The organism is Rhizobium sp. 10PS4 (assembly GCF_032464805.1).
GTDB classification, from domain to species: domain Bacteria; phylum Pseudomonadota; class Alphaproteobacteria; order Rhizobiales; family Rhizobiaceae; genus Rhizobium; species Rhizobium laguerreae.
Genome location: NZ_JAWDIW010000013.1, coordinates 1 through 54,798 on the forward strand (window position 1 = coordinate 1; position 54,798 = coordinate 54,798).

The window sequence follows — 54,798 nt, forward strand, 5'->3', positions numbered from 1 at the left end:
GCACACCGGCCATGTTAGTCGTGAGCGCCGATCTTCGATAAACGCCTATTAGAGGATTGTTGTCGTCGCGGTCATCGGCGATCGGACGGTGCTTCCTCGCCGGAACGAGAAAGCGCCGTCGCGTCTCGGCTTAGCGTTGCTCCGGCACTCCAGGCACTTTGGACCTCGCCTCTTCTGCGCACCGTGGCCGGAGCTCGAAGACTCAGCCCCGGGGCTGCAGCAACGCCAGAACGATAGTCGATAACGCCAACATGGCTGTAAGTGTCAATGGCGCTGCCGGACCGTAGTGATCGACCACGTAGCCGCCGAACACCGCACCGATGCTGATGGCGACCTGGAAGGAAACGACCATCAGGCTGCCAGCTGCCTCCAAGGCATCCGTTGCGCCGCGGGACAAGTTGGTTGGCAGTACTACCGGAGCCATCCCGAAGGCGAGACCCCAAAGTGTAACCAGGGCAAACGCGATGCCGCTATATGAACCCCACAGTACGAGAGCAAGCGCCGCAAACGCCATCAGTGCGCCGGTCACAGCGAGTGCCGTACGGATATTGGCGTCTGCCATTCGTCCGCCGGCGATATTACCGATCACAGCGGCGATGCCAAAACCGAGCAGCGCCAAGGCAATCGGCCCGGTGCCAAGGAGGGTTACCTGCTCGAGGAAGGGTCGCACGTAGACTGAGCCGGCAAAATGTCCCGTCATCAGCAAGACGATGGCAAGCATTCCCAGTTGAACAGTGCGCCGTTTTGTCAGCCCGAAGACGTCAGAAAGACTGTTGCTCGTGGTTGCGGGTAACGTCGGCAAACTGAGAATCTGAAGCAGCATCGCAACTACCGCGAGGCCTGCGGTCATCGCCATGGCGGCACGCCACCCAAGCCAATCGCTAACCAAAGCACCCATGGATGGTGCAGCTATGGTGGCAAGAGAGACGCCCAAGGTGACTATAGCCATACCCCGCCCTGTCGCATTGGCGCCAACCAATCTCGCCACAACGGCAACTGAAAGTGCCCAGAAGCCACTTAGCGCGATTCCCAGCCCGGCTCGCCCCAACAACAATAGCCAAAAATCCGTCGCGAGGGCGGCCAGGAGATTGGAGCCGATAGCCAAGGCACTTAAGCCAACCAGGACAGTCTTCCGGTTCAGCTTGCCGATGAAAACATTGCTCAACAAGGCCGTTACCGCGCCGACAGACGCGGTTGCAGTGACAACCTGACCAGCTGTTCCCTCGCTGACGCCAAGGTCACGCGCCATCGGCGTCAACAGGCCCGCCGGCAAGAATTCAGCGGACACAAGCGCGAAGCTTGTGGCCGCCATCGAAATAACGGCAAACCAGGTGGTGCGGCTCCATGAACTCGGAACGGTAGTATCGAGGGCGATCGCGCTGCTGTCGAGCTGTGATGTTGTGTCCGTCATTGAAAATACCTCCAAGGTTTGGAGGTCTTCATAGCGGAGTCTTTCAGGATGATATGTATCCTAAAGTCCGAATTCCATGTCCGTTCGTCCGGAAATGGTGCGGCGCATAACTCCAGGCGATACGCTCGTGATGCGCTTGAAGGCGCGAGCGAAAGAGGCTTCAGACTCATAGCCCAGTTGAGAAGCGACCTCGGCAACCGACATATTTTGACCAAGCAACTCTCGTGCAAGCTGCATGCGCAGACGGGCGAGATACCGCGCCGCGCCTTCTCCTAAGATGGCACTGAAGCGTTCCGCGAAGATCGAGCGCGATTGACCTGCCACGCCAGCAAGGGTCTCCAGCGTCCAGTCATGGCCGGGATCTCGGTGCATGGCCGCCAGCGCACGGCCGATATGAGGATCGCGGATCGCAGCGAGCCAGCCGCTGGTCGAGGCCCCGCTGCAATTGACCCAGCAGCGAATGAGCCGTGCGACGAGTACGTCCGCCATGCGTGACAAAACCGTGGCGCTGCCTATCTGGGGCTGAGACGCCTCCACCGTCATCGCGGCGAGAAGCGGGCCGACGACTGGATCATTGCCAGCAACATCACAACCTTTGATGATCGGCGGCATCAGAGCGATCAACGGGTTGAGCGCATTCGCACCCAAGGCCATGGAACCGCAGAACAGGGTGCTTGTCGCGCCTGTTCCTTCCTGCACCACTTCGCAGACGTTCCCCCCCAACTTGATGACCTGGCAGCTCTTTAGCGAGTCCTCCACAACATCCGGCCTACTGGCCAGTCGGTGTTCGACCCCTTGTGGCAACAATACAAGATCGCCAGCTTGCAGTTCCTGCCATCCCTGGGTTTCCGTATGGATCCAGCATGGCCCCTCACTGACGAAATGAAATCGCAGCAGCTGTTGCTGCGGAAAGGCGATGCTCCACGGATCGCGCAGCTCACAACGGCCGTAGTTGACGCCGCTCAGGCGAAAGTCCTGTAGAACTTCGCTTAGTGCGTCCGTGGGAATATGCGTCGAAGACTGGGATGAACGATCAAGCATTGAGCCAATTTATATGCCAGGCGTCCGGACTGCAAGTATTGCCGATCCGGGCTTCCTCCGCCCCATTTGCCCAACACCAAATCGAGGTGAGCCCCATGTCGAGTTCGTGCGCCATTGATATAACCGACCGGAGCACGGTCGCCTTCTTGTCGCTGCTGTCGCGCACCAGAGCCTTGTCGAGCTTGATCGTGTCGAAGGGGAAGCGGGTGAGATAGGCGAGCGTGATATGACGCCCACGCTGGCACCGCTTCTCAGGTGATCCAATCAAAGCGGCTGCAGTACGAAAATTAGCTAGGAATTTTCGTAGCGGGGTGTCGGGAAAGCCGTTGGTCGTTCGTCATATTGTGAAGCCTACGGAGATAAACATGCTGACTTTGCCCGAAATTATCGAGTTCCAAGCACGAAAATATGTTGCCACTCGTCTGAGTGTGGTCATTCCTTTCGATAACGAGGTTGACCCTGCATTCGACGAACTTTGGGGTGCCTTTGCACGGGCGGGAGTTGAGCCTGATGGCATCGAATTCATGAAATTCAACCTGATCGACATGCCGCGCCTCGAAATCGAAGTGGGCATGACGACCGACAGCACGCTCCCTCTCTCCGGGCGCCTGGTCCATGGCGAGCTGCCCAGCGGAAGATATGTCAGTTCGACCTACACCGGCTCATACGACGGACTTTACGATGCAACCGCGATGCTGATCGGCTGGGCGAAGGAAAAAGGAGTAAAATGGGACGTCACGCCGACAGAGGGGGGTGATTTATTCGCCTGCCGCCTCGAAATCCACGAGAATAATCCCTCGATTGAACCCGATCCGTCAAGATTGGTGACAACGCTAATGATCAAAATGGCTGATGGCGAAGGTCTCGAGTGAGCTGATCATCCGAACATCTCGTGTCGACTCCGGTTGATGGCCAAGGCTACTGCGGTGCATTGAGAACCTATCCATCTGTCAGAACTTCGGCAGCTGAACGCCAACAAAGGAGTCGACCATGATTGCGTCCGTATCAAACGATCCAACCGGAGCGAAGGTTGAAGTCGCCACCTCGGCCGACGAGCGCGAAGTGAGAGCCTTCCTGGACCGGTGGGTCCGAGCCATCCGGTCGCACGATCTCGACGCCGTTTGCGCCGAAAGGACCGACGATATCGTGATGTTCGATGTTCCTGAGCCGATTCGGCTGGCAGGCATGGGTGAATACCGAAGCTCATGGGTGCAATATTTCGCGTTCGAAGGATCAAGAGAGTTTCAGCTGCAGGACCTTCACGTGGTCTGCGGCGCCGATCTCGCGTGGGCACACGCTTTGCTTCGATGCGAAGGTGTCCCGGAGGCAACCGCGCGATTGACGGTTGGTTTTGTCAAACAAGACGGCGCGTGGCGGGTCGCACATGAGCACCATTCCGGACCTGCGAAGTAGGCGCGTTGAGTGGTAGCCGCAATGTCTGCTTCCAGGTAGGGGAAAAGTCGCCGTTATGGCCGACAAGAGGCGCAAACCGGTCACTGGCGTCGCAAAAAATCCGCCGCGAAACTCCAGCTCTTGCGACAGAGTCTTGCGGCGAGAATCCTCGACGCTTTCAAAGACCGGGGTGTCGCAAAAGTCAGGATTTTCGCGACAGTTGACAGCTTCTCGCACGCTTTCGCTGAAATGAAATTGCGCGTAGGCGGCGCCGCTGACACTCTATCGCAATCGGTTTCAGGTAGCTCGGAAGACCCGGAAAACTATCCTCGACGATCACGGCGCAGAGTGGTCTTGCCAAGGCTCAGTGGTGTTTTTCAACAGTATCCGCCAGAGCGGACATAGCGACATTTTCAGCGACGATTTTCGGTGTTGTCATAGCGTAGCGTGGCCGCCTCGACCTTGTTGCCGTTGGCCGCTGCCCATGAACACAGTGCTTCAAACGGCTCCCGCAGTGAATGGCCTAGTGGAGTAATTGCATATTCCACGCCAATCGGCTGCGTTGGGAGCACGGTTCTCGTCACAAGGCCGTTCCGCTCAAGCCTCTTCAAAGCGTCGGCCAGAGCCTTGTGCGTGATCCCATCGAGACGCCGCTTGATTTCGTTGAAGCGCGAGGGTTTGGGACAGATCACTGTCAGTATCAGGATCGTCCATTTGTCAGCGATCTTGTCGAGCACCGGGCGAACCTGCGCCATGTCGCCAAACGCGCGATGAGAAAGTGCCTCCAGATCAGTATACTCGTCCATATCTAGGCTACTTCAGGTGCGTAATTGATACCAGATATACGATGTATATCATAGCGAGACCATCAATTGAAAGGATTTACGATGGCTCGAATGAGTAACAAGATTGCCCTGGTCGTCGGCGGCGCCAAGGGCATCGGCTTGGCAATTGCAGAGCGGCTTTCTGCCGAAGGGGCGAAGGTCTTCATCACCAGTCGTAGAAGTGAAGATGCCGAGAAGGCGGCCAAGGGTATCGGCAATGACGCGGTCGGCATTGCCGCCGATGCCAGTGTCCCCGAAGATATGGTGGAGGCTGTCGAAAAAGTGCGAAAAGCATGCGGGCGTATTGACGCGCTCGTATTGAATGCAGGCCTCTCCGAGCCAGCGCAGATCGCCGAAATAACGCCAGACCACTTCGACCGCCACTTCGGCGTCAACGTCCGCGGGATGGTTTTCGGCCTGCAGGCGGCTCTCCCGGCGATGACAGCAGGTGGGGCGGTCGTCCTCGTCGGATCCATCGCCGATAGCGCGGGCTACTCTTCGTACGGAACCTATGCCGCCACCAAAGCGGCCGTCCGTTCCTATGCCCGAACCTGGACGGCAGAACTCGCGCCCAAAGGTGTACGCGTCAACGTTGTTGCGCCCGGTCCAACCGATACGGAAATGATGGCTGCGGTTCCCGAAGACACTCGCGCGGCACTTGTCGCTCCGATCCCGATGGGACGAATGGCGAGGCCTTCAGAAGTGGCTGCGGCCGCCTTGTTCTTGTTGAGCGATGACGCGAGCTACATCGCCGGTGCCGAACTGTGCGTCGACGGCGGCTTGCGGCAGGTCTAAGCTTCCGTCGAAACGGTGTACCCGATCTGAGCAGGTCGGGTACAGCAAAACGCACTTGATGACAGACCAAGGCCGCAAATCAGCCGCATCATTCAACAACGAGCAGGTGTCCGCCTCGGGCCGAAGGCGGCCTTTGGTTGCTTCCGGAAAATCCCTGAGGTCAGCCGCTTCGATCACGCCCGTTTCGTCAGCGGAAACCGGTCGCGAAGCAGCCGCAGCACCGATTCCGAAGGGATCGGTGGGCCGAAAAGGTAGCTCTGGCCGTAGTTGCAGCCCATCTTGGCAAGCTCGATCGCATCCTCGTTGGATTCGATCCCCTCCGCCACAACCTTCATGTCGAGTTCGCGCGCCATCGCGATCACCGACCGGAGCACGGTCGCCTTCTTGTCGCTGCTGTCGCGCACCAGGGCCTTGTCGAGCTTGATCGTGTCGAAGGGGAAGCGGGTGAGATAGGCGAGCGACGAATATCCGGTGCCGAAATCGTCGAGCGCCAGGCCGATCCCGGCTTCCTTCAGCTTCTGCAGCACGAGGCGAGCCTGTTCCGGATTTTCCATCACCATGGATTCCGTCAGTTCGAGCTTGAGGCGCGAGGGATGGCAATGCGTCTTGGCGAGAACCGAACGCACGTCGTCGTAGAGCTCGTTGTTGAGCAGCTGCACGCTCGACAGATTGATCGAGACGAAGATCGGCAATTCGCCGGTCTGGTGCTGCCAGCTCATCAGATCGTTGGTCGCCTGTTCCAGTGCGAACATGCCGAGCGGGCCGATAAGATCGGAGGCCTCGGCGATCGGGATGAATTCGGACGGCGGGATATTGCCGCGTTTGGGATGTTCCCAGCGCATCAGCGCCTCGAAACCGGCGACCTCGACATCCTCCAGCCTTGCGATCGGCTGGTAGACCATCGCCAATTCCTTGCGCTCGATGGCGCGGCGCAGATCCGTTTCCAGCTGCAGCCGGTCGGTGCCGAAGTCGCGGAAGGCCGGCTGGAACGGCTCGACACGGTTGCCGCCGGCCCGTTTTGCCCGGTACATCGCAAGTTCCGCATCGCTGAGCAGGCCGGTGGCGCTCTCCTGCCGGTCGACCCAGGAGGCAAGCCCGACCGAGGCGGTCAGGATGATCTCGCGATTGGCGAAGTTGATCGGCACCATGATCGCCTTGCTGATCGCATCGGCGAAATCGGCGACCTTGGCCGGATTGTGCTCGGAAACCAGGATGAGGCCGAACTGGTCGCCGGCAAGCCGCGCCAGTGTGTCCTGCGGTTTCAACAGCCGGCGCAGCCGCCGCGTCAGTGCGATCAGGATGTTGTCGCCGGCGGCAACGCCGAGCGAATCATTGACCAGCTTGTAGCGGTCGATATCGATCACCATCACCGTCGGGCGCAGCGTATCGCCGCCCGGCGCCAGCGCCAGCACCGACTGCAGCCGGTCGAGGAAGACCTGCCGGTTCGGCAGGCCGGTCAGATTGTCGTGCAGCGCATCGTGCAGCAGCCGCTCGACGGAATTTTTCTGTTCGGTCACGTCGACGATCGTGCCGACGCAGCGGATGATCTCGCCGTTCGAGCCGAGCACCGGCCGGGCCCGGATCAGCAGCCAGTGGAAATGGCCATCCTCGGCGCGGATGCGGAACTCGTGGTTCAGCCGCCCGCGCCGGTGTTCGAGCAGCACGTCGAGCGTGGCGCGGAAGCGGTCGCGGTCGTCTGGATGCAGCCGCGGCAGCCAGTTGCGCGCCGCGCCATGCATGGTGCCGGGCGACAGGCCGAGCTTGATCGAGACGTCGGGAATGGTGACGACGCGATCGCGCGCCACATCCCAATCCCAGACCATGTCGCCGGAGCCGGTCAGCGCCAGCGATTGCCGCTCGAGATCGGAAAACAGCCCTTGCTGATAGGCGCCGCCGGCAAAAGCATGCTGCATGACGGTGAAGCCGATCAACAGCACGATGAGCACCAGGCCGCCGCCGAGTGCCGGCTGGATGATGTCGTTGTCGAGCCGGCCAGTAACGGTCAGCCACGCCCCGAACAGCCAGACGAGCGTCAGCGCCCAGGCCGGCACCAGCAGAATGGCGCGGTCGTAGCGGTTGAAGCCGAGATAGATGATCAAGAGCAGTCCCGTCGCGGCCGTCAACGCGAAGGAAAGCCGGGCAATGCCGGCGGCGATCGACGGGTCGTAGATCGCCACGCCGAAGAGCAGGGCAAGGCCGAGCACCCAGGCAAGCGTGGCGTAGCCGAGATGCGCATGCCAGCGGTTGAGGTTGAGATAGGTGAAGAGGAAGATGACGAAACTCGAGGCCAGCGCCACCTCGGCGCAGGCGCGCCATATTCGCTGGTCGGCCGAGGCGACGCTGATCAGCTTGCCGAGAAAACCGAAATCGACGCAGATATAGCCGAGCACCGCCCAGGCGAGTGCTGCCGTCGCCGGCAGCATCGAAGTGCCCTTGACGACGAAGAGGATGGTCAGGAACACGGCGAGCAGGCCGGCAATGCCGAGCACGATGCCGCGATAGAGTGTGAAGGCGTTGATCGTGTCCTTGTAGGCGTTCGGTTCCCAGAGATAGATCTGCGGCAGTTCCGGCGTCGACAATTCGGCAACGAAGGTGATGACTGCGCCGGGGTTCAGCGTGATGCGGAAGACGTCGGCTTCGTCGCTCGGCTGCCGGTCGAGCGCGAAGCCCTCGCTCGGCGTGATCGCGCTGATGCGCTGCGAGCCGAGATCCGGCCAGAACAGCTTGGAATTGACCAGACGGAAATGCGGCGCGACGATAACGCGCTCGAGCTGCTCTTCCGAGACGTTGGCAAGCGCAAACACCGCCCAGTCGCCCTGATGGTTCTCCGAGCTTGCCCTGACCTCGATGCGGCGGCGGATGCCGTCGGCGCCGGCCGCCGTCGAAACCTGGAAGGCCTCGCCCTGGCTGGCGTAGATCTCGGTCGTTGCCGTCAGATCGAGCGCTGTATCGTCACGGGAAATTTTTACCGGTTCGGCCGCCTGGGCAACGCCCGCCACGAAGGCGAAGGCCGCCAGGAAAAGGGCTGCGATCACCGCGATCACTCGTCCGGACGGTGACTTGGGCAGCATGCGGTCTCTTGTCATCAGCTGTCGGTTTTCCTGCCTTTATCCGTATCGGTGGCGAGACGTGAAAACATCACATGGTCATGCCACTGACCGTTGATCTTCAAATATCCGCGCAGATAGCCTTCCTGTTGAAACCCGGCTTTTTCAAGCAGACGGATGCTGCGCGCGTTATCTGGAATACAGGCTGCTTCGATACGGTGCAACTCAAGCCCGGTGAAGATGTAAGGAATAACCATTTGAAGGGCGGCGAACATATGCCCCTGACCGGCATGACGTTCGCCCATCCAGTAGCCGATCATGCAGCTTTGTGCCGCACCCCGTCTGATGTAGCCGATGGTGACGCCGCCGATGAGCGTCATGTCGTCTTTCAGGAAAATGAACAGCGGCACCGCCTGGCCCGAGGCATATTCCTGCTTGCCGCGGACGACGCGGGCGCGGTAGGCGCCCTCCGTCAGCTCGTCGCGCCGCCAGGTCGGCTCCCAGGGTTCCAGGAACTTGCGGCTGTCGGCGCGCAGCCGGTGCCACTGGTTGAAATCCTGGTAGCGCGGCAGGCGTAGCAGATATCTGTCGTTCTCCAGCTGCACCGCTTCCGGCTGCCGCTGCAGGAACCGAAAAACCGATTTTGGCATCGATCACTCCCGGCAGGACGATGTCGGCTCAGCGGCTTGCCTGCAGCGTCTTCGACGCCGGGACCGAAAGCGAGGCAGTGATGTCTTCCATCGGCGCGAGCTGTTCCAACGGACCGATCGCCGACAGCGTCGGCACCGTGTCATAGAACAGGCGGCCGGCAAGGTCGGTCAGCCGCTCGATGGTGATGCCTTCCAGCCGCTCCATCATCTCCGGATTGGAAATCGGCCGGCCGTAAAGCATCATCTGCCTGGCAATCTGGCCGGCGCGGGCGGCCGGGCTTTCCGCGCCCATCAACAGCTGGGCGCGGATCTGGGCGCGGGCGCGCTCGATCTCGTTCTGGTGGATCGCATCGGCTGACTTGTGCAGCTCGTCGATGATGACGGGCACGAGCTCCGGCAGGTTTTCGCCGCCGGTCGCGGCATGAATGCCGAAGATGCCGGTGTCGGAAAAGCCCCAGTGAAAGGCATAGACCGAATAACAGAGGCCGCGGAACTCACGCACCTCCTGGAACAGCCTGGACGACATGCCGCCGCCAAGGATATTGGCGAGGATCTGCGAGCAATAGAAATCGCGGGCGTGGTAGGGCTTGCCTTCGAAGCCGAGCAGGATCTGCGCGTCCATCAGGTCGCGCGGTTCACGCACGCTGCCGCCGATATAACGCGCCGCGTCCATGACGGGCGGGGCGGAAGGTGCCGTCGGCAGACTGGCGAACCGATCCTCGACCATGCGCAGGAATTCTTCATGCTGGACGGCGCCGGTGGCGACCACGAACATGCGGTCGGTCGTGTAGTTGCGGCTGAGATAGCCGCGGATCTGCTGCGGCGTGAAGGAGACGACGGTCTCCGGCGTGCCGAGAATCGCCCGGCCGAGGGTCTGGTCGCGATAGGCCACCTCGGAGAACCGGTCGAACACCACGTCGTCGGGCGTGTCGTTGGCGGCGTTGATCTCCTGCAGGATCACCTGCTTCTCGCGCTCCAGCTCCTCTTCCTCGAAGGCCGATTCCGTAAGGATGTCGGCGAGGATATCGACGGCGAGCGGCACGTAGTCCTTGAGCACGCGGGCGTAATAGGAGGTCGTCTCGGTCGAGGTGGCGGCATTGACTTCGCCGCCGACATCCTCGATCTCCTCGGCGATCTGGCGGGCCGTGCGGCGCGCCGTGCCCTTGAAGGCCATGTGTTCGAGCAGGTGAGCGATGCCGTGCTCGTTGTCCGTCTCGTTACGCGATCCCGATTTGATCCAGACTCCGAGCGCAACGCTTTCAAGATGCGGCATGGTCTCTGTGACTACTGTCAGCCCGGATTTCAGCCGGGTGCACTCAACTGTCATTGGCTATCTTTCTGCGCCTGCTGTCGTCTCGCCGCGGGCGTGCTTGCCGATAAAAGTTTCAACGGCTTTCAGCTCCGGTTTGATGATCTGGAAACGCTCCTCCCTTTGCATCAGATCAGCAAGCCACGTCGGAAGCGCCGGGTCAATACCGCAGGCGGATTTTACGGCGGCGGGGAATTTCGCCGGATGCGCGGTCGAAAGCGTCACCATCGGCGTATTCGGCTTTTCTTTCTTGGCAGCGACGAAGACGCCGATCGCCGAATGCGGATCCAGCAGATAACCGGTTTCGGCATGGGTCTTGCGGATCGTCTCAGTCACCTGCTTCTCGCTGGCGCGCCCGGAGCGGAAGTCGCGGCGGATCGCCTTCAGCGCTTGCGCGCCGATCTCGAAGCCGTTGGATTGCTTGAGGCTTTCCATCGCCGCGCGCACCTTCGTGGCGTCGCGGTCATAAGCTTCGAACAACAGCCGTTCGAAGTTCGAGGAGATCTGGATGTCCATCGACGGCGAGCTCGTCGCCTTGACCGCCTTCATGTCGTAGCGGCCGGTTTTCAGCGCCCGCGCCAGAATGTCGTTTTCGTTGGTGGCGATCACCAGCCGGTCGATCGGCAGACCCATGCGCTTGGCGCAGTAGCCGGCGAATATATCGCCGAAATTGCCTGTGGGCACCGTAAACGAGATCTTCCGGTCCGGTCCGCCAAGCGCCACCGCCGCCGTGAAATAATAGACGATCTGGGCCATGATGCGCGCCCAATTGATCGAGTTGACGCCGGATAGGCCGACCCTGTCGCGGAAGGCCGCGTCGTTGAACATCGCCTTTACCAGGTTCTGGCAATCGTCGAAATTGCCCTCGACGGCAAGCGCATGCACGTTCGGCGACGACGAGGTCGTCATCTGCCGCTGCTGCACCGGCGAAACCTTGCCGTGCGGGAAGAGGATGAAGATGTCGGTGCGCTCACGGCCCGCGAAGGCGTCGATCGCTGCCCCGCCGGTGTCGCCCGAGGTGGCGCCGACGATCGTCGCCCGCTCGCCGCGCTTTTCCAGCGCATAGTCCATCAGCCGGGCGAGCAGTTGCATCGCCACGTCCTTGAAGGCGAGCGTCGTGCCGTGGAAGAGCTCCATGACGAAGCTGTTCGGTCCGGTCTGGACGAGCGGCGCGATTGCCGGGTGGCGGAAGGTGCCATAGGCCTCGTCGATCATCGCCCGGAACGTGTCGTCGGGGATCTCGCCATTGGTGAAGGGCGACAGGATGGTGAAGGCGATTTCCTGATAGGTCTTGCCGCGGAGTGCGCGGATCTGCTTCTTGGAAAAGCTCGGCCATTTGCGCGGAACATAGAGCCCGCCGTCGCGCGCCAGCCCCGTCAAAAGGGCGTCGCAAAAGCCGAGGGAAGGGGCCTCGCCGCGGGTCGAGATATAGTCCACGTTCATCATCCTTGATCTATCGCTGGAGGGAATCCGGCCGGGCGCGGCCCTGGTGCGGTCTGCCGGAATTCGGCAAGGTGGTGCCTTCGGGCCTTACCATTGCCGTTATCTTGTTGAACTTGCCCACATCCGGCGTCGAAAAGTGCATCAAAACGGCGCTGACCCAATCGATTTTTGTTTGCGCCGCTGATATAGACCATCGCAAACCGTCGTGAAAGGCCCCACGGAAAAGACATGGGGCCTCCAAGAAGCGCTTATACAAGGGATGGAATATGGTGCTCGGCAAGGTCTCGCGTCTCATCGTCTCCGCATCTTTTCTTGCCCTGCTCGCTGGTTGCAACTCGCTCGGTATCGGCGGCGACAGCAAGCCGGCTGCGCCGGCGACCCAGCCGAACGGCACCGCCCAGATCATGCCGCTGGCGCCGGCCAACCCGTCCTCGAACAATCCTTCGATCGGCACCGCCACGACGGCGCAGGGCACGGTTGCTCCCGTCGTCCAGGGCGCCTGCCCGCAGATCTTCATGCGTGACCAGGATGCGATCTTCCGCACCTATGCCAAGGGCAAGAAGGACGATCCGCAGCAGATCGTCTTCCAGGCCTCCGTCGGCGATTACACCCGCCAGTGCACGCTGAACGACACGAACCTGACGATGACCATCGTCGCCCAGCTGCGCCTGATCACCGGCCCGGCCGGCACGCCCGGTCCGGTGACGCTGCCGATCCGCATCTCCGTCGTCGACGGCGAGACCGTGCTCTATTCCGAAGTCACCAAATTCCCGACCGAGATCCCGCCGGGTGCGCCGGGCACCCAGGTCATCTTCCGCAAGGACGGCATCACGATGCCGGTTGGCTCCGGCTCCCTGGTGCGCGTCAATATCGGCTTTGATACCCAGCCCGCGAAGACCAAGAAGAGCAGCTGAGTTATTCCAGCGACTGCTTCCGAGATACGGATGCACGACCTCCCTCATTCCTGTGCTCGTCACAGGAATCCAGCCACGGCGCGTCTGCTCCGTGGATAACTCATCATCGATGAAGTCGTTCTCCCGCGCCCAAGGACTTGGGCGCACTGGATCCCTGTGACATCCCTGGGGCAAAGCCCTGAGGACACAGGGATGAGGGAGGAGAGGGCGTGCCCACCCGGCAGAGCAATCAGTGTTGAATCAGGATGATTCCGCGGGCTCCATAGACTCGGAGCATAGTGAGAGTTGCATAACCCCTGGTATCGGAATCAGCGCTCCGACGCCTCAGAAAACGTTGTCCCATACAGCCAGCGCGGCGACGACGCCTGGCAGGTCGTTCATGCGCGAGATTGCCGTTTCGGCGCCGGCATCCGTCAATTTGTCGGCATGGGCGGGATAGCTGTGCGAGGCGCCGGTAAAGCCGATGACGCGCATGCCGGCGGCGCGGGCCGCATGCACGCCGTGAACGGAATCCTCGACCACAACAACCTTGTCAGGCGAAACGCCCATCTGGCTTGCGCCGTGCAGGAAGATGTCGGGCTTCGGCTTGACGCGGTCGGGGCCAAGATCCTTGGCAGAAAAGATGTTCGGCGCAAATAGCGGCTTGAGGCCCACCTTGGTCAGCATCATGTCGAGCCGCTTGGTGCTCGAATTCGAGCAGATGCACCGCTTGATCGGCAGCCTGGAGACAGCGAATTCGACGCCGGGAATGGCTTGGACGTCCTGCGCCAATCTGAGGTCGAGCAGATGCTCCGACTTGTCGAGCAGGGAGGCCGAAAACGGAATGCTCGCCTCGCGCTCGATCTGCAGCAGGATGTTGCGCCATGTCATGCCGGCGAAGCGCTCGCCCATTTCCTCGGCGCTGATCGGATATCCGGCTTCGGTCAGAAGTCCGGATTCGACCTCAGCCGCGATGATTTCCGAATCGACGAGAACGCCGTCGCAGTCGAAGATGATGAGCTCGAAGCCGTCCATATGTTCACGCCTTGCTGAAAGTCTGGGCTGGAAGTCTGGGTCTTGTCCGGGAATGCTGCGGCTTTACACGATGCCCGGCCAAAGCTCAACCTGATCTCAAGCATGGCTGCGATGCGGCAAGCGACCGGCTCCGGCGTCGCCGCCGGATGGGTCGTGTCGGCTTGACCTGGGAATGAAGACTGGCGAGCAGATAGCAGCCGTCAGGCCGCCAGCTGTCTACTCCGCCGTCCAGCTGCAGATGGGCGGCCACCGCGAAGCCCTTGCCGGCGTCGCCGGCGCGGGCCGCTTCGACGCCGGCGTTCAGTGCCAGCAGATTGGTCTGGAAGGCGATCTCGTCGATCACGCCGATAATGCTGGGCGAGCCCCATCAAATTATTGCTCCGGCAGGATGATCTTCTGATTTGTGGTGTTCTTGACCGGCTTCTCGCCCGGGACATGCGACATCGTGCGGGTCGTGCTATCCAGCGTGCTGCCGTCGGTGCTGGTTTTTGTGCGAGACTTGCTGAACGTCCCCTGGTCGACTGCCTGGGCTTTCGTCTGCGCCTTCAGCTTGTCGCCACTGTCGTTGACGTGGGTCTTGCTTTGCGCCTTTCCATCGGTGGTGGCTGCACTTCCCCCCGATCCGATCGAAGAGGTCGTGCCGTCGTCGGTCCGGCAGGTGCCCGCCGTTCCGACCGAGCTTGCCGATGTGCCTCCGGCCGAAGCGCTTCCGCCTGTTCCGACCGTTCCGGCGGCATTACACTCCTCTGCAAGTACGGCCGAGCTCGATGCGAGCAGCGCGATCGAGGCGGCCGCGATAAGGTTGATAGGTTTCATTGCCATCTCCTACTTCTTGGGTTTCATGACCGAGCAGGTTCCGTCGGACCGTTTGGTGATCACGGTGCCGTCAGGCCGGGTGATGCTTGCCGTCGAAAAGCTGTCGACGCTTCCTGATCCGGCCGAGGAGCCGGCGGAGGAGGATGACGAAGAGGAGCCGGCCGATCCGCCGCCGGTCGTGGTCGATGACGAAACCTGTCCGTTGCCGGCCGTCACGGTGGTGGACATGTCCCCCTGCGACGATTGAGACTGGACGACGGTGCATGTCGTTCCGTCGTCGAGCTTGATCTCCTCGGACATTGCCTGCCCGGCGATCAGGGCGAGTGACGTGCTGAATGCGATTGTAGAAAACTGTGCCATTGCTTTATCTCCGAGGGCTTGGCCGACGCCATCGAGGCGCCGGCCGACATTGTCAGCAGCCTTCTGTGCCGGCGGCGTCCTTCTTGACCTGTCCGGGTGCACAGCCCTTCTTGCCCTTGTTGTCAGAGCTTCCTGCGGCGCTGCCGCCGGTGCCGACAGTGCTGCCGGTCTTGTCTCCGTCCGCAGACGAAGCACCAGTCCCGACGCTCGAGGCCGAGTTCGCGTCGCCCGAGCCCGCAGCAGAGCCGCCGGTCCCGACCGTGCTGCTCGAAGTGCCGCCGCCGGCCGATGAGCCGCCGGTGCCGAGCGTCGAGGATGAGCCGGAATTACAGTTGGTTGCGCCGGCAGGGCAGGTGCCCCCGGCAGAGCTGCCACCAGTACCGACCGTGCTGCTCGCAGTTCCGCCGCCGGCCGACGAACCGCCGGTACCGACGGTACTAGACGATTGAGCGAAGCCGGAAACAGCCGTGCCAGCCAAAAGGGCGGCCGCCAAGGCCAGATGTGTTGCCTTCATCATGGTGTATTCCTCCGTTTGTTTCTAACTTGCCGTCGCATCCTGAATGGATGGATAGCTGCCTGACAAACTTCGCTCTCACACCACTGTTCCTGCCTTAGGCACTCAGTCGGATGGGCCTCGGACCTTGGTCCGACCTCGCCGTCATGGTTGACGTTCGAGCGTTCTGGGAGGGTTTCATGAGCCGGCCGGCGGGTTGGAAAACCTCCATCCCGGCGTCCGTTACCATCGGGATGGACCGCGCTCATTGCGGCTTCAAGGGCCTCGGCGTACCATCCATTTGCAATGGGAGAGGGACCATGAGGCTTCCAGCTTTCGTCCGACCGGCGGCAGCCGTAGTGCTGCTGTTTGCCTTCACATCCACCGACGTCATCGCCAAGGGCAAGCACCGAAGCTGTGCGCAGCTGCAGGCGATGAAGGATAATGCCCTGACCGGCGGAAAGCATGCTGGGGATGGCACCGACAAGAGAGCCAAAATCGAAAGGAAGATGAGGAAGAAAGGTTGCCAGAGGTAAGCCGTCGATAGCTTGCGGGCACCGAGAACGTGGTCTGGCAGCGACAAGATCCCGCGCATTTTCATCGGAACAAATCAAAGGAATCCCGGTTCGCTCACTATCCCCGGTGAAGCAAAAAGGAGATTCCAATGCTTCTGAGACTGCTCGCAGTAACAGCGCTTTCACTTGGCCTGACAACGGCCGCCATCGCACAATCCGGCGGCAGCGGCGGTTCCGGATCCGGTTCCGGCAGCAGCAGCGGCTCCTCGAGCTCCGGCAGCGGTTCGGATTCTGGTTCCGGCAATTCGGGCTCGGGCGGTTCGGGCGCGAATTCGACAGATGGCGGCGGCGCAGGAGGGATAAACGGCGCCAACAATTCCGGCGGCGACCCCGATGATTGCCAACGCCAGCAGGCAGGCCAACCCGGCAATTCGGCACCCTCCGGCACGACGACAAACAAGCCGGATTCTGCGACCGCGTGCTAGAGCGGTTCAGCTTTTAACGGGAGCACAGAACCGCTCTATCCCATTGTTTTTACGCAATTCCGGACGGAAAACCGCTTCGCACTTTTCCTGGAATTGCTCTAGGAGAAGATGTACCTCGTTGCGGCCCAGCCCCTCAGGCGCCCAGTGCCTTTGGGGCGGCCGAGCAATGCACCTTGAACTAACGTGGGTTCGATGACTTTTGTGCGATCGAATGTGAACTTGCAATCTTGCAACTCCTTTTAAGCCGGCGAGAAATTTTCAACCTTACAAGCTATTTAGCTGTACCTCCAGGTTGTCTACATTCTGTAGCTCGCCTAAGTTGCCGTTCCAATTCACGATTCCGGGGACGACCATGGACGCCGATACGTTGCCGGCCATCAACAAGATCGGCGCGCCATCCCTCAATCTGCGCGGGCTGGCGGGCGTCTCAGCGGTGGCGTCAATGATGATGTCTGCGGCGGCGGCTCAAGGCGCTGACTGGATCGGCACGACAAGCACGGACTGGACGAACGGGAGCAACTGGTCGACGGGGAGCGCTCCGGGCGCCGGCCAGGCCGTCAATATAGGCGCGCTGGCGACAACGCAGCCAAACGTGATCCTCGGCCTCGGCGGGCCGGTGGTTGTCTCGGTCGGCACCACAAGCGTAGGCCAGAGCGTCGGTAAGTCTGGCGTGCTGACTATTCAGAACGGCAGCCGTTTGACTAGCACGGGCGGTATCTCGCGGGTTGGGGTAGCAGTCGGAAGCACTGGAACCGTCACCGTCACCGGTCCTGGATCACAATGGAACATACCGGCCGGAACTTTTTATCTCGGCTTTTCCGGCACAGGTACACTCAATATCGAGAATGGCGGCCAGGTTACTGCGGGGTCCAATACAGTTTTGGGCGGCAGTGCCGGGTCGTCCGGCACGCTCAACATCGGCAGCGGCGGTACGCTGCAAACGTTATCCCTTCGGGGGGCGGGCGGCGGCAGCCAGGCAACTTTCGACGACGGCATTTTGCGCGCGACTGCCACCAATGCGATCTTCATCAACGGATTTTCCGCCACTGAACTCAACCTACTCGCGGGCGGGCTGACGATCGATACTGCCGGTTTCGCTGTGGGAACCGACGCGGCGTCGGGGTTTTCAGGCGTCGGCGGCCTGACCGTCACCGGCGGCGGCGTCTTCAGCCTGCTGGCAAACAGCGTCTATACCGGCGAGACGCAGATCGACTTCGGCAGCAGTCTTGCCCTTTCCGGTGCCGGCGCCATCGCCAATTCCAGCCGGGTCGTCGCCGATGGCACTTTTAACGTTTCGGCAGCCGCCGCCCCGACGATCCAGAGCCTGGCCGGCAGCGGCAGCGTGCTGCTCGGAGCCCAAACTCTGTCGATCGCCAATGCCAACGACACGTTCGCTGGCGTCATCGGCGGCACGGGCGGGCTGACCGTCACCGGCGGCAGTCAGACGCTTTCGGGCGTCAACACCTATACCGGCGCGACGACGGTGAGCGGTGGCCGGCTTGCCGTCAACGGCTCGATCACCAGCCCGGTCACGACATCGGGAACCGGCATTCTCGGCGGCACCGGCACGATCTTCGGCGATGTGACCAATGCCGGCGTGCTGGCACCCGGCAATTCGATCGGCACGCTGACGATCGCAGGCAATTATACCGGCACTGGCGGCACACTTGAGATCGAAAGCGTGCTCGGCGGCGATGCCTCGCCGTCCGACCGTCTCGTCGTGACGGGCAACACGGCGGGCACGACTGATGTCAAGGTCATCAATCTCGGCGGCGGCGGCGCGCAGACGGTCGAAGGCATCAAGATCGTCGATGTCGGCGGCATCTCGGCCGGCAGCTTCTCGCTGCAAGGCGACTATGTGTTCGAGGGCGATCAGGCCGTGGTGGGCGGCGCCTATGCCTATCGGCTTTACCAGAACGGCCTCAGCACGCCTGGCGACGGCGACTGGTATCTGCGCTCGACCGTGCTCGATCCCAGCAGCGGCGGGACCGGGCCGCTCTATGCGCCGGGCGTGCCGCTCTATGAGGCCTATGCCGGTGTGCTTCAAAGCCTTAATCAGTTCGGCACGCTGCGCCAGCGCACCGGCGGGCGCGACGATGGTCAATCTGCCGACGAAGCAGCCAATGATCAGGGCAGGGCGATCTGGACCCGCATCGGCGGCACGCATTCGCATTTCGAGCCGGAAAGCTCGACGACGGGCACCGAATACGACGTCGACAGCTGGACGATGCAGGCGGGCGTCGACGGAATGCTGCATGAAAGCGGGGCAGGCGTCTTGATCGGCGGGGTCAGCTTTCATGCCGATACGGCCTCGGCGGATATCTCCTCGCGCTTCGGCAAGGGCGATATCGACACGACAGGCTACGGCTTCGACGGCACCCTGACCTGGTACGGCAATAGCGGCTTCTATCTGGATACGCAGGCAGGCGTGACCTGGTACGAGAGCGATCTCAAATCCTCGACGCTGCACACCACGCTTGCCGACGGCAATGACGGCTTCGGCTATGGCTTCAGCGTCGAAGCCGGCCAGACGATCGCTCTGACGGACCAGTGGTCGCTGACGCCGCAGGTCCAGCTTGCCTATTCCTCCGTGCGCTTCGACAGTTTCACCGATGCCTATGGCGCCGCCGCATCGCTTGACGACGGTGACAGCCTGACCGGCCGCCTCGGCATCTCGGCCGATTATGACCGCGACTGGAAGGACGCCTCCGGAAGGACCAGCCGCGCGAAGTTCTACGGCATCGCCAACCTCTATTACGATTTCCTCGACGGTTCGAAGGTCGATGTCTCCGGGACCAGCCTCGTCAGCGAGAACCAGGCGCTCTGGGGCGGCCTTGGCATGGGCGGCTCGCTCAGCTGGGCGGACGACCGATACGCGGCCTACGGCGAGGCCTTCGCCCGCACCAGCCTCCAGGACTTCGGCGACAGCAACGCCCTCGGCGCCAAGGCCGGGTTCAGCGTGAAATGGTAGCGATCAGCCCTCGACCGGAAAAAGCTTCAGAAACTGCCGGTCGCCCTCCGGCGAAAATAGGATCGAGCGGCTTTCCGCCGTGCGCCGCGCCCAGCCCTTGTCGAGGAAGCTTGAGAGCAGAGCCTTGCCGAGGCTGCCGGCGAGGTGGGCGCGTCTTTCGCTCCAGTCGAGGCAGGAGCGGCAGAGCGGCCGGCGCGACGATCTGAGGTCGCTAACATCGATGCCGATGCATTGGAGATCGCTTTCGCCCTTTTCCGTCAGCGCCAGGCCGTCGCCGACAGCGTCGATCGAGCCGGAGGCAATCAGGCTGTCGAGCATGCGCACGCCGTAATCGCCGGCAAGGTGATCGTAACAGATGCGCGCCTTGCGCAGCGCCGGCTCCTTCGGTCCCGGCTGGTGGCGCAGATGGCCGCGCCCGGCGGCAAAGCCCATCATGCCTTCGATCAGCCGGGCAGCGGCCTCGTCGGCCAGCGTGAAATAGCGGTGGCGCCCCTGCTTGCGCTGGGTTAGCAGTCCGCCGGCTTCGAGCTTGGCAAGATGCGTGCTCGCCGTCTGCAAGGTGATGCCGCCGACGCCGGCAAGCTCGGTCGCCGTCAGCGCCCGACCGCCGGTCAGCGCCGCCAGCATGTTGGCGCGCGCCGGATCGCCGATGAGCGCGCCGATCTGCGCAATGTCAGGACCTTCCTTCATACTTCGATCGTAACCGAAGCATCGCCGTCAGGCAATGTGCGAAAACGGGTGAAGAGCCAAAGGAGAAAACCCATGATCACCTGCTTCATCCGTTATCAGATCGACCCCTTCAAGAAGGAGGCGTTTGCCGAATATGCCCGCAACTGGGGCCAGGCGATACCGAAAAACGGCGCCGACCTGATCGGCTATTACGGCCCGCATGAGGGATCGGCAACGACGGCTTACGGCGTCTATAATATCGAAAGCCTCGCCGCCTACGAAGCCTATCGCGCCAGGCTGGCTGCCGACCCGCTCGGCCGCGAGAATTACGAATTTGCCAGACGCGAAGGCTTCATCCTCAAGGAGGATCGTATCTTCCTCAAAAATGTCTCCGCCCCTCACGCCAAGCTGGTGCTGCCATGATCGCCGTCATCTTCGAAGTCGTGCCCTATATGGGCGAACGCCACAAATATTTGGATCTCGCCGGCGAGCTGCGCGGCGAACTCGAAAAGATCGACGGCTTCATCTCGATCGAGCGTTTCGAGAGCCTGACGACGCGCGGCAAGCTCTTGTCGCTCTCCTTCTTCCGCGACGAGGCGGCGGTGAAGGAATGGCGCAATCTCGAGGTTCACCGGGCGGCCCAGCAGGCCGGACGCTGCGGCATCTTCGCCGATTATCGCCTGCGGATCGCCAGTGTCATCCGCGATTACGGCATGTTCGAACGCGACGAAGCGCCGGCCGACAGCCGAAGCGTTCACGACGCCGCCTGATCGCCGGCGTCGCCAAAATCTGCCGCTCACTCATCGGCCACCCGAAAAAATTCCCGAAATCGGCCAGCGCTTCAGGCTTTGGTAACTAAGTTGCGTAACCATAACGGACAGTTAAGCGTAGAGCGTGAGTGAGTATTTAAATGGCATCAATTTTTCCGCTTGCCGACCTCAAGGCTTCCGTCAAGTCGGATTCCCGGCAGGATTCCAGGGCCGGGTCTTGGGTCGACACGATCATCAAGGGCGATTGCGTTAGCGCCCTTGAAGCTTTGCCCAGCCACTCCGTCGACATCATCTTTGCCGATCCGCCGTATAATCTCCAGCTCGGCGGTACGCTGCATCGTCCCGACCAATCTCTGGTCGATGCGGTCGACGACGAATGGGACCAGTTCGCCTCCTTCGAGGCCTATGACGCTTTTACCCGCGCCTGGCTGCTGGCTTGCCGCCGCGTGCTGAAACCATCGGGCTCGATCTGGGTGATCGGCTCCTACCACAATATCTTCCGGGTCGGCGCCACGCTGCAGGATCTGAATTTCTGGATCCTCAACGACATCATCTGGCGCAAGACCAACCCGATGCCGAATTTCAAGGGCCGCCGTTTCCAGAACGCCCATGAGACGATGATCTGGGCAAGCCCCAGCGCCAAGGCCAAGGGCTATACCTTCAATTACGATGCGCTGAAGGCCGCCAATGACGACGTGCAGATGCGCTCCGACTGGCTCTTCCCGATCTGCAACGGCAGCGAGCGGCTGAAGGGCGAGGACGGCAAGAAGGCGCATCCGACGCAAAAGCCGGAAGCGCTGCTTGCCCGTGTCATCATGGCCTCGACCAAGCCCGGCGATATCGTGCTCGATCCCTTCTTCGGCTCGGGAACGACGGGTGCGGTCGCCAAGCGTCTCGGCCGTCACTTCGTCGGTATCGAGCGCGAACAGGATTATATCGATGCGGCCACAGCCCGCATCGCCGCCGTCGAGCCGCTCGGCAAGGCGGAACTGACCGTCATGACCGGCAAGAAGGCCGAAGTCCGTGTCGCCTTCAACGTGCTGGTTGAAAGCGGCCTGATCAAGCCCGGTCAGGTGCTGACCGACGCCAAGCGCCGCTATAGCGCGATCGTTCGCGCCGACGGCACCGTGGCTTCAGGCGGCGAGGCCGGCTCCATTCATCGTCTCGGCGCCAAGGTGCAGGGTCTCGATGCATGCAACGGATGGACCTTCTGGCATTTCGAAGACGGGCGGTCCCTGCGCCCGATCGACGATCTCAGGTCCGTCATCCGCAGTGATCTTGCAAAGGCGGAGTGAGCAACGCCTTCGCGAGATCGAAATACCTTCTTCCGGTTTCCTCCAGTTACGGAAGAAGGCCAAGGCGCCCGGAGTTTGAGCTCCGGGCGTCTTCTATTCAAGAATACCATTTCAGAAGTCGCGATAATCGGTGACCTCGACCCGTGTGACGCGGCCTTCGGCGTTGAAGGTGATCGTCTCTTCGCCCTCGCGGATCAGCGGCTTGCCCGTCTTGCTGTGGGTGGCGCGTACCGACCAGACCGACCGGCCGGAAAGCGGCGTCAATGTTTCCACCAGCGAATTTTCCGCCGTCTGATCAGGATAGTCGTCGAAATAACGCCGGAAGGCCGCCATGATCTCAATCCGTCCTGTGAGATCGCCGACGCCGTTCGAGACATAGGTCGCATCCTCGGCGAAATAGGCCTCGATCGCGGGAAAATCGAGGGCGTTGATGGCAGCGTGAAAGAGTTCGATTTGCTTTGCAGGGTCGAAAGTCATGGGTCTCAGACCTTCACCCCATAGCCGGCGAGATCGCTGCGCAGCTTTTCCGCACCTGAAAACAGCACCGCATTCCAGCCGAAAGCCCTCGCGCCCTCGACATTAACAGGCGCGTCGTCGATGAAGATCGTCGCTGCCGGATCGAGACCGAAGCTTTTTGTATGGGCCTCGTAGATGGCGATATCGGGCTTGATCAGGCCGACATCGCCGGAAACGGTGACGCCGCGCGGTTTGGTCAGGAAGGGGAAGCGGGCCTGCGCCTCACGGAACGTGTCGGAGGCGAAGTTGGTGAGCATCGTCACGTCGCGCCCTTCGGCAATCAGCCCTTCCATGATCGCGACGCTGTCGTCATAGGCGTGCGGCACCATCTCATGCCAATATTTGCGGAAGGCGCGGATATGTTCCTCACGCGCCGGGTGCTGTTCGATCAGCAGCGCTTCGGCCTCCGCCCAGGTGCGGCCGCGGTCCTGTTCGATGTTCCAGTCATGGGTGCAGATATTGGCGAAGAACCAGTGGCGCTCGGTCTCATCGGGGATGAGGCGGCTGAAGGGAAGATGCGGATCGTAATGAATAAGGACTTTGCCGATGTCGAAAACGATATGTCTTATGTCGGTGGTCATGGTCATCCCTTGGATGTTTTGAACGCGAGAGGAATAGCCGCTGCGATCGCTTTTTTCATGATGGTCGGCAGCGCCTGGGCTTCAAGATTTGTAACCGGCTCCCACCATCCGTCATTCGGGCCGTCATCCAGGGCGACTTTGGCTGCAACCGCCGCGCGCCAGATCGAAAGCCTGAGTTCGAAATGCGTGAAGACATGGATGACGGTGCCGGAGGACTGCCATGCCGCTTCGAAGGGCGCGGCGGCAGCCGAGGTCTCGCCGTCGATGCGCGCCGTCCACGCCGTCGTCGGCACCTCGGTCATGCCGCCGAGCAGGCCGCTGTCGATGCGCCGCCGCAGCAGGATCTCGCCATCACCCGTCACCGCGATGAAGGCCGCGCCATATCGGACCGGCTTCTCCTTCTTCGCCGCCTTGACCGGAAAGAGCTCGGGATCGGAAAGCTTCAGCGCCTGACAGGCATCTCGGAACGGACAGAGCGAACAGGCCGGCCGTTTCGGCGTGCAGATCGTGGCACCCAGATCCATCATTGCCTGGGCGAAATCGCCGGGCCGATCGGCGGGCGTCAACAGCGCCACCTTCTCTCTCATCGCGGGCTTTGCGGCAGGAAGCGGCGTGGCGATCGCATAGAGCCTGGAGATCACCCGCTCGACATTGCCGTCCATGACCGCCGCCTGCCGGTTGAAGGCGATGGCCGCGACGGCGGCGGCCGTATAGTCGCCGATGCCGGGCAGCGACTTGAGGCCCTCTTCGGTATCGGGAAAGATGCCGCCATGCTCTTTTGCCACCGCTTCGGCGCATTTCTTCAGGTTGCGGGCCCGCGCGTAATAGCCAAGCCCCGCCCAGGCCGCCATCACCGCGTCGTTTTCGGCTGCGGCAAGGTCGGTCACTTCAGGCCAGCGCTCAAGAAACCGTTCGAAATAGGGTTTGACCGCCTGCACCGTCGTCTGCTGCAGCATCACCTCGGACAGCCAGATGCGATAGGGGTCGGGCTTTACGCCGCGGGCCGCCATGCCTGGCGAAACGCGCCAGGGCAGGTCGCGGTGGTGGCGATCATACCAGTCGAGCAGGGGCTTGGCGGAGGGCGTGTCGAGTGTGGTGATCGTCATGATTTGCCGCGATGGGGGGAAGTGCCTATACTTGGCGAAGCAATGCCGCGCGATCAAGTCGCCTGTGCGAATTGGCATGCGAATTGGCGGCGTCGCTGAAGGGTTTCGATGAGTTATCCACGCAAAGGTGCAAAACAGATCTCCGAGCTGGCGAACGGGCTGATCGATCCCGTGCTTGCCAGGCGCGCCGGCATCAACACGGCGCTGCTCGGCTCGTGGAGCGAAATCGCCGGCGAGGATTTCGCCGATTGCACCCGGCCGGAAAAGATCGCCTGGGCCCGCGGCGGCAATGAGACCGGCGGCTTCCGCCCCGGCGTGCTGACGATTGCCTGCGAAGGCGCGCGTGCGCTGTTTCTCACCCATGCCCAGGGCGAACTCATCCAGCGCATCAACAGCTTCTTCGGCTTTGCCGCCGTCCACCAGATCCGCATCGTCCAAAAGCCGGTCTCACAAGCCATCCGCCGCTCCCGCACCCCGCCGCCGCTGAAGGGCGAAGCCGCCCGCAAGCTCGAAGGCATGATGGAGGGGATAGAGAACGACAAGCTGCGCCAGGCGATCCAGCGCTTGGGGACCGCGGTGATGGGGAAACGGGGGAATCAACGCTAGCGCTTTACGGTCATGGGTTGTCAACCTGAACTGCACTCGCCGTGAACCACAAGCGTTGACTTCAGTTAAGCGAATTCCTTTTGCTGATCCGCGTAAGATCGTGCTAGATTCTGACTCATGACGAGCAAAACGCCCAAGTTGACCCGCAACGCCAAGACCGGCGGCATGACCCAGGCCAGTGCCGAAAAGATCAGTGCGGTTGAAGGCCTGGTACTCAGCCCGCGCATGCGTAAGCTCCTGGCCGAGACCAAGGATCAGCCGCCCGAAGAACGTCGCCAGGCGATCCGCGCACAGTTCACGCGCAAGTCCGCCTAAGCGTTGGTCTATACCGCCGAATCCGATCCCCTCTGTTATCCCGGCACGACCGTGCTCCGCAACAAACTGGACCTCACGGACCAGAGCGAGCTCGACGAGTTCGAGACAACGATGTTCGTGCTCCGCTCCGAAGAACCTTGGCCGGAGGGTAACCTGGATGTCGCCCACTATCTCGCCCTTCATCACCACCTGTTCCAGGATGTCTATGATTGGGGCGGTGAGATCCGTACCATCCGTATCGGTAAGGGTGGCAACTGGTTCTGCTACCCGGAATTTATCCCAAACGAGCTTAATCGGATTTTCCGGGAGCTGGCCCGGGCGGATTATTTCGAAGGTCTGACACCGGCTGACTTTGCGGCTCAGGCTGCGCACCTCCTTGCCGAAATTAACGCCATCCACCCGTTCCGTGAAGGCAATGGCCGCACCCAATTGACCTTCCTCGCGCTTCTGGCCAGACATGTCGGCCTGCCATTCAATGCCGAAGTGCTTGATCGTGAACGTGTCATCGAGGCCATGATCGAGAGCTTTGCGGGCTCCGAGCAGCCGCTAGCGACGCTCATATTCGACATCGTCACCGAACTTTGACGCAACCCTCTTGAAGAGGACTGGCGATCGAACACCTCGGATGCCATACTTATATGGCAGACGGGAGAAAAATCATGCTGGTCTTGCAGTTGCCCCCTGATATCGAAGCGCGGCTGATTGAGCTTTCGAGGCGTACCGGCCGCAGCAAGAGCTTCTATGCGCGGCAAGCCATCCTCGCGCATCTCGACGATCTAGAGGATGTCTATCTTTCCGAAAGACGCCTGGAAGAGCTTCATCAGGGCGAGAGCGATACCGTGCCGCTGGCCGAGCTGTTGGCGCGTCATGGCTTGGACAACTGAGTTTCATCGAGCAGCCGATACGAGGTGGGCCGCCGCCTCGATGTAATCCTGCAATTTTTGGTCTAGTCGTCCCACCACGGTCACAATTCTTTGAAGGAAGTTGGCGAACCGTGCCTTGTGAGTGGCCGCCAGCCGTTATATCGCACAGTCATGCCGTCAATCTCACTATCTATGGGGAATCCATGCAGATGTCCGAAATGCAACTGACGAAACGCCGCCTGCTCAGCGGTATCGCCATCGCCGCAGCTGCCGTAGTGCTTGTCGCCTGCAACGACAGCAACGACGCTGCCGATGCTTCGTCCTCCGGCAAGACCATGGCTGATGGCACCAATGTCGACACCATGCAGACGGCGGCCACCTCGGCGACCGAAATGCCGGAGTCCGACGGCGATGTCGACATGGCCGAAGTGCTGAAGCCCGGCGTGCTGCCGGAAATGGCGCTCGGCAAGGCCGATGCCCCGGTCAAGATCGTCGAATACATGTCGATGACCTGCCCGCATTGCGCCCATTTCCACAACACCGTTTTCGACACGATCAAGCAGAAATATGTCGACAGCGGCAAGGTGCAGTTCATCATCCGCGAATTCCCCTTCGACCCGCGCGCCGCCGCTGCCTTCATGCTCGCCCGCTGCAATTCTTCCAATCCGGAGCAGTTGAGCACGCCGGAACAGTATTTCCCGATGGTTTCGATGCTCTTCAAGCAGCAGCAGGTCTGGGCAGCCGCCGATGATGGCCGCGCCGCACTGCTGCAGATGTCGAAGCTTGCCGGATTTACTGAGGATAGCTTCACGAAATGCTTGACGAACCAGAAGCTTCTGGATGAAGTGAACGCCACGCGGGAAAGAGGTTCCAAGGATTTCGGCGTCAACGCCACCCCGACTTTCCTGATCAATGGCAAGCGCTACTCTGGAGACATGCCGGTTGACACTTTGTCGAAGCTCATCGACAGCCTGCTCTGAACCGGATCGTTTCGATAGAACGGGCGACGGCGAAAGCCGTGCGCCTGTTTTTTTGTGGCTGCATGACGAGCCCGCCCCGCGCCCCGGAGCGGCTGCATGAAGTTCAACAAGCTGCGCCTGGTCGGCTTCAAATCCTTCGTCGAACCGACGGAATTCATCATCGAGCGGGGACTGACCGGCGTTGTCGGGCCGAATGGCTGCGGCAAGTCGAACCTGGTCGAGGCGCTGCGCTGGGTGATGGGCGAGAATTCCTACAAGAACATGCGCGCCTCCGGCATGGACGACGTGATCTTTTCGGGCTCGGGAAACCGCCCGGCGCGCAATACCGCCGAAGTGGCACTCTATCTCGACAATGCCGAGCGCACCGCGCCTGCCGCCTTCAACGACAGCGACGAGATCCAGGTCACCCGCCGCATCGAGCGTGAACAGGGCTCGCTCTATCGCATCAATGGCAAGGAAAGCCGCGCCAAGGACGTGCAGCTGCTGTTTGCCGATGCCTCCACCGGCGCGCGCTCGCCCTCGATGGTCGGGCAGGGGCGTATCGGCGAGCTGATCCAGGCCAAGCCGCAGGCCCGCCGCCAGCTGCTGGAAGAGGCGGCCGGCATTTCAGGCCTGCATTCCCGCCGCCACGAGGCAGAACTGCGGTTGCGTGCCGCCGAAGGCAATCTCGAGCGTCTCGACGATGTCACCTCGCAGCTCGAAAGCCAGATCGAGAGCCTGAAGCGCCAGGCCCGCCAGGCAAACCGCTTCAAGACGCTGTCTGCCGATATCCGCGCCCGTGAGGCGATGCTGCTGCATATCCGCTGGGTGCAGGCGAAGGAGGCCGAGGCCGAGGCCGACAGCGCGCTGAACCAGGCGACCTCCGTCGTCGCCGAAAAGGCGCAGATGCAGATGGAGGCGGCGAAGAACCAAGCTATCGCCAGCTTCAAGCTGCCGGAACTGCGCGAGGGCGAGGCGCGTGCCGCCGCCGCCCTGCAGCGCCTGCAGATCGCCAGAAGCCAGCTGGAGGAAGATGCCGGCCGCATCCTGCGCCGCCGCGACGAACTGACCCGCCGTCTCGCTCAACTTGCCGAGGATATAAGCCGCGAAGAGCGGTTGGTCGCCGACAACGCCGTCATCCTGGCGAGACTCGACGCCGAAGAGGCGGAGATTTCGGAAATTCTCGCCGATTCCGGCCGTTATGCCGAGGAAACCCGCGAGGCGTTCGAGGGCGCGGCGGCAAAACTTGCCGACAGCGAGCGCATCTTCACCCAGCTGACGGCCGAGCGCGCCGAGGCTGCCGCCGGCCGCAACCAGCTGGAACGCGCCATCCGCGATCTCGCCGACCGCCGGATGCGCCTCGAACGCCAGATGGATGAGGCAAACCACGAACTGTCAGCCATCGGCGAGAAGATATCAGGCCTGCCCGATCCCGACGAAAAACGCGCCATCGTCGAGGCCGGCGAAATCGCCGTCGCCGATGCGGAAGCCGCGGTCCAGGCGGTCGACCAGGCGCTGGCTAGCGCCCGCCAGACCGAGGCGCTGTCGCGTGCGCCGGTCGAGCAGGCCCGCTCCAGCCTGAATGCGCTGGAGACCGAGGCCCGGACCATTTCCCGCATGCTCGCCGCCGGTGCCGCGGCCGGCAAATTTCCGCCGGTTGCCGACGAGCTGAAGGTCGACCGCGGCTTCGAAACCGCACTCGGTGCCGCCTTCGGCGACGATCTCGAATCGCCGCTCGATGCCGAGGCGCCAGCCCATTGGTCGGACAATGGCGACGGTGCCGGCGATCCCGCCCTTCCATCCGCTGTTGCGCCGCTGCTTGCCCATGTCCGCGCGCCGGCGGCACTCACCCGCCGTCTGCGCCAGATCGGCCTGGTGGCGGAAGGCGATGCCGAGCGGCTGATGGCGGCGCTGAAGCCCGGCCAGCGGCTGGTGACGAAAGAGGGTGCGGTCTATCGCTGGGACGGCCATGTCACCGGTGCCGACGCCCCGAGTGCTGCAGCACTGCGCCTGGCCCAGAAGAACCGCCTGGCCGAACTCGAAGGTGAGGCGGCCCTTGCCCGCGACGTGCTTGCCGAAGCCGAAGAGCGGCAGGCAGCCGCCGCCGAAGCGATCCGCGCCGAGGAGCGCAGGCTTGCCGAGGCGCGCGACATGAGCCGCCTGTCGGCGCGTCATTTGGCCGAAGCGCGCGACGCTCTCGTTGCCGCCGAGCGTGCCTCCGGCGATCTGATCCGCCGCCGCGATGTTGTCAGCGAGGCCGCCAGCCAGCTGCGGTCGCAGCTGGAGGAGATCGCTATCCAGGAAGAGACTGCCCGCATCGAGCTGGAGGACGCGCCCGATCTGACTGATATCGACGAGCGGCTGCGGTTCCAGCAGGCGGAAGTTGCGACCGATCGCGGCGCGCTGGCCGAAAGCCGCGCCCGCCATGAGAGCCTCGCCCGGGAAAACGAGGCCCGCCAGCGCCGCATCATGGCGATCGGCCAGGAGCGCGAGACCTGGCGCCAGCGGGCGGCAAGTGCTGAAGATCATGTCGCGACGCTACGCGAGCGCGAGGAAGAGGCGCGGGACGAGGCAGCCGAGCTCGAATTGGCGCCGGATGAATTCGACGACAAGCGCCGCGCTTTGCTCAGCGAATTGCAAAAGGCCGAGGAGGCCCGCCGCCAGGCGAGCGACCTGCTGGCCGAGGCCGAACGCATCCAGCGCGAGGCCGACCAGAAGGCGACGACGGCACTGTCGGAACTTGCCGAATGCCGTGAACGTCGCGGCCGCGCCGAGGAGCGCCTGGTTTCAGCCCGCGAAAAACGGCAGGAAAGCGAAGGCCGCATCCGTGAGGTCCTGAACGTCGCGCCGCACGAGGCGCTGCAGCTGACCGGCCGTCCGACCATGCAGGCGCTTCCCGATCCGCGCGAAGTCGAGCGCGAGCTGGAACGCCTGAGGATCGAGCGCGAGCGGCTCGGCGCCGTCAACCTGCGCGCCGACGAGGAACAGAAGGAGCTGAGCGAGAAGCTCGAAGCGCTGATCAAGGAGCGCGACGATGTCATCGATGCGATCCGCAAGCTGCGCGGCGCCATCCAGAGCCTCAACCGCGAGGGCCGCGAACGGCTGATCGCCGCCTTCGACATCGTCAACGCCCAGTTCCAGCGGCTGTTCACCCATCTTTTCGGCGGCGGTACCGCCGAGCTGCAGCTGATCGAATCCGACGATCCGCTGGAAGCCGGCCTCGAAATCCTCGCCCGCCCGCCCGGCAAGAAGCCGCAGACCATGACGCTGCTCTCCGGCGGCGAACAGGCGCTGACGGCAATGGCGCTGATCTTTGCCGTCTTCCTCACCAATCCGGCGCCGATCTGCGTGCTCGACGAAGTGGATGCGCCGCTCGACGACCACAATGTCGAGCGCTACTGCAATCTGATGGACGAAATGGCGGCTTCGACCGAAACCCGCTTCGTCATCATCACCCACAATCCGATCACCATGGCCCGCATGAACCGCCTGTTCGGCGTCACCATGGCCGAGCAGGGCGTCTCCCAGCTGGTCTCCGTCGACCTGCAAATGGCCGAGCGCCTGCGCGAGATTGCTTGAGGTTTTCGACGAACGCGTTTTCTGCACCGGGGAAGGGCTGATTGTCACTGGACATCCCGGCCCAGAAGATTGGCGAGAGCAGCCCCTCATCCGGCTGCCGCCACCTTCTCCCCGTAAACGGGGCGAAGGGGATATGCCACACCGGCTTCCCCCAATCTCGACGCTGCGTATGGCACGTCCCCTCGCCCCGTTTACGGGGAGAGGGCTAGGGTGAGGGGCAGTCATTGGCGCCAACCGAGGATCCACGTCGCCGCCCGCGCCGACGCAATTTCCGTAAAGCTATGGCGCAGTTTTGCGTCCAGAAATTGCGTAGAATCAAGGGTCAAGCAATAAACACCAAAAAAGGTCGGCTCTCTTGCCGTCTGTACCCCATTTGGGTGATGCTCTTTTCGCTGACTTGCATTAGAAGTTGTTTCAACGCAACCTAATTACTCTGCTGGAAAGCGGGCGACCAGAGGTTGCGCATTGTCGAATTTGCGTGCGGTTTTCCGGGCGAGGGCAAGAACCGGAAACCGAGAGCAATCTTGGGACGTAGCGATCTATTTTCCAGGAATTGCGTAAGACGAGGTCAGAGCGGTTCTGCTTTACAAAAAAGCTGAGCCGCTCCTGGGTTGAGGGACCCCCCGTCCGGTTTTCCTGGCCGGACGGAAACAAGGCTTTGCGGGACATTGTTGCAGTCCCGCAAAGCTTTTTTTGTGCTTTTTTTCAAGTCGGCCATGTTTCAATCGTTTCGACCTCGGCTGCGGCGAAGATTTATTGTGCAGCGCAACATTCTGCCGCATTTGTCGATTTTCATTTCAACTCCAACGGATTAAGCTGATCTCGATTTGGTGTTGGGGGGAAGATGACCAAGTGGGTCTATAGGTTCGGCGACGGGCAGGCTGAGGGCCGGGCGCGCGATCACGGGATTCTGGGCGGCAAGGGCGCCAATCTCGCGGAAATGTGCGCGCTCGGACTTCCGGTGCCGCCGGGGCTGACGATCGTCAGCGACGCCTGCAACACCTATTACAAGAACGGCCGTCACATCGAGGATGCGGTGAAGGCCGAGGTGCGCGCCGGCATATCGGCGATCGAGGCAATCACCGGCCGCCGCTTCGGCTCGGTCAGCCAGCCGTTGCTGCTCTCTGTGCGCTCCGGCGCCCGCGTCTCCATGCCGGGCATGATGGACACGGTGCTCAATCTCGGCCTCAACGACGAGACGGTGCAGGCGCTCGGCCATGATGCCGGTGATGCGCGTTTTGCCTGGGATAGCTACCGCCGCTTCATCCAGATGTATGCCGATGTCGTCATGGGTCTCGGCAACGACGCCTTCGAGGAGATCCTGGAAGACGAGAAGGCCAAGCTCGGCCATGAATTCGATACCGAACTCAGCGCCTCGGAATGGCAGCATATCGTCTCCCTCTACAAGAAGCTGATCGAGGAGGAGCTGGAACAGGAATTCCCGCAGGATCCCGAAGTCCAGCTTTGGGGTGCCGTCGGCGCCGTGTTTTCCAGCTGGATGAGCGCGCGCGCCGTCACCTATCGCCAGCTCCACAATATTCCGGAAGCTTGGGGCACGGCGATCAACATCCAGGCGATGGTCTTCGGCAATCTCGGTAATAGCTCCGCCACCGGCGTCGCCTTCACCCGCAACCCCTCGACGGGCGAGAGGGCGCTTTACGGCGAATTCCTGGTTAATGCCCAGGGCGAGGATGTCGTGGCCGGCATCCGCACGCCGCAAAGCATCACCGAGGAGGGGCGGATTTCCTCCGGCTCCGAAAAACCCTCGATGGAAAAGCTGATGCCGGAGGCGTTCCGCGAGCTCTGCCGCATCTGCACCGACCTCGAAATCCATTACCGCGACATGCAGGATATCGAATTCACCATCGAGCGCGGCAAGCTGTGGATGCTGCAGACCCGCTCGGCCAAGCGCTCGACCCGGGCGGCGATGAAGATCGCCGTCGACATGGTCGACGAGGGGGTGATCACCGAGGACGAGGCGGTGCTGCGCATCGAGCCTTCCAGCCTCGACCAGCTGCTGCATCCCACAATTGATCCGCGCGTCACCCGCCAGGTGATCGGTAGCGGGCTGCCGGCTTCGCCCGGCGCTGCCACCGGCGCCATCGTCTTCACCGCCGAAGAGGCCGTCGAGGCGGAATCCGAAGGCCGCAAGGTCATTCTGCTGAGGGTCGAGACCAGCCCCGAGGACATTCACGGCATGCATGCCGCCGAAGGCATTCTGACGACCCGCGGCGGCATGACCAGCCATGCGGCGGTCGTTGCCCGCGGCATGGGCATCCCTTGCGTCGTCGGCGCCGGCACCATGCGCATCGATCAACGCAACGAGCGGCTGCTCGGCGTCGGCGTGACGCTGAAGAAGGGCGATATCATCACCATCGACGGCTCGGCCGGCCAGGTGCTGAAAGGCGAGGTGCCGATGATCCAGCCGGAGCTGTCTGGCGATTTCGGCCGCATCATGGGCTGGGCCGACCGGGCCCGGCGCATGACGGTGCGTACCAATGCCGATACGCCGGCCGATGCGCTGGCTGCCCGCTCCTTCGGCGCCGAAGGCATCGGCCTTTGCCGTACTGAACACATGTTCTTCGAGGGCGAGCGCATCCATGTGATGCGCGAGATGATCCTTGCCGTCGACGAGAAGGGCAGGCGGGTGGCGCTCGACAAGCTGCTGCCGATGCAGCGGCTGGATTTCACCGGCCTCTTCACCGTCATGCACGGCCTGCCGGTGACGATCCGCCTGCTCGATCCGCCGCTGCACGAATTCCTGCCGAAGACCGATGACGAGGTGGCCGAAGTCGCCTTCGCCATGGGCATGGAAGCGTCCGTGCTTCGCCAGCGCGTCGATGCGCTGCACGAGTTCAACCCGATGCTCGGCCATCGCGGCTGCCGGCTGGCGATCTCCTATCCCGAAATCGTCGAGATGCAGGCGCGCGCCATCTTCGAGGCGGCGGTCGCCGCAGCCAAGGAAACCGGGGCTGCCGTGGTGCCGGAGATCATGGTGCCGCTCGTTGGCCTGCGCACCGAGCTCGATTACGTCAAGGCGCGCATCGACGAGGTCGCCGGCGACGTCATGCGCGAGGCCGGCATGAAGATCGATTATCTCGTCGGCACGATGATCGAGCTGCCGCGTGCGGCCCTCCGCGCCCATGTGATTGCCGAAGCCGCCGAATTCTTCTCCTTCGGCACCAACGACCTGACGCAGACCACCTTCGGCATTTCGCGCGACGACGCCTCGGCCTTCATCCCCACCTATCAGCGCAAGGGCATCATCGAGCACGATCCCTTCATCTCGCTCGATTTCGATGGGGTGGGCGAATTGATCAGCATCGCCGCCGAACGCGGCCGGCGCACCCGCAACGACATGAAGCTCGGCATCTGCGGCGAACATGGCGGCGACCCGGCCTCGATCCGCTTCTGCGAAACGATCGGCCTCGACTACGTCTCCTGCTCGCCCTTCCGTGTGCCGATCGCCAGACTGGCGGCGGCGCAGGCGGTGATTGCCGGCGGTCTGGAAGAGATCCGGCGCGGTCCGAAAGACCGGCGGGCAACCGTGTAGGATATTCGGTTGAGTGTGGGGCAGGGTGCCCTGGGCACTCAGTAGCGATAGCGCCAACGATCGCGGTAGTACGGTCCGTTCAGATCCCAGGCCATGCGGTTCATCATCTCGGCACTCTGCGCCCGCGATTCGGCGCGCCGGTCGAGATCGATGCGCTGCAGGCAGGTGGCAAAACCATCCGTGCCGCGCCGGAAGCCATAGCTCAGGCACCGCTGCTCATCCGCCGCCCGCCGCTCCTCCGGCGTCATCGTCTGGCAGGCGGAAAGCCCGGCGACGATGGCGGCCATGACGGTGATGAGAAGACGAATGCGCATTGGTGTGGTCCTTGGGATGCTTTTCCCTGAGGAAAGGCCATTCGGGCGAGGGCGTCAAGCTGCTCTTCGCCCGGGAGATCGCTGAGAGCTGGGTGATAAAGTGAGCCGTTTACCGTGCGGCCCCCTCATCCGCCCTGCCGGCACCTTCTCCCCGCTTGCGGGGCGAAGGGGGTATGCCGCAACCTCTCGATTGCCTCTTCTCCCCTCGGGGAGAAGGTGCCCGTAGGGGCGAAAGGGGGTCGGGTCTGCCATTCCTTACAGCCTCCTGCACCCAACCTCTCCTCCCTCATTCCTGTGCTCGTCACAGGAATCCAGCCACCGCGCGTCTGCGCGGTGAATGACGCTCATAGGTGACGCAGGTCTCCTGCGCCCAAGGACTTGGGCGCATTGGATTCCTGTGACGAGCACAGGAATGAGGGAGATTGGGGTGACGCTCTCACGACTTCACGCCGCCCCAGCCGGATCCCCGATCGGCAGCAGCGCCGGATTAAGCGGCGGATCCTCCGGGTTCTTCGTGTCGCCCGGGTCCTGAGCCGGTGTAAGCGGCGGTTTTTCCTGGATGCGGTCGGGAATGCCTGATGTCGGCGTTGGGCCGCGCGGCGTATCGGCATTGGGTGTCGGGATCGGGTTTCTGTTCGGCATGAGTGCCTCCTTTTCGAAAAAGGAACGGCAGGCTTGGCACTTGGTTCCACTTTCGCCGGCCAACCTTTCTATGCATGAGGGCCATTCCTATGTATGAGGAAAACATGGTCTCTCCCTGAGAGGCCGGCAAACCTTGGAACGAGCATGGCCCTTCGCGATCGATTTTCGAAAAAACTGAACTGCCCGCAATGCGGCAATGAGGGCTTTGCCGAAGCCTCGGAAGTTGATGATCCCAAGCGCAAGCACCCGGATTTCAAGGTCGATCAGCTGCCGCGCGGCTTTGGCGTGCAGCGGCCTTCCAACCATCAGGAAAATTTCGTCATCAAATGCGAATGCGGGCGCAAGTTCCCCTTCCGCAGCGTTGCTGAAGCAGCGGCCGAGCGCCGGTAGTCTTTCGGAGTAACAATGCTTGGCTTTTTCCTGCGCGTGATCGCCGTCCTGGCACTTTCATTCAGTTCAGCCACTGCTACCAACGCCGAAGTCGCCGAGAAATTTCATGATGCCGTCCAGGTGGGAGATGTCACGACGGTAAGAGCCATGCTTGCGGCAGATCCATCTCTCGCGATCTCCGTCGATGAATATCGATTCCAGCCTGTCCACCTTCTCGACATGTATTTCGAGCGGGAAATCCTGGAGCTTCTGCTTGCGAACGGAGCCGATATCAACGCCAGGAATGACGAGGGGATAAGCATTCTCCACATCATCACCGATCCTGAGGCGGTGAATCTCCTGATAGAGAAGGGGGCCGACATCGAGGCTCGCGACAATCGCGGCCGAACGCCTCTTATCGTCCAAATGCTCAACCGGCAGAATGGGCCTGATGTTATCGCCGCGCTTCTGAAGAACGGCGCAAATCCCGATGCCAAGGATGATAGCGGCGTGACAGCCTTCGATATCGCGCGGCAAAGTGGCGACGAGGACCTTATCGGCCTGATGACGAGAAGCGGGACCAGGAACTGACGCAGCGACCGCCCGTGCTCTGAACCTCAGATCCGCTCCAGCACCTCGATGAAGGCATCGGCGAAGCGCACCAGCGGCGCGGTCTCTTCATCAGGCGCCTGCATGCGGATCTCCGTGCCGTTGCCGTCGAGCAGCGCCAGCACGACGCGCATCTGCTGGCCGTCGTCTGGAATGCGCAGCACTGCGATGCGGCGGCAATCATCGATGAGACCACCGGCCGGAAGGTCGAACAGCAATTCGCCGCCGGAGCGTGCCGCCGCCTGGCGCACCGCCTCGCAGAAGCCGGCATCGCCGCCGGCATAACCTTCGAGCGAAAGTTCGAGCTCGAGCAGCTCCATCGGCAGCATCGGCTCGGACTGGTGGTCGATCCCGCCAAGCGCAGACGCCTGCGGCCTTGCTGCAATCTCGGGTGAAATCATCCCGTCTCTCCTTTATATCTGGAGATGAAACCGCGGCAGAATGGCCTTTTTTTGACATATCAGCAAGGGCTTATGAAGAAGCCGCCATTTCGCCATGGCGTTCGCCGTGGATTCCAACGCAATGCCTCAGACAATCGTTTCAATTTAGCCGAATCTTGCCCCAGATCCGGATGATTTCAGGCCGGGCCGGCCTAAAATCTGAATCCGGATCTAAATCAAAGAATAGAGCATGACGTCGTCCGAAAACCGCTTCACACTTTTCGGCATCATGCTCTAAACAGGGTTGAGGCGATTTGCGTGGTCGAACGCGTGGGCGCTGACGAGCAACCGGTAAGTTTGATGGCCATCCGCTATGACCGCCCCGTTTCCAGCGCCGCCCGCTCTTCGCGGCTCATCGGGGCGTTTTCCCTGGTGCTGGCGCTGGCCGTGATGATCGCCCATCGCTTCGGCGGCCTCGCCACACCCTATCTGGTGCTGCTGCTGATTGTCGCTGCCGGCTGCGCACTGCTGGCCGCCATGCTGGCAGCCATCGGACTGCGCAGCCTCTGGATGACTGGGGCTGAGGGCGGATTGGCGGCGCTGGCGGCGCTGATCTATGCCGCCTTTCCGCTGGCGCTTGGCGCCTATGCCACCGAGCGCTATCTGACGCTGCCCGATATCTACGACGTTTCCACCGATCCGGTCTCCGCGCCCGACTGGCTTTCCTATCCGTATTTCGACCAGATCTGGCTGAAGCGCAAGGTGCAGGTGACGCCGGAGGATCGCGAAAAGCAGCTCGCCGCCTATCCCGAACTCACCGGCCGGCGCTATGAGGGCGCGCTCGACCGCGTGCTGGAGGCGGTGCGCAAGGTCGCCAAGATGAGCGGCATGACCATCACCGAGAGCAGCGGCGACACCGAGCCGGGCCGCGATCCCGAAGACAGACCGGTCAAGCCGCCGCAGGCCGGCGACGATGCGGTGGCCGATGCGCCCGATACCATCCCCGTGCCGACGCCGCGTCCCTATGACGACGACGTCGCCAAGCTGATCCGCGGCGTCAACGGGGTGACGCTGCAGGGCACCACCCGCACGCTGATCCTCGGCCTGCGCTTCGATTTCATCATCCGGCTCCGCGAAGAGGCCGAAACCACCTTCGTCGACATCCGCGTCGCCTCCCGCTACGGCCAACACGACCTCGGCTTCAGCGCCGAAATCGCCAGCGATTATCTGAAGGCGCTGGATGCCGAACTCTTAGGAATTGCGGGTGGGTGAGCAACGGTGGCGCAAAGCGCCAGCAATCGATCCGGCGAATCGATTGCAGTTGCGAACGCCCTGAGCCCAAGCGAAGGGCCGGGAGAGGGTGCGGCAAACTCAACCCCCGTACCGGTGCCGCCAAAGGCGGCAGTAATCGATCCAGTGAATCGATTGCAGCGGGTGAGCCGCGGTGCCGCCGAAGGCGGCAGTAATCGATCCAGTGAATCGATTGCAGCGGCGAACGCCCTGAGCCCAAAGCGAAGGGCCGGGAGCGGGTGCGGCAAACTCGACGCCCTGCGGGCCGCAACCTCTCGATTCACCCTTCTCCCCTCGGGGAGAAGGTGCCCGTAGGGCGGATGAGGGGAAGTAGCCGGGGCACTTCGAATCTAAAAGCCGGCGGTCTCGCGCACCTCGATCGCCCCCATCCGAGCGAGCGAGTCCCGCTCCGCGATCTCCATTGCCTCCGCAAGGTTCTTCGCTTCGATGAGCAGGAAGCCACCCAGATGCTCCTTGGTCTCTGCGAAGGGCCCGTCGGTCCAACTCACCTTGCCGGCGCGAACGCGCAATGTCTTTGCGGTCTTTGGGTCGGCAAGAGCGTTGGAGGCGAGATAGTGGCCTGAACGTTGGAGTTCTTCATTGGAAGCTAAGGACTCCCGGTCGATCTCGGCCCATTCCTCCTTGCTGGCGGCATCAGCAAGTGTTTGATCGATGTAGAAGAGACAAAGGTAGCGCATCCGGTTCCTCCATGGTGCTGTCGATGTAAGTCGAACTTGAACACCGCGATTCGACAAAGAGCAAAAAATGCTGCCAGTTCTGCTTATCCGGCGAGAGTTCCTTGCTGCTCTGCGATCTTTCCAGCGGAGATCTCTGGGGGCTCCAAGCCGATGTCACGGAGCAGGCGAGAGTCAAACCGCGAGAGCTCGCTCAAGCTTCGGCGGTACCTTCGCTGATGCTTCAGCAGCATCCAAACGGCTTGCAAGGTGCCCACGACACTGAGGTGTGGCGACTGTAGTTCGACGTGTTCGGAATGCTTAGTGGCAGCCATACTTGTCTCTCCTTTGACTGGCTCACGGCGCTCCGTCTTAATCGAACAGGATCGGCCGAAATCGACACGCTGGTTTCAGGAGCTTGATCTGAGCGGGTGACAAGACGGTGCGCGGACCATGGACATCGTTTGATAAGTGACACGATCTTGAGGGAATAGAGCCGGCCGACCTGCAGGACTTTGTGAAGGTGCTTTCCATCATGAAGGCAGCGGGGCTTACCCACGGTGGGTTTTATCGAAACTTTACATAAAACGATGTTCCGGCAGCCTGGCCATCGAGGGCGCTACGTTAGAAGCAATGACATTGCTGGATTGGCCCAATTACCTGATGAGCCCTTGCACGTGCTTGTCGAACGGTATGTGTGACAAGCCCATCGCGACGAGCCGGCCGCGGGATCATCAAGGCGGCACAATGGCGGATCACAGGACGCTTCTGAAAACAGCATTTTTCCGCTTTGGCTCAAAATCGAGACGGTCATCGCATTCATCGCGGCCGACCGGTTAGGGCCGAGACGGGACGATCGCAGCTTCCGAGGTAAGGTCTGGAAATGGTGAATTCTTGCCATCTCTGTCACAGCGGTAGTGTTCGAAACGGCCCAACGCGCTTGGTCAATGTGCGAGGAAAACAGCGCTTGCGATGAGGGGGCCGCCGAAGCCGGTCTTTCCTTACAACGTCTATGCGGGATTCGACCGCATCGTCTTTGGGCGTCGCCGACAGGTTGTTACGAGAGGGGTGTGCCGTGTGGCCCCCTCAACCGCCTGCCGGCACCTTCTCCCCGGGGGGAGAAGGGAAATCGCCGCAACCTCTCCGTTCCTAGCCCATCTCTCGCAGGGCACGTCCCCTCTCCCCGTTTTTACGGGGGTCCGGAGGACGGGTCGGGACGAGTGGCTCGACCCCGCCAAGGTTAGGGTGAGGGGCAGCCATCCGCGCAGGCAGAGACCCACTACTCCACCACCAACCACCCCGTATACCGCACCACCAACCCCGTCAGCCGCCCGCCGATCTCCACGTGGAAGTGGAACCGCCCATCGCGCTCCTCCTCATAAGTATCCCCGCCAGGCGCCAGAAACATCGGCAGTGGAATGCCGCAGAACCGCCAGCCGCGCACGACGAGCCGCAGCTTCCCCCCATCCGGCACCAGCGCCATCAGCACCCGGAACGGCCCGAAGACTTCGGCGAGCAGATGCCGGTCGCGGCCCTTGCCCTCGACCTGCCAGCTGCGGAACACCGTGCCGCCGAAATCCCGTGTCCAGACCTCCCTGTCGCCATCGGGCACGAAACGCACCGTGACCGGCACATCCTCGCCGGCTCTCGGAAATCCGATCACCCCAGCGACGATCCTCGCCAGCAGCCCGCCGCCGCGCTCGATCCGCGCCCGGCCGGAGGCGACGCGCGCGCCGCCGGCATGCAGGGCTGATAGGGCAGGCGGCAGCCGCTCCCAGGCGCTGCCGAGAATCCGCCGGTAGAGCGGCTGGCACGGCTCCTCATTTTCCATCCGGATCCCCGATGTGATCGAAAACCGCCGGAAGGCCGCTTCGAAATCGTCAAGCCGCAATTCACCAGCCGCCGGCCGCGCCCCATTCTCCGGCCGGATGCCGGTCAGCAGCCGTCGCACCAGCGCGTCCACGCCGATGATGGGAATGAACGGCCCGTCATCACCTTCGGCAATCAGATGCCAGCCGGATGTCAGCCGCTCGCCCGCGTGATCGACGCCGCCGACACGGACGAACATGCCGCCGCGATGTTCGCCCACCGCGAAAGCGTGGCTGGCACGCTGCAGCAGCCGCGCAAACGGCAGCAGCGACGGCAGCAGCCGGAAGCGGACGAGCCTTGCCGCAAAGCCGAGCAAATGCTGCAGCGCCTGCGGCTCCGTGCCAACCCCGGTGAAGCTGGATTTGAGATCGGCAAAACGGGCCGGCAGCAGCGCCAGGTCAGGCGCATCCACCAGCAGGAATTTCCGGCTGCGCAGCGGTGCCGCCCCAGGTGCTGCCACCGTCACCCGCATCGCATCGATCAGCCCGCGCCCGGCGGCCGGCCGCCCATCGCGCCGAACGATGATCTTCTTGCCGGCATAGCTCGCAATCGCTCTCACGACATTGAGCCCGATCCGCACATGCGCCGAGGGCGCAATGCCCGCTGCGACACTGTCGACCCGAGAGAAATGCGGCGCCATCGCCTCCAGCGCCGCAAAGGAGAGGGCGGGCAGGCTGCTCAGCCCTGACAGAGCGAAGGTGCCCTTGGCCTTGGCGGCCGCATCGAGCCCACCAATGCCGGCGACGAAGCCGGTGCTGTCGGCAATATCGGCATAATCGATGTCGAGATCGATGCAGGCCTCGGCGACTTTATAGGCATCCTTGCCGAAGCTCTGGAACGGCCCCGAGGCATCGATGACGAGATGGGGCCTCATCCGCGTCAGCTGTTCGGTGAGATCGCCGTCGCGGTCGAAGCGAACGGCCTGCACCATCGCGCCGAGATTGTTGCTTCCCAGGCCCTCGGCGCCATCTTTCGGCGTCCGGAGATCGGCAACGAAATCGTCGGCCTTTTCAAGCGAGCGCCCCGCAACCAGCAGCCTCAGCCGCGGTTCATCGCCAAGCAGCTGGGCGAGCCGCCCGCCGAACGTGCCGTATCCGCCGATGATGAGCAGGCAAAATCTCTCGTCGCTCATGCGATGAACCGGCTGCGCTGCTCCGGCGTCGGCACCATGCAGCTTTGCCGGCCGGCAATCTTCAGCCTGTTGCGGGCGATGAATTCATAGAGCGCATCGGCCGCCCGCCGCGGCAGCAGCCGGAAGATCTTCACCAGCGAATAGGGAAAGCCGAGCCCCGCCACCATGCGGATCGAGCCGTCGGATTTGAAGAAGGCGCGGCCGTTTTCGATCAGGATATTGGTCTCGTAGTCACGCGCGTGTAGCCCGTAATGCCGGTAGAGCGCTTCGCCGAGCGGCGTCTGCGCCGCCAGGAAGCGGTATCGCTGCTGCTTGTCATGTTTCAGCGCGAATTTCACCCAGCCGGAGCAGAACACGCATTCTCCATCGAAGACGATCAGTGGCCGATCATCGGCAAAATCAGGCACATCAGGATCTTCGCGATAGCTATAATCGGCTCGAGGCTTCATCGTGATATCCCCGTCCTCATTTCGGTGTCGCCGGCCGATAGGTGGCGGCCAGCGAAGGCGGCCCATCCGCCGCAATCATACCGCGCTCCACCAGATCCTCGATATGGGCGAGAACCGAAAGGGCGGCTGCCCCATGCAGCTTCGGATCGGTATCGCAATAGATCACCTTCACCATCTCGGCGATCCGCTCATCGCCGGCCTGGACGCGCGCCAGCACCGCCTGCTCGCGCCTGAGGCGATGCGCCTTCAGCGCCTTGAGGAAAGTCGAGGGTTCCGTCACCGGCCCGCCGTGGCCGGGAAGCAACAGCCGGTCGTCGCGCTCCATCAGCCGCTCGAGCGATTCCATGTAATCCGCCATCGAACCATCCGGCGGCGCGACGATCGAGGTCGACCAGGCCATGACATGATCGCCTGAAAACAGGATGTCGCGACCCGCAAGCGCGAAGGCGGCATGATTGGTCGTGTGCCCCGGCGTCAGCACTGCAGTCAGCGCCCAGCCATCGCCCGACAGGGTCTGACCGTCACCGAGCGTTATGTCGGGCACGAATGATAGATCCGAGCTTTCGGCAAAGGGATTGATCTCGCCCTCCCGCAAGGGCCGCGCCGGCCGGTGCGACCCTTGCCCCACCGTCACCGCCCCCGTTGCCGCCTGCAGGCGCTTGGAAAGCGGCGAGTGGTCGCGATGCGTGTGGCTGACGAGGATATGGGTCACTTCGCGGCCGCCAAGCGCTGCCATCAGTGCTTGATAATGCGCCTCGTCCTCCGGGCCGGGATCGATGACCGCGACGGAGGAAGCGCCGACGATATAGCTGTTGGTGCCGAAAAAGGTGAAAGGGCCGGGATTGTTCACTGTAACCCGCTCGACACCCGAAACAACCGGCACGGCCTGCCCATAGGCCGGCTCGAAAGCGAGGTCGAAAGCGGGACTGTCCATGAAGGAATGATCTCGGGCCGATGACGTCGCCAATTTCTAGCACGACATCAGGTACTGCGCAGCGCATAAATCTGCGCCGGGTTAAACTTAGTCATTGTGACAGGCGAAGAGCTTTGCTAATCAGGCGTCGATTTGAGCAGGCGGTTTCCGCTCAAGCTCTGGTGGGGCGTCGCCAAGCGGTAAGGCAACGGTTTTTGGTACCGTCATCCCTGGTTCGAATCCAGGCGCCCCAGCCACGATCACATGGTCCGTTCTCCATTCATTGGCTTTCCGACAGGAACTCATTTAAGCGCGACGCCAGACCTGCCTGGTCCTTCGTATCGCATTCCCAGATTACCAATACAGTCCAGCCAAGCGCCTCCAGTCTTGACTGGCTTACCTCATCTCTCCTGACATTATCATCGAATTTTTGCTGCCAATATTCTGCGTGTGCTTTGGGCGTTGTCGCTCGCGCGCATCCCGAATGACGATGCCAGAAGCACCCATGAACAAATACAACCTTGCGAAGCCTAGGAAAGACAAGATCAGGCGTGCCAGGGAGCGTCCGAACGTGAAGCCGATATCGGAAGCCCAGCCCGTGCGCTGTGCGTCTTACCAGCATTTCGGGCTTGCTGTCGGTGGGCCTCACCTTTGCCATCAAGCGGCGGCGCTGCTCAGGGACATCTGCAAAGAGATCGCGTGTCTTCATAGCTCCAAGGTAGCGCCAGGCGTAAATCCAAACAGCCTTTCGAACGTCTTATCGAAGTGAAGCCAGTTGTCACCCGCGAGACCGGAGCGGTCTTCAGATGATAGATGGCTCCACTTCGGTAAAGGCGTTCTCAATAGGAAACGTTTGTAAAAGCGCATCCAACCTTGTTTGAGAGCTGGCGCTTCGGCTTTTGCTGTCACCTCAAGTAGGCCGCCGTTTAGAACCCGTTGGAGTACTTCTACCGGCCATTCCCCTGGCCAGATCGCGTAAATGGAATGTGTGGGAATTGCCGCGGTTCGATCCAGGGTGACAAACGGTTTGTTGCATAGTTCAGGCATTAGAAGTTTAGGACCTTCTGACCAAAGGGCAGGAATGGCATCAATCGTACGCCAGTACTCGCCGTTCTCCCTGAAGTGGCTTCTCTTGCTGAGTGCTTCCTTGTGCCCCTCGATCCAAGCGGCGAAGCCTGGCCACTGCGCAGGATCGATAAGTGTGCCGCGGCGATCATACGGTACCACCACCCGCAACCGCGTTGCCTCAACCACGGGACCGGTCAAATCTCTTCGCTCGAGAAAAGGTCGAATGAGTTCGTCCTCCACTTCTGCGGCCTGCTCAGGTTCTAGTATAAACGTTCTGCCCGCCCCAAGCGCCGGTCCCACGCGGACGACGCAACCAGCCTCGAAAAGACTCCCATGTCGCGCAAGCAGTTCTCGCTGTATCGCTCGCGCTTTTTCTCTCTTGTTCGACGATACGCGATGGATCGACCGATCACTTTGCGTCAAAAGGACGATGGCGCTGTACGCGCCCACCGATCGCAAAAATGGATCCACTGGACGCTCGTCCGCTACGGTAATCGTCCAGCCTCGCGACTTGGTGTTTTCCACAAATGCCTCACCGTACTGTGCAAACATCCAACGATCGCTGGTCAACGCGGCAATAGAGCCGCCATCCTCGGCCCACTCCTGCATTCTATTTATGAAAGCGACAGATAGGTCACCCCGCGTGCTCATGGTCGGCAAGGCTTCACGATAAATATCTGCCAAAACAGGGGGAAGATTTTTCCAGCGGACGTAAGGCGGGTTTGCGGCAACGTGCGTGGCGCGTCCCGGCTTCTCCAAAAGGAAATCGCGTTCGGATACCCATTCTAGGACGAGTTCATCGGCGAGGTGCGCGCTAAGGTTTTCCTCTACGAGGAGCTTCCAGAGAAATCGTCGCACCGTAGCTGCCGCGCCCGAATGAAGCTCGAAACTCTTGATTCGTGGTTTCAATGTCGCCAGAGAAGCTATCTGGCCGTGCGAATGGAACGAACGAATAAGACGGCGAACTGCTTCCAAAAGGATCGCGCCTTCCCCTGCGCAAGGCTCCAGGAGAACTGCCTGCGACAGGTCCGTGTTGGGCGTCCAACCAATCAAATCAAGCAAGCGGGCCGCGGTTGGAGCTGAGGTATATATTGCGCAACGATCGTGCAATTGCTCTATCGCTGCGTGCAGTTCCATTCATTCGTCCTCTGGCAATTTCTATTCAGTGCTTATAACAATATCGTGGCCCGAAGGGCAGTTAGAAAACCATTGATATGGTCGAGGGTTGAAGAAACGATGAGCGTCCAACGGCCAGGCCTTGCCTCCTGTCAGATTTCATCCGAATGACAGGCTTTAGTGTCGATACCAAGCTCTTTCAAGAGCTCGGCGAACTGCTGGTCGCGAAAGAGAGCACTGCTCTCGTCGAGCTGGTCAAAAATGCCTATGACGCCGATGCCACCTTGGTAACAGTGACTGGCGTCAATCTTGGCGATGCGACAAGTGGCAGCATTGTCGTATCCGACGATGGAGTTGGCATGGATGGCGGCGAATTCCGGCGCGGCTTTCTAACCATCGCGGGCCGCACCAAAAATTCTGGCGACCGGCGATCCCCGGTGTTTGGTCGTCGCTACACTGGCGAAAAAGGCGTGGGACGTCTCGCCTCTCACAAACTGGGGATGGTCGTAGAGGTTCAGTCGCGCAAAGCCGGCCCGGCGCCTAGAGGCGCAATCGCTCTCCCGCCGGCGATTTCGGAGGTGGTCGCTCGGATAGACTGGCGTACGATCGAAGCGCTGGAGACGCTGGATCAGATCGACGGGTCCGGCGCCGTGCGCGTCGATGAACGCGCGAAGCCATCCAAGCCTGGTAGCGGTACGACATTGAAGATCTCACCGCTACGAACGGCATGGTCCGATCGTATACGCGCGAGCTTCCTGCGTGAGGCCGCTACGCTCGCACCCCTGGCCGCAACGTGGAAGAAGCTGCCGGATGGCATCGTGGCCGAGGAGCTGCTGTTCGAGACCTTGCCGATCCGAGATCAACAGACGGGCGATCCGGGATTCGAAGTCGTCTTCGGTGGAGATCTCAATCTTGGCGATCGCCTTCTGCCCGATGTGGCAGCCGCAGCCAGTTGGATCGCCGAACTGTCTTTCGATCGAGACACAGGCATGCTCCGAATAGCTTTGTCGCCTACGAAAGCGGAAGTTCGCAACGCTCCCGGCGCGGAGGGTTTCCGGTTAGAAAAAAATCTTGGTCCAGGCGCAGGGCCGTCTTTCACTGGACGGATACTTCAACGTTCCCTCGCGTCATGGGAGGCTGAAGTCCAAGGCATTCGCGTATTCATGGAAGGCTTCCGTGTGTCGCCCTATGGCGATCTTCGCGACGACTGGCTGGGCCTGGAACGCACCTATCTTTCTCGACAGAAACGCCAGTTGACGAGTCTGGCAACCTTGAATGCAGATCAAATTCCCGCTGGCCTGGAAGCGGAAGAACTCGTGGTTCAAGGCAATCACGCCTACATGGGCGGTATTTTCCTGCACAGGTCGAGCAGTCCAGGACTTGAAATGGTCGTCAGCCGCGAGGGTTTCCTTCCTGGAGCAGCGTTCGACTTCATCACTCAATGGACTCGCGTGGCCACCGACCTGATTGTCCGATTGGGGTCGGTTGCCCGCAAAGAAGCGAAGGAAATCAAAAATCAGCAGCGCGTAGCGCAAAGGGACGCATCCCTGCGCTCGGATATGAACGAAACCCCGACTGCATTGCGAGTCAGAGAACACGCGCTGCAGGTCGAGCGCAGCTTCGCCAATATCCAGCAGGCCGTCGAACGCAACGATTTCGCAACGGCGACGCGTGAAGCCAGAGAGTTGCAGCCGAATCTTTCCGAGATTCGCGAGATGGCCGACCAATTCGGGAGCGAGGCCGTACAGTGGCGCGTGCTGGCGTCACTGGGCGCCGAACTCGCGGCCTTCGTTCACGAGATCAATGCCGTCGGGCTTCAGATATCAGCGTTGGCTCGCGAGCTTGAGGATGCCCTGACGATCGATGATCTTGCACGCACCCGAACTGCGATCCGCAAGGCCAGGCAAAGGGCTTTGGACCTTGCCGATCGGATTCGGCGCAATGCCACCTACCTAGTCGACGCGACCAGTTTCGAAGGACGTCGCCGGCGCGCGCGACTAACGTTGCGGGACAGATTCGAAACCGTACGATTGTTCTTCGAATCCAGGATCGAACAAAAGAACATCACGCTGATCAACGATATCCCGACCGATATTCGAAGCCCGCCGATGTTCCCGTCGGAGTTGTCCGGAATATTCACCAACTTGCTGTCGAACGCGGTCAAGTTCAGCAACGCCGGTGGACGTATCGAAGTCTCGGCACGTGAACACGGCGGTTTCTGCGAGGTTCAGGTCTCCAACACCGGTGCAGCTGTGGATCTATCCCGAGCCCGGCGTCTCTTCGATGCGTTCGTGTCCACTACCGAGCGACCTGACGCCATTTTGGGCCAAGGCATGGGCATGGGACTTACGATCACCCGCGCCTTCGTTCAGGAGTATGGCGGCGAAATCGATTTCGTCGCGCCGCCAAGCGGCTTCGCCACGGCGATACGCTTCAGAATTCCACTAAGGTAACCCATGACCGATATTGTATACATCGATGATACTCCAAATGACCTTCTGTCCGAGGCAGGAGCGCACGGCGCCCGAATAACGCCATTTGAGTTTGAGGAAAATGGCTCGAACGATCTCGCATTCAACGCTGCCCAGGCGGCTAATGTTTGGCTATTTGATTTTTTCTTAGTTGCCCCAGCTCATACGGAACACGGAGATGAGAACGGACTTAGTCTATTCCAGAAATGGAAGGCGACTATCGGGGGCCGCCCAACTACAGTAGTCGTCAGCAGCGATATAGAAAAAGCTGTAGGGGAACCCCTTGGTCCTTTCGAACGTCATCATGTAATTGCACAAAAGCACGGCGTAGAATGGGTGGGGACGAAAACAAAGGAAACGTTGGATCGGATCATAGAACTTGCTGATGCAGCAGATCTCATTGGCAATAATCTTCTGATTACTCCCCTCGATAACAAGCAGTTCGGCACTTACGATCCTGCAAGCCTATGCTTTGACATCCTAGGTGTGTCCCGCGATGCGGAATGGGCAAACAGCGCCATGCGCCAGATCGATCGCGCCCGCCCCCCGCGCGAAGTATCAAACACCTCTGGTCCGACTACCGCTCAGTCTATAGTCGGCTGGCTGCTCGCACATATACTGCCGTACCCGTCGTTTTTGCTGACCGATAGGCAAGCGGCCCTTCGTCTTGAGCTAACGCCAGCGAGCTTTAGAGCACTCGTAAACGCTGTAGAATCCGCTGGAGATACCAATCTCTATCAAACAAAGTTTAAGGCGTGTAGATACAAGGGGCCTCTATCGAAGTTCTTAGGGCCGCGATGGTGGCGCGCGGCGATTGACGACCTGGCATGGCATCTCTCTCAGGACGGTACCGGCTTCCGTCCGGCCCTACAGCAACTCTCTGACACTGTCGAGGTCGTTTGGATTTCCCAATCTGAACCGGTTTTGGTTTCCGATGCGGACCTAGTGGAAACCGATGAGATTGCCGAAGCAAGTGACTGTGTACGAGTAACTGACGAAGATTTTCCAGCAAGTATCGATCCTGCTTGGGTACTCATAGCTTCTGCACGTGCGGATCGGAAACTAGCGGCAAAAGTAGTCTATGAGGATCGTGAACTTCTGGAAGTTTCCGAATGAGAATAAATCTGAGAAAATACGCTACGGAACTGAGCTATTGGATCGACGCGCTGAAACCGTTCATCGGCAAGGAGTCTCATCGCGCGTTGTCAGCTTTGAAGGATCAGCTTGAAAACGGCCGAGACAACCTTCGACCGGCTTTCGATTGGAAGTTAGACAAGCCAATTGTGACTAAAGAAGCAGAGCGTTACGATGGCCCTGATAAAACACCTCATAAAGTCAAGGTCGGGTGGCAGTTCGAATCAACATTCGAAAGTAATGGGCAATCCAAGAAAACATCCCTATGGAACATAAAAAAAATGGTTACCCACATCCGGATCTACAATGCGGATGATGATTCTGAGATTTTACATTTTCATCATGATCTAAAAAATCGTGAGCAGCTTGGTCCGCATGTTCACATGCAATTCTCAGAGCACTACCTCAAAAACAAGGGACGCATACCTATTGCCGTACCTCGTTTTCCGATAACTGCAATTTTGCCTACAGACTGTTTTGACCTGGTACTAGCGGAATTCTTTCCGTTCGAATGGCCCAAATCTCAAGCTGGATCACACGGCTTAGTGACACTTAGAAGTAATCAACGGACTCGATTGATAGCCATAACAGAAGCTCTGCAAAAACAATGGGAAGCCTCGCCGAAGCTGACGCCAGTCTCGGCTACCCAAAATTGCTATATGCCAGATTTGCAGATCGCCTGATGCGCATAGTCAGCCTTTTTAGTGGCGCCGGTGGCTTTGAGGCAGGTTTTGGCGACACACATAGGACAATACTCGTTAACGACGTCGCCATGAGTGCTCGCGATGTGCTCCGGCAGCGATTTCCCGACGTGGCGTTGATAGAAGATGTGCGAAACGTTCAACCGGACGACATCAACTCCGCCGACGTGCTGGTCGCGGGGTTCCCGTGCCAAGACGTCTCCATCGTGGGCGGACAACGTGGTTTGGCAGGTACTCGCTCGGCTTTGGTTGAACACGTATTTCGTCTCGCGAGAGCGACCCGTCCGTCCCATATATTGCTTGAAAATGTCCAGTCGATTCGCTTCGTTCATGGCGGACGAGTTCTTCTCTACCTTATGCACGCAGCGGAAAAACTCGGCTACTCGTGGGCATATCGCACGTTGGACAGCAGAGCATTCGGGCTTCCCCAGCGACGCCGACGCTTTTATTTCCTAGCCTCACGAGATTCCGATCCGGGCGAAGTGCTCCTTTCGGATGCTGGCAGTACCCTTCCCGCCAATTCTTTGGATCTATCGCTACCAGTCGGCTTCTATTGGACGGAGGGCAGAAGCGGCCACGGCCTGACGGCCGACGCGATACCACCGTTGAAGACCGGCTCGTCAATCGGGATACCATCGCCGCCCGCCGTCTTGTTTCCAGATGGGAGCGTCAAGATTCCGACAATCGAGACGGCTGAAAGATTTCAGGGGTTTCCAGAGGGCTGGACGGGAGCCGCATCACCGCGTCTTCGGTGGGGATTGGTTGGCAACGCGGTGAGTGTTCCGGTAGTCCGATGGATTTCTGATCGGATGAATTCTCCTGCACCATGGGACCACAAACTTTCTTCGCCTATGCCGGACCGACCTATATGGCCGTTGGCAGCTTGGGGAAATGGCCGAGGCCTACGTCTTGCGGTTAGCGTCCAAGAAGCGCCGAGTTCTCTTGATATCGGGCGAATATCCCATGGCAACTACTCGTGGACCGATCTGTCAGATCGCGCTCTTTCGGGCTTTGTGAATAGAGCTCGCGAAAGCCGATTGCTCTATCCGGGGGGCTTTTTAGAGCATCTTGAGGCCCGATTACGGTGACTGTACGGGATCGGTACCTGCTTTTCTAAAAGTCTTTATAGCCACGACATGAGCTGCAACCACGACACCACGATGATCAAGACCGTAAGAACCCTCGAAGATCTGTGCTTGGCCGTCCTGCAACTGAACGAGAATTATCTGGGGGGCGAGTAATGGCACCTTATTGCCGGCTCCCCCTTCATGCCGAAGAAGCCACTTACCGTCTTCAAGAAAAGTCGTTCCCATGATCTCGTTCAAGGTGCCCCTCCTTCAAAATCGTATTCAGAACAAGATGCCGATCGATTGCGCTGGCTTTTGTGGAAGTAGTCGCCACCATGGCTCCCCGCCGCAGCCCATTAATCAGCTCGCGCTGATTGCAACACCGAAAGCGCAAGTATGTCAAACGCCGATTTCGCAAACACAGCGGCTGCTTCAGAGCGCTTCTTCCGGTTATATGAACGTCATTGCGGTGAACCAGACGAAGACACGCTATTCTCCTTTTTGGAGGCGAGCCACAGCCTCAATGACCGCTTGAAGATTGGTGCCGATCTCGATTTTTTTGACGTTAACCAGTTCGCCGCGCTGAAATGCCTCAGGAATTATTTCCATCACCATCAGGAATTGAAACATCTCGTAAGGTTGGTGCCCCTTGGCGACTATCCAATCGTCACGGACCTCATGTACATGTGCGTGGTGCCACGCACCGCCGTGGAGGCGGCGATCGAGGAGACAATGCCCCGCCACAAAGATGCCGCGCGACGGGCGTGCCAAGATTTATTCCACTGGTATGGGCCAGTGGTAAATATAAATCCCTGTATATTTAACTTCGTCGTACTGGCCTATGAACGTCTTGTGAAAGCTGGCATTCCGTTGGCAGGCGACGCAGTTGAGAATTTTCGAGCGAGCTATGATTATGAGGAAAAAATGCGAATTCCTCACTTGATCGACGGACGCTTTGCCACGTCGGCAGGGACTGTTGACAGACTGCTCTCTGAGATCGTGGCCAGAACAACGTTTTAGCTCGCTGATTAGTCCTCATCTCGGGTTCTCAAGCATCACCCACTCTCTGCAAACAAACGAACGCCCGTCAATCCCGCAAGCTTCTCCACCAGCGCATCCTGAAACCCAGCATCAGTCACCTCCACCGCCGCCTCCCGCCGCTGCCGATGATACCAATACCCGCCGCTCACCTTGGCAGCCGCTTCATCGCTCGTCGCAAACCACGTCTGCGTAAGATGCCCCATCTCCAGGTCATCCGGCGCCCCGGCGCCGCCCATCTTCGTTGGCACCCAGCCGGGATCCACCGCGTTGCCGAGAACATCCGGCCAATGGCGGGCGACGGCGGCTGCGAGTGTGGCGATGTAGAGCTTGCTTTCCGAATAGGCCTGGCTGGCGCTCCACGGCCGCTTCTTCCAGTCGAGATCGTCAAGGGTGCTGCTGCCGCTGCGGTGCATGCCGCTGCTGAGATAGACCAAGCGATCGGGGCGGGTGATCCAGGCGGTGAGCAGATAAGGGGCAAGCACATTCACCGCCAGCGTCTTGGCGTGGCCTTCCGGCGTTTCGCCCCGGCTTCGCTCCAGGTAGATGCCGGCATTGTGGATGACGGCGTCCATGCGGCCGATGGCGTTGACCTGCTCGGCAATCGAGCGCGTTTCCGTGGCGCTGGCGAGATCGCCGATGACGAGGCCGAGAGCGGCGGCTGATGTCTCAGCGATGGCGGTGGCGCGCTCGCGGGAGCGGGCATGCAGCACGACGTCATGGCCCTCCTTCATCAGGGTGCGGGCGGCGGCAAGCCCGAGGCCATCGGTGGAACCGGTGATGAAGATGCGGCTCATGGGGTTTCCCTTCGCGGCGGTGGGGGTAGGGTAGTCAAGCAGCTTTTGGCTGGTTGCTCAATGCGGGAGTTGGGGTGTGGTCGATATGTAGCCGGTTCGGACCAATCTAAGACCCCTCCCCAACCCCTCCCCACAAGGGGGAGGGGCTAGCCCAGCATCACCGCTTTGCCCGAGATCATCTCGTCGTTTGCCGCTCTGGAGTTTTGGGAGATGCGGTGCGGCAGGTTAAGCCCCTCCCCCTTGTGGGGAGGGGTTTGGGGCGGGGTCTTTGCCCAGCGAGCGGGGGTCCGAAGGACGGGCGTCGGCAGGTGGACGAGTGCTTTTTAGGCGGTGATTTCAGCGCTTTGACTCGAAGCTCATGCAGCACTCATCGGCAGCGGCATGGGTCCTCGGGTCGAGCCCGAGGAGGACGGAGGGTGGGGAGAGGCGACCGGCAAGAGGCGCGACGTCGGGCGTCGTTTCCCGTTTCCCTCAACCTTATAAAGTCAGCCTCGCTGTCTCGGCCCGGCCTGTGATCACGCCGGCGATCTGGTCGATCGGGTCTCGATCGGGCGATGCGTCTGCGAGCTCATCGGCGACCTTGCCGGTCAATGTCAGCACCTTGTCGCAAAGCTCGTTCACGCGGCGGCGCAACAGCGGTGTGCCGATGCCGGCTTCTCCCGCAAAGACCTTCCAGCCCTCGGCATCCATTTCGGCCAGTGTGGCGCGCTTGCCGATTCTCATCGCGAGCTTTGGCGACAGTTCCGGATAGATCACGGTGGAGAGGAGGTCATAGAGTTTTGCCAGCCGCGGGCCTTGGCTATCATACAGGATGGAGAAGTTCTTGCCGTGGGCATCGGCATTTCCGGCGATCAGGTTGAAGATGGCCGCGTCCAGCAGCTTCAGCACATCGACAGCCGGCCTTGCCGAAATCCGTCTTATGAGATCGAAGCAATCCTTGAAGGTCGGCCCGCCTTCACTCGCATATTTCGTTTCCGGCGGCACGCTGAGTGCCTGGCAGAAATCTTCCTGATGGATGCGATGAACCAGGCCGCCGGCGCCGCGCACGCGGTCATATCGTTCGACCAGAAGGAACGGGCGCCCCTGCACATATCTCGGTTCGACGGCTGCGACATCGAGCGCGATGGCGGCCGCAAGCCGCATCACGAAAGCTTCGTTCTCGGTCGTCGCCTTGAAGCGGGCTATCGGTGGCTTCAGAATATGGGTTGTGGCCTGACCGGGCAGGGGAAGCCCGATCCGCCCATCGACCAGAACAACCGGCAGTTTGGACTGCGCGCCGGCGAGCGACAGTCTGAGGCCCTCCTCACCGGCCAGGAGAGGCCGCACGGGCAGTGCCTCCAACACGGCAACGATGCCTGCTTCGTCCAAGGGCAGGGGCCGGCGATCTGCAATCGACCCCGTCCCCGCCGGTGCCTCACCTTCGGCAAGCAGTTGCAGCGCACCGGCGACATCGCCGCCCAGGTGATCGAGAAGCGCAAAGTCATTGGCGGGAGACACGCCCAAGGCTTGTGCTGCGGCCAGGCGCTGGCTTTCCTCGGGCAGCAGGCCGGCGAAAAACGGCCGGCATTCCTGGCGGGTAAATCGCTCCGGTCGTTTCGGCAGAGAGGCCGAGAGCGGCAGCGTTTTGTCATCGTCGAGCCAGGCTCGCGCATAGACAAAGCCGATATCGCCGTGTCTGTCCTGCGTGAATTGACCGACAATGCGGCCGTCCCACCAGACGTTGAGAAGCCTTGATGTCATTGCCTGCGCTCGCCGGGAGCCAGAATGTCGAGGGAGCAGCCAAGCGTTTGCAGAACCTGCAGGACTTTGCCGATCTGCGCTGTCGGCTTGCCGGCTTCGAGGTCGACGATAAAACGAAGCCCGACGCCGGCAACGCCGGCAAGCTCGTCCTGCCGCAGGTTTTGTTCCTTGCGGGTGCTTCGAACCAGGGCGCCGATGTCGGCTGGACTGTGTACGTGTTTCGCCATGATTTTCCCGATCGGGAAAATATAGCGAATGCGGAGCCTGTGTCCAGGGAAATTTACCGATCGGGATTATTTGGAGAAGTGGGAAGGGTTGAGGGTATGAAATTTCCCGCTCGGTAAAATATCTGGTGACTCGTTGGGCGTGCGTGGATCCTCGGCTCAAGGCTGGAGGGTGTGGTAATGTTCCAAGCAAATCGGGTGTCCGCACCCGCCCACCCCCCATCACCCCCGCCGCCGCTCCGCTCCCGCCGCAATCGTCTGCACCAGCTCATCCACTTCCCTTGCCAGCCGCTCCAGCGGCAAGCCGACGAAGCGGCCTTCGAGGCTGATGCTGACGACGCCGTGGACGGCGCCGAAGAGGGTGCGGGCGCGGATGGCGCGGTCTTCGGGGGGCATGTCGGGCTGCAGTTCGGCCAGTGGTTCGGCGATCACATCCATCAGGAAGAGGTGCTCGTTAAGATGCCATTGCGGCGTCGGGCTGCTCTCCGGCGGGAAGTGGTCGAACAGCG

General features: G+C 61.1%; 55 protein-coding genes, 1 tRNA gene and 2 pseudogenes (1 of these 58 only partly in view). 26 read left to right on the top strand and 32 right to left on the bottom strand.

Annotated features, from left to right (window positions below):
* Nucleotides 1-202: 202 nt before the first annotated feature.
* The 3 genes and pseudogenes from RWJ89_RS23525 to RWJ89_RS33255 all read right to left on the bottom strand — a co-directional run.
* Entirely contained in the window at nt 203-1,411 is a 1,209-nt protein-coding gene (locus tag RWJ89_RS23525; RefSeq protein WP_206990105.1) for an MFS transporter, read from the bottom strand.
* 60 nt (nt 1,412-1,471) lie between these two features.
* Nucleotides 1,472-2,452 (bottom strand): AraC family transcriptional regulator, encoded by a 981-nt coding sequence (locus RWJ89_RS23530; RefSeq protein WP_221989051.1) that lies wholly within the window; start codon nt 2,450-2,452, stop codon nt 1,472-1,474.
* Between the two features lie 94 nt (nt 2,453-2,546).
* Nucleotides 2,547-2,675: pseudogene (locus RWJ89_RS33255) on the bottom strand (EAL domain-containing protein); the annotation flags it as partial.
* Between the two features lie 142 nt (nt 2,676-2,817).
* Here RWJ89_RS33255 and RWJ89_RS23540 point away from each other — a divergent pair.
* Both RWJ89_RS23540 and RWJ89_RS23545 read left to right on the top strand, forming a co-directional pair.
* The gene (locus tag RWJ89_RS23540) at nt 2,818-3,324 is read left to right on the top strand and encodes a GyrI-like domain-containing protein (protein WP_316031511.1); all 507 of its coding nucleotides are present in this window, start codon (nt 2,818-2,820) and stop codon (nt 3,322-3,324) included.
* Nucleotides 3,325-3,442: 118 nt separating this feature from the next.
* The gene (locus tag RWJ89_RS23545; RefSeq protein WP_222062849.1) at nt 3,443-3,865 is read left to right on the top strand and encodes a YybH family protein; all 423 of its coding nucleotides are present in this window, start codon (nt 3,443-3,445) and stop codon (nt 3,863-3,865) included.
* Nucleotides 3,866-4,257: 392 nt separating this feature from the next.
* Here the strand turns inward: RWJ89_RS23545 and RWJ89_RS23550 are convergent, their stop codons facing one another.
* Entirely contained in the window at nt 4,258-4,650 is a 393-nt protein-coding gene (locus RWJ89_RS23550; protein WP_020048812.1) for a winged helix-turn-helix transcriptional regulator, read from the bottom strand.
* An 81-nt stretch (nt 4,651-4,731) separates the two neighbouring features.
* Here RWJ89_RS23550 and RWJ89_RS23555 point away from each other — a divergent pair, with 81 nt between their 5' ends.
* Nucleotides 4,732-5,463, top strand: a complete 732-nt coding sequence (locus RWJ89_RS23555) for an SDR family NAD(P)-dependent oxidoreductase (RefSeq protein WP_222062859.1) — start codon at nt 4,732-4,734, stop codon at nt 5,461-5,463.
* Between the two features lie 173 nt (nt 5,464-5,636).
* Here RWJ89_RS23555 and RWJ89_RS23560 read toward each other — a convergent pair whose 3' ends face one another.
* The 4 genes from RWJ89_RS23560 to thrC are packed head-to-tail and all read right to left on the bottom strand — an operon-like array spanning nt 5,637 to nt 11,915.
* On the bottom strand, nt 5,637-8,549 hold the full coding sequence (locus RWJ89_RS23560; protein ID WP_077976513.1) for a sensor domain-containing phosphodiesterase: 2,913 nt from the start codon (nt 8,547-8,549) through the stop codon (nt 5,637-5,639).
* A complete protein-coding gene (locus RWJ89_RS23565; protein ID WP_222000541.1) occupies nt 8,549-9,160 on the bottom strand; it encodes a GNAT family N-acetyltransferase in 612 nt (203 codons plus the stop codon). The genes RWJ89_RS23560 and RWJ89_RS23565 overlap by 1 nt, the downstream gene beginning before the upstream one ends.
* 28 nt (nt 9,161-9,188) lie before the next feature.
* Nucleotides 9,189-10,487, bottom strand: coding sequence for a M16 family metallopeptidase (locus RWJ89_RS23570; protein ID WP_131666625.1), 1,299 nt, complete (start codon nt 10,485-10,487; stop codon nt 9,189-9,191).
* Nucleotides 10,488-10,490: 3 nt separating this feature from the next.
* Nucleotides 10,491-11,915: a threonine synthase gene (gene thrC, locus RWJ89_RS23575; RefSeq protein ID WP_316031512.1), complete on the bottom strand. Its 1,425-nt coding sequence runs from the start codon at nt 11,913-11,915 to the stop codon at nt 10,491-10,493.
* A 263-nt stretch (nt 11,916-12,178) separates the two neighbouring features.
* On the opposite strand from thrC, the gene RWJ89_RS23580 reads away from it, so the two are divergent.
* Complete coding sequence (locus RWJ89_RS23580; protein ID WP_020048818.1) at nt 12,179-12,826, top strand: hypothetical protein; 648 nt, start codon at nt 12,179-12,181, stop codon at nt 12,824-12,826.
* Nucleotides 12,827-13,150: 324 nt separating this feature from the next.
* On the opposite strand, the gene RWJ89_RS23585 is transcribed toward RWJ89_RS23580, so the two are convergent.
* The 5 genes and pseudogenes from RWJ89_RS23585 to RWJ89_RS23605 form a co-directional block, all read right to left on the bottom strand.
* On the bottom strand, nt 13,151-13,840 hold the full coding sequence (locus tag RWJ89_RS23585) for an HAD family hydrolase (RefSeq protein WP_316031513.1): 690 nt from the start codon (nt 13,838-13,840) through the stop codon (nt 13,151-13,153).
* 241 nt (nt 13,841-14,081) lie between these two features.
* A pseudogene (locus RWJ89_RS23590) lies at nt 14,082-14,195 on the bottom strand (methyl-accepting chemotaxis protein); the annotation flags it as partial.
* Nucleotides 14,196-14,212: 17 nt separating this feature from the next.
* Nucleotides 14,213-14,656: a hypothetical protein gene (locus tag RWJ89_RS23595; protein WP_168284303.1), complete on the bottom strand. Its 444-nt coding sequence runs from the start codon at nt 14,654-14,656 to the stop codon at nt 14,213-14,215.
* A 9-nt stretch (nt 14,657-14,665) separates the two neighbouring features.
* Nucleotides 14,666-15,016: a hypothetical protein gene (locus RWJ89_RS23600; RefSeq protein ID WP_222011247.1), complete on the bottom strand. Its 351-nt coding sequence runs from the start codon at nt 15,014-15,016 to the stop codon at nt 14,666-14,668.
* Nucleotides 15,017-15,068: 52 nt separating this feature from the next.
* Entirely contained in the window at nt 15,069-15,533 is a 465-nt protein-coding gene (locus RWJ89_RS23605) for a hypothetical protein (RefSeq protein WP_316031514.1), read from the bottom strand.
* Between the two features lie 296 nt (nt 15,534-15,829).
* On the opposite strand from RWJ89_RS23605, the gene RWJ89_RS23610 reads away from it, so the two are divergent.
* The 3 genes from RWJ89_RS23610 (at nt 15,830) to RWJ89_RS23620 (ending at nt 19,480) form a co-directional block, all read left to right on the top strand.
* The gene (locus RWJ89_RS23610; RefSeq protein ID WP_025393503.1) at nt 15,830-16,045 is read left to right on the top strand and encodes a hypothetical protein; all 216 of its coding nucleotides are present in this window, start codon (nt 15,830-15,832) and stop codon (nt 16,043-16,045) included.
* A 128-nt stretch (nt 16,046-16,173) separates the two neighbouring features.
* The gene (locus tag RWJ89_RS23615; protein ID WP_221947903.1) at nt 16,174-16,509 is read left to right on the top strand and encodes an oxidoreductase; all 336 of its coding nucleotides are present in this window, start codon (nt 16,174-16,176) and stop codon (nt 16,507-16,509) included.
* A gap of 352 nt (nt 16,510-16,861) precedes the next feature.
* Nucleotides 16,862-19,480: an autotransporter family protein gene (locus RWJ89_RS23620; RefSeq protein WP_441005341.1), complete on the top strand. Its 2,619-nt coding sequence runs from the start codon at nt 16,862-16,864 to the stop codon at nt 19,478-19,480.
* A gap of 3 nt (nt 19,481-19,483) precedes the next feature.
* Here RWJ89_RS23620 and RWJ89_RS23625 read toward each other — a convergent pair whose 3' ends face one another.
* Nucleotides 19,484-20,170 carry an ArsR/SmtB family transcription factor gene (locus RWJ89_RS23625; protein ID WP_316031515.1) on the bottom strand — a complete coding sequence of 229 codons (687 nt, stop codon included), beginning with the start codon at nt 20,168-20,170 and terminating at the stop codon, nt 19,484-19,486.
* A 72-nt stretch (nt 20,171-20,242) separates the two neighbouring features.
* Between RWJ89_RS23625 and RWJ89_RS23630 the strand changes: the two genes are divergently transcribed.
* From RWJ89_RS23630 to RWJ89_RS23640, 3 genes are all read left to right on the top strand, one after another.
* On the top strand, nt 20,243-20,572 hold the full coding sequence (locus RWJ89_RS23630) for an NIPSNAP family protein (protein WP_017993201.1): 330 nt from the start codon (nt 20,243-20,245) through the stop codon (nt 20,570-20,572).
* Nucleotides 20,569-20,919 (top strand): antibiotic biosynthesis monooxygenase family protein, encoded by a 351-nt coding sequence (locus RWJ89_RS23635; RefSeq protein ID WP_131666618.1) that lies wholly within the window; start codon nt 20,569-20,571, stop codon nt 20,917-20,919. Before RWJ89_RS23630 ends, RWJ89_RS23635 begins: the two co-directional genes overlap by 4 nt.
* Nucleotides 20,920-21,059: 140 nt before the next feature.
* Nucleotides 21,060-22,214, top strand: a complete 1,155-nt coding sequence (locus tag RWJ89_RS23640; protein ID WP_316031516.1) for a site-specific DNA-methyltransferase — start codon at nt 21,060-21,062, stop codon at nt 22,212-22,214.
* A 111-nt stretch (nt 22,215-22,325) separates the two neighbouring features.
* Here the strand turns inward: RWJ89_RS23640 and RWJ89_RS23645 are convergent, their stop codons facing one another.
* Genes RWJ89_RS23645 through mutY form a run of 3 tightly spaced genes read right to left on the bottom strand, consistent with a single transcriptional unit; the run spans nt 22,326 to nt 24,417 of the window.
* Nucleotides 22,326-22,691, bottom strand: a complete 366-nt coding sequence (locus RWJ89_RS23645) for a nuclear transport factor 2 family protein (RefSeq protein ID WP_222062817.1) — start codon at nt 22,689-22,691, stop codon at nt 22,326-22,328.
* Nucleotides 22,692-22,696: 5 nt separating this feature from the next.
* Nucleotides 22,697-23,311, bottom strand: coding sequence for an HAD family hydrolase (locus tag RWJ89_RS23650; RefSeq protein WP_222036822.1), 615 nt, complete (start codon nt 23,309-23,311; stop codon nt 22,697-22,699).
* A gap of 2 nt (nt 23,312-23,313) precedes the next feature.
* The gene (gene mutY, locus RWJ89_RS23655; protein ID WP_316031517.1) at nt 23,314-24,417 is read right to left on the bottom strand and encodes an A/G-specific adenine glycosylase; all 1,104 of its coding nucleotides are present in this window, start codon (nt 24,415-24,417) and stop codon (nt 23,314-23,316) included.
* A 108-nt stretch (nt 24,418-24,525) separates the two neighbouring features.
* Between mutY and RWJ89_RS23660 the strand changes: the two genes are divergently transcribed.
* The 7 genes from RWJ89_RS23660 (at nt 24,526) to ppdK (ending at nt 34,292) form a co-directional block, all read left to right on the top strand.
* Entirely contained in the window at nt 24,526-25,023 is a 498-nt protein-coding gene (locus tag RWJ89_RS23660) for a DUF721 domain-containing protein (protein WP_018069144.1), read from the top strand.
* Nucleotides 25,024-25,140: 117 nt separating this feature from the next.
* Entirely contained in the window at nt 25,141-25,338 is a 198-nt protein-coding gene (locus RWJ89_RS23665; protein WP_020048831.1) for a hypothetical protein, read from the top strand.
* 3 nt (nt 25,339-25,341) lie between these two features.
* Nucleotides 25,342-25,923: a Fic/DOC family protein gene (locus RWJ89_RS23670; protein WP_168284296.1), complete on the top strand. Its 582-nt coding sequence runs from the start codon at nt 25,342-25,344 to the stop codon at nt 25,921-25,923.
* Nucleotides 25,924-25,997: 74 nt separating this feature from the next.
* A complete protein-coding gene (relB, locus tag RWJ89_RS23675; RefSeq protein WP_316031518.1) occupies nt 25,998-26,222 on the top strand; it encodes a type II toxin-antitoxin system RelB family antitoxin in 225 nt (74 codons plus the stop codon).
* 188 nt (nt 26,223-26,410) lie between these two features.
* Complete coding sequence (locus RWJ89_RS23680) at nt 26,411-27,181, top strand: DsbA family protein (protein ID WP_373423267.1); 771 nt, start codon at nt 26,411-26,413, stop codon at nt 27,179-27,181.
* A gap of 96 nt (nt 27,182-27,277) precedes the next feature.
* Nucleotides 27,278-30,739 carry a chromosome segregation SMC family protein gene (locus RWJ89_RS23685; RefSeq protein WP_316031519.1) on the top strand — a complete coding sequence of 1,154 codons (3,462 nt, stop codon included), beginning with the start codon at nt 27,278-27,280 and terminating at the stop codon, nt 30,737-30,739.
* An 844-nt stretch (nt 30,740-31,583) separates the two neighbouring features.
* Entirely contained in the window at nt 31,584-34,292 is a 2,709-nt protein-coding gene (gene ppdK, locus RWJ89_RS23690; RefSeq protein WP_316031520.1) for a pyruvate, phosphate dikinase, read from the top strand.
* A gap of 38 nt (nt 34,293-34,330) precedes the next feature.
* Here ppdK and RWJ89_RS23695 read toward each other — a convergent pair whose 3' ends face one another.
* Together RWJ89_RS23695 and RWJ89_RS23700 are read right to left on the bottom strand one after the other, a co-directional pair.
* Complete coding sequence (locus RWJ89_RS23695; protein WP_222000531.1) at nt 34,331-34,606, bottom strand: hypothetical protein; 276 nt, start codon at nt 34,604-34,606, stop codon at nt 34,331-34,333.
* 444 nt (nt 34,607-35,050) lie between these two features.
* Nucleotides 35,051-35,248: a hypothetical protein gene (locus RWJ89_RS23700; RefSeq protein WP_222000530.1), complete on the bottom strand. Its 198-nt coding sequence runs from the start codon at nt 35,246-35,248 to the stop codon at nt 35,051-35,053.
* A 144-nt stretch (nt 35,249-35,392) separates the two neighbouring features.
* Between RWJ89_RS23700 and RWJ89_RS23705 the strand changes: the two genes are divergently transcribed.
* Together RWJ89_RS23705 and RWJ89_RS23710 are read left to right on the top strand one after the other, a co-directional pair.
* On the top strand, nt 35,393-35,638 hold the full coding sequence (locus tag RWJ89_RS23705) for a hypothetical protein (RefSeq protein WP_003546063.1): 246 nt from the start codon (nt 35,393-35,395) through the stop codon (nt 35,636-35,638).
* 15 nt (nt 35,639-35,653) lie between these two features.
* Nucleotides 35,654-36,208, top strand: coding sequence for an ankyrin repeat domain-containing protein (locus tag RWJ89_RS23710; protein ID WP_222000529.1), 555 nt, complete (start codon nt 35,654-35,656; stop codon nt 36,206-36,208).
* A gap of 26 nt (nt 36,209-36,234) precedes the next feature.
* On the opposite strand, the gene RWJ89_RS23715 is transcribed toward RWJ89_RS23710, so the two are convergent.
* On the bottom strand, nt 36,235-36,627 hold the full coding sequence (locus tag RWJ89_RS23715; RefSeq protein ID WP_222000528.1) for a hypothetical protein: 393 nt from the start codon (nt 36,625-36,627) through the stop codon (nt 36,235-36,237).
* Between the two features lie 339 nt (nt 36,628-36,966).
* On the opposite strand from RWJ89_RS23715, the gene RWJ89_RS23720 reads away from it, so the two are divergent.
* Nucleotides 36,967-37,878 carry a DUF1499 domain-containing protein gene (locus RWJ89_RS23720; protein WP_316031521.1) on the top strand — a complete coding sequence of 304 codons (912 nt, stop codon included), beginning with the start codon at nt 36,967-36,969 and terminating at the stop codon, nt 37,876-37,878.
* 368 nt (nt 37,879-38,246) lie between these two features.
* On the opposite strand, the gene RWJ89_RS23725 is transcribed toward RWJ89_RS23720, so the two are convergent.
* The 5 genes from RWJ89_RS23725 to RWJ89_RS23740 all read right to left on the bottom strand — a co-directional run bounded on the left by RWJ89_RS23725 (nt 38,247) and on the right by RWJ89_RS23740 (nt 42,954).
* Nucleotides 38,247-38,594, bottom strand: a complete 348-nt coding sequence (locus RWJ89_RS23725) for a YciI family protein (protein WP_027666739.1) — start codon at nt 38,592-38,594, stop codon at nt 38,247-38,249.
* An 83-nt stretch (nt 38,595-38,677) separates the two neighbouring features.
* Nucleotides 38,678-38,905 carry a DUF1127 domain-containing protein gene (locus RWJ89_RS33260; RefSeq protein WP_025393522.1) on the bottom strand — a complete coding sequence of 76 codons (228 nt, stop codon included), beginning with the start codon at nt 38,903-38,905 and terminating at the stop codon, nt 38,678-38,680.
* Between the two features lie 944 nt (nt 38,906-39,849).
* Nucleotides 39,850-41,571 carry an SDR family oxidoreductase gene (locus tag RWJ89_RS23730; RefSeq protein ID WP_316031522.1) on the bottom strand — a complete coding sequence of 574 codons (1,722 nt, stop codon included), beginning with the start codon at nt 41,569-41,571 and terminating at the stop codon, nt 39,850-39,852.
* On the bottom strand, nt 41,568-42,020 hold the full coding sequence (locus RWJ89_RS23735; protein ID WP_316031523.1) for a thiol-disulfide oxidoreductase DCC family protein: 453 nt from the start codon (nt 42,018-42,020) through the stop codon (nt 41,568-41,570). The genes RWJ89_RS23730 and RWJ89_RS23735 overlap by 4 nt, the downstream gene beginning before the upstream one ends.
* A gap of 16 nt (nt 42,021-42,036) precedes the next feature.
* A complete protein-coding gene (locus RWJ89_RS23740; RefSeq protein WP_316031524.1) occupies nt 42,037-42,954 on the bottom strand; it encodes an MBL fold metallo-hydrolase in 918 nt (305 codons plus the stop codon).
* 162 nt (nt 42,955-43,116) lie between these two features.
* Between RWJ89_RS23740 and RWJ89_RS23745 the strand changes: the two genes are divergently transcribed.
* Nucleotides 43,117-43,190: transfer RNA gene (locus RWJ89_RS23745), tRNA-Gln, on the top strand.
* Between the two features lie 23 nt (nt 43,191-43,213).
* On the opposite strand, the gene RWJ89_RS23750 is transcribed toward RWJ89_RS23745, so the two are convergent.
* Both RWJ89_RS23750 and RWJ89_RS23755 read right to left on the bottom strand, forming a co-directional pair.
* Nucleotides 43,214-43,642, bottom strand: a complete 429-nt coding sequence (locus RWJ89_RS23750; protein WP_316031525.1) for a very short patch repair endonuclease — start codon at nt 43,640-43,642, stop codon at nt 43,214-43,216.
* On the bottom strand, nt 43,639-45,138 hold the full coding sequence (locus RWJ89_RS23755) for an Eco57I restriction-modification methylase domain-containing protein (RefSeq protein ID WP_316031526.1): 1,500 nt from the start codon (nt 45,136-45,138) through the stop codon (nt 43,639-43,641). The genes RWJ89_RS23750 and RWJ89_RS23755 overlap by 4 nt, the downstream gene beginning before the upstream one ends.
* A gap of 146 nt (nt 45,139-45,284) precedes the next feature.
* Between RWJ89_RS23755 and RWJ89_RS23760 the strand changes: the two genes are divergently transcribed.
* The 4 genes from RWJ89_RS23760 to RWJ89_RS33265 are packed head-to-tail and all read left to right on the top strand — an operon-like array spanning nt 45,285 to nt 50,511.
* Nucleotides 45,285-47,570 carry a sensor histidine kinase gene (locus RWJ89_RS23760; protein WP_316031527.1) on the top strand — a complete coding sequence of 762 codons (2,286 nt, stop codon included), beginning with the start codon at nt 45,285-45,287 and terminating at the stop codon, nt 47,568-47,570.
* 3 nt (nt 47,571-47,573) lie between these two features.
* The gene (locus RWJ89_RS23765) at nt 47,574-48,704 is read left to right on the top strand and encodes a hypothetical protein (protein ID WP_316031528.1); all 1,131 of its coding nucleotides are present in this window, start codon (nt 47,574-47,576) and stop codon (nt 48,702-48,704) included.
* Nucleotides 48,701-49,405 (top strand): hypothetical protein, encoded by a 705-nt coding sequence (locus RWJ89_RS23770; RefSeq protein WP_316031529.1) that lies wholly within the window; start codon nt 48,701-48,703, stop codon nt 49,403-49,405. Before RWJ89_RS23765 ends, RWJ89_RS23770 begins: the two co-directional genes overlap by 4 nt.
* Nucleotides 49,405-50,511 (top strand): DNA cytosine methyltransferase, encoded by a 1,107-nt coding sequence (locus RWJ89_RS33265; protein WP_410056115.1) that lies wholly within the window; start codon nt 49,405-49,407, stop codon nt 50,509-50,511. The genes RWJ89_RS23770 and RWJ89_RS33265 overlap by 1 nt, the downstream gene beginning before the upstream one ends.
* On the opposite strand, the gene RWJ89_RS23780 is transcribed toward RWJ89_RS33265, so the two are convergent.
* Complete coding sequence (locus tag RWJ89_RS23780; protein WP_316031531.1) at nt 50,503-50,748, bottom strand: hypothetical protein; 246 nt, start codon at nt 50,746-50,748, stop codon at nt 50,503-50,505. The two genes, RWJ89_RS33265 and RWJ89_RS23780, sit on opposite strands and share 9 nt — an antisense overlap.
* A 138-nt stretch (nt 50,749-50,886) precedes the next feature.
* Between RWJ89_RS23780 and RWJ89_RS23785 the strand changes: the two genes are divergently transcribed.
* Nucleotides 50,887-51,510, top strand: a complete 624-nt coding sequence (locus tag RWJ89_RS23785; protein ID WP_316031532.1) for a hypothetical protein — start codon at nt 50,887-50,889, stop codon at nt 51,508-51,510.
* A 35-nt stretch (nt 51,511-51,545) separates the two neighbouring features.
* On the opposite strand, the gene RWJ89_RS23790 is transcribed toward RWJ89_RS23785, so the two are convergent.
* The 4 genes from RWJ89_RS23790 to RWJ89_RS23805 form a co-directional block, all read right to left on the bottom strand.
* On the bottom strand, nt 51,546-52,325 hold the full coding sequence (locus RWJ89_RS23790) for an SDR family NAD(P)-dependent oxidoreductase (RefSeq protein ID WP_316031533.1): 780 nt from the start codon (nt 52,323-52,325) through the stop codon (nt 51,546-51,548).
* Nucleotides 52,326-52,802: 477 nt separating this feature from the next.
* The gene (locus RWJ89_RS23795; RefSeq protein ID WP_316031534.1) at nt 52,803-54,065 is read right to left on the bottom strand and encodes a type II toxin-antitoxin system HipA family toxin; all 1,263 of its coding nucleotides are present in this window, start codon (nt 54,063-54,065) and stop codon (nt 52,803-52,805) included.
* Nucleotides 54,062-54,292 (bottom strand): helix-turn-helix transcriptional regulator, encoded by a 231-nt coding sequence (locus tag RWJ89_RS23800; RefSeq protein WP_316031535.1) that lies wholly within the window; start codon nt 54,290-54,292, stop codon nt 54,062-54,064. The genes RWJ89_RS23795 and RWJ89_RS23800 overlap by 4 nt, the downstream gene beginning before the upstream one ends.
* 219 nt (nt 54,293-54,511) lie before the next feature.
* A protein-coding gene (locus RWJ89_RS23805) for a TetR/AcrR family transcriptional regulator (protein WP_316031536.1) crosses the window boundary here: on the bottom strand, nt 54,512-54,798 show its end. The gene runs 322 nt beyond the window's last position; the window shows 287 of its 609 coding nt (coding positions 323-609); its start codon lies off the right edge, out of view; it ends in the stop codon at nt 54,512-54,514.

Coding starts and splice junctions, on each gene's coding strand:
- RWJ89_RS23525 (WP_206990105.1), bottom strand. CDS start 1,411: ATGACGGACACAACATCACAGCTCGACAGCAGCGCGATCGCCCTCGAT.
- RWJ89_RS23530 (WP_221989051.1), bottom strand. CDS start 2,452: ATGCTTGATCGTTCATCCCAGTCTTCGACGCATATTCCCACGGACGCA.
- RWJ89_RS23540 (WP_316031511.1), top strand. CDS start 2,818: ATGCTGACTTTGCCCGAAATTATCGAGTTCCAAGCACGAAAATATGTT.
- RWJ89_RS23545 (WP_222062849.1), top strand. CDS start 3,443: ATGATTGCGTCCGTATCAAACGATCCAACCGGAGCGAAGGTTGAAGTC.
- RWJ89_RS23550 (WP_020048812.1), bottom strand. CDS start 4,650: ATGGACGAGTATACTGATCTGGAGGCACTTTCTCATCGCGCGTTTGGC.
- RWJ89_RS23555 (WP_222062859.1), top strand. CDS start 4,732: ATGGCTCGAATGAGTAACAAGATTGCCCTGGTCGTCGGCGGCGCCAAG.
- RWJ89_RS23560 (WP_077976513.1), bottom strand. CDS start 8,549: ATGACAAGAGACCGCATGCTGCCCAAGTCACCGTCCGGACGAGTGATC.
- RWJ89_RS23565 (WP_222000541.1), bottom strand. CDS start 9,160: ATGCCAAAATCGGTTTTTCGGTTCCTGCAGCGGCAGCCGGAAGCGGTG.
- RWJ89_RS23570 (WP_131666625.1), bottom strand. CDS start 10,487: ATGACAGTTGAGTGCACCCGGCTGAAATCCGGGCTGACAGTAGTCACA.
- thrC (WP_316031512.1), bottom strand. CDS start 11,915: ATGATGAACGTGGACTATATCTCGACCCGCGGCGAGGCCCCTTCCCTC.
- RWJ89_RS23580 (WP_020048818.1), top strand. CDS start 12,179: ATGGTGCTCGGCAAGGTCTCGCGTCTCATCGTCTCCGCATCTTTTCTT.
- RWJ89_RS23585 (WP_316031513.1), bottom strand. CDS start 13,840: ATGGACGGCTTCGAGCTCATCATCTTCGACTGCGACGGCGTTCTCGTC.
- RWJ89_RS23595 (WP_168284303.1), bottom strand. CDS start 14,656: ATGAAACCTATCAACCTTATCGCGGCCGCCTCGATCGCGCTGCTCGCA.
- RWJ89_RS23600 (WP_222011247.1), bottom strand. CDS start 15,016: ATGGCACAGTTTTCTACAATCGCATTCAGCACGTCACTCGCCCTGATC.
- RWJ89_RS23605 (WP_316031514.1), bottom strand. CDS start 15,533: ATGATGAAGGCAACACATCTGGCCTTGGCGGCCGCCCTTTTGGCTGGC.
- RWJ89_RS23610 (WP_025393503.1), top strand. CDS start 15,830: ATGAGGCTTCCAGCTTTCGTCCGACCGGCGGCAGCCGTAGTGCTGCTG.
- RWJ89_RS23615 (WP_221947903.1), top strand. CDS start 16,174: ATGCTTCTGAGACTGCTCGCAGTAACAGCGCTTTCACTTGGCCTGACA.
- RWJ89_RS23620 (WP_441005341.1), top strand. CDS start 16,862: ATGGACGCCGATACGTTGCCGGCCATCAACAAGATCGGCGCGCCATCC.
- RWJ89_RS23625 (WP_316031515.1), bottom strand. CDS start 20,170: ATGAAGGAAGGTCCTGACATTGCGCAGATCGGCGCGCTCATCGGCGAT.
- RWJ89_RS23630 (WP_017993201.1), top strand. CDS start 20,243: ATGATCACCTGCTTCATCCGTTATCAGATCGACCCCTTCAAGAAGGAG.
- RWJ89_RS23635 (WP_131666618.1), top strand. CDS start 20,569: ATGATCGCCGTCATCTTCGAAGTCGTGCCCTATATGGGCGAACGCCAC.
- RWJ89_RS23640 (WP_316031516.1), top strand. CDS start 21,060: ATGGCATCAATTTTTCCGCTTGCCGACCTCAAGGCTTCCGTCAAGTCG.
- RWJ89_RS23645 (WP_222062817.1), bottom strand. CDS start 22,691: ATGACTTTCGACCCTGCAAAGCAAATCGAACTCTTTCACGCTGCCATC.
- RWJ89_RS23650 (WP_222036822.1), bottom strand. CDS start 23,311: ATGACCACCGACATAAGACATATCGTTTTCGACATCGGCAAAGTCCTT.
- mutY (WP_316031517.1), bottom strand. CDS start 24,417: ATGACGATCACCACACTCGACACGCCCTCCGCCAAGCCCCTGCTCGAC.
- RWJ89_RS23660 (WP_018069144.1), top strand. CDS start 24,526: ATGAGTTATCCACGCAAAGGTGCAAAACAGATCTCCGAGCTGGCGAAC.
- RWJ89_RS23665 (WP_020048831.1), top strand. CDS start 25,141: ATGACGAGCAAAACGCCCAAGTTGACCCGCAACGCCAAGACCGGCGGC.
- relB (WP_316031518.1), top strand. CDS start 25,998: ATGCTGGTCTTGCAGTTGCCCCCTGATATCGAAGCGCGGCTGATTGAG.
- RWJ89_RS23680 (WP_373423267.1), top strand. CDS start 26,411: ATGTCCGAAATGCAACTGACGAAACGCCGCCTGCTCAGCGGTATCGCC.
- RWJ89_RS23685 (WP_316031519.1), top strand. CDS start 27,278: ATGAAGTTCAACAAGCTGCGCCTGGTCGGCTTCAAATCCTTCGTCGAA.
- ppdK (WP_316031520.1), top strand. CDS start 31,584: ATGACCAAGTGGGTCTATAGGTTCGGCGACGGGCAGGCTGAGGGCCGG.
- RWJ89_RS23695 (WP_222000531.1), bottom strand. CDS start 34,606: ATGCGCATTCGTCTTCTCATCACCGTCATGGCCGCCATCGTCGCCGGG.
- RWJ89_RS23700 (WP_222000530.1), bottom strand. CDS start 35,248: ATGCCGAACAGAAACCCGATCCCGACACCCAATGCCGATACGCCGCGC.
- RWJ89_RS23705 (WP_003546063.1), top strand. CDS start 35,393: ATGGCCCTTCGCGATCGATTTTCGAAAAAACTGAACTGCCCGCAATGC.
- RWJ89_RS23710 (WP_222000529.1), top strand. CDS start 35,654: ATGCTTGGCTTTTTCCTGCGCGTGATCGCCGTCCTGGCACTTTCATTC.
- RWJ89_RS23715 (WP_222000528.1), bottom strand. CDS start 36,627: ATGATTTCACCCGAGATTGCAGCAAGGCCGCAGGCGTCTGCGCTTGGC.
- RWJ89_RS23720 (WP_316031521.1), top strand. CDS start 36,967: ATGGCCATCCGCTATGACCGCCCCGTTTCCAGCGCCGCCCGCTCTTCG.
- RWJ89_RS23725 (WP_027666739.1), bottom strand. CDS start 38,594: ATGCGCTACCTTTGTCTCTTCTACATCGATCAAACACTTGCTGATGCC.
- RWJ89_RS33260 (WP_025393522.1), bottom strand. CDS start 38,905: ATGGCTGCCACTAAGCATTCCGAACACGTCGAACTACAGTCGCCACAC.
- RWJ89_RS23730 (WP_316031522.1), bottom strand. CDS start 41,571: ATGAGCGACGAGAGATTTTGCCTGCTCATCATCGGCGGATACGGCACG.
- RWJ89_RS23735 (WP_316031523.1), bottom strand. CDS start 42,020: ATGAAGCCTCGAGCCGATTATAGCTATCGCGAAGATCCTGATGTGCCT.
- RWJ89_RS23740 (WP_316031524.1), bottom strand. CDS start 42,954: ATGGACAGTCCCGCTTTCGACCTCGCTTTCGAGCCGGCCTATGGGCAG.
- RWJ89_RS23750 (WP_316031525.1), bottom strand. CDS start 43,642: ATGAAGACACGCGATCTCTTTGCAGATGTCCCTGAGCAGCGCCGCCGC.
- RWJ89_RS23755 (WP_316031526.1), bottom strand. CDS start 45,138: ATGGAACTGCACGCAGCGATAGAGCAATTGCACGATCGTTGCGCAATA.
- RWJ89_RS23760 (WP_316031527.1), top strand. CDS start 45,285: ATGACAGGCTTTAGTGTCGATACCAAGCTCTTTCAAGAGCTCGGCGAA.
- RWJ89_RS23765 (WP_316031528.1), top strand. CDS start 47,574: ATGACCGATATTGTATACATCGATGATACTCCAAATGACCTTCTGTCC.
- RWJ89_RS23770 (WP_316031529.1), top strand. CDS start 48,701: ATGAGAATAAATCTGAGAAAATACGCTACGGAACTGAGCTATTGGATC.
- RWJ89_RS33265 (WP_410056115.1), top strand. CDS start 49,405: ATGCGCATAGTCAGCCTTTTTAGTGGCGCCGGTGGCTTTGAGGCAGGT.
- RWJ89_RS23785 (WP_316031532.1), top strand. CDS start 50,887: ATGTCAAACGCCGATTTCGCAAACACAGCGGCTGCTTCAGAGCGCTTC.
- RWJ89_RS23790 (WP_316031533.1), bottom strand. CDS start 52,325: ATGAGCCGCATCTTCATCACCGGTTCCACCGATGGCCTCGGGCTTGCC.
- RWJ89_RS23795 (WP_316031534.1), bottom strand. CDS start 54,065: ATGACATCAAGGCTTCTCAACGTCTGGTGGGACGGCCGCATTGTCGGT.
- RWJ89_RS23800 (WP_316031535.1), bottom strand. CDS start 54,292: ATGGCGAAACACGTACACAGTCCAGCCGACATCGGCGCCCTGGTTCGA.